At 71.9% G+C, this 57671-nt stretch carries 46 protein-coding genes and 2 pseudogenes (2 of these 48 only partly in view); 19 read left to right on the plus strand and 29 right to left on the minus strand.

Annotated features, from left to right (window positions below; translation table 11 throughout):
• Positions 1–58, plus strand: partial view of a D-mannonate dehydratase ManD gene (manD, locus tag ACIG87_RS07720; RefSeq protein ID WP_396849137.1) — the end only. Its footprint begins 1151 nt before the window's first position; the window shows 58 of its 1209 coding nt (coding positions 1152–1209); the start codon falls outside the window, past its left edge; its stop codon occupies positions 56–58.
• A gap of 62 nt (positions 59–120) precedes the next feature.
• Here manD and ACIG87_RS07725 read toward each other — a convergent pair whose 3' ends face one another.
• The 9 genes from ACIG87_RS07725 to ACIG87_RS07765 all read right to left on the minus strand — a co-directional run bounded on the left by ACIG87_RS07725 (position 121) and on the right by ACIG87_RS07765 (position 11729).
• Entirely contained in the window at positions 121–531 is a 411-nt protein-coding gene (locus ACIG87_RS07725) for a VOC family protein (RefSeq protein ID WP_396849139.1), read from the minus strand.
• Between the two features lie 10 nt (positions 532–541).
• Entirely contained in the window at positions 542–994 is a 453-nt protein-coding gene (locus ACIG87_RS07730; RefSeq protein WP_396849265.1) for a helix-turn-helix transcriptional regulator, read from the minus strand.
• Between the two features lie 145 nt (positions 995–1139).
• A complete protein-coding gene (locus ACIG87_RS07735; protein ID WP_396849141.1) occupies positions 1140–3347 on the minus strand; it encodes an alpha-glucuronidase in 2208 nt (735 codons plus the stop codon).
• Positions 3348–3405: 58 nt separating this feature from the next.
• Positions 3406–4089, minus strand: coding sequence for a hypothetical protein (locus ACIG87_RS07740; RefSeq protein WP_396849143.1), 684 nt, complete (start codon positions 4087–4089; stop codon positions 3406–3408).
• Positions 4086–5639: a xylan 1,4-beta-xylosidase gene (locus tag ACIG87_RS07745; RefSeq protein WP_396849145.1), complete on the minus strand. Its 1554-nt coding sequence runs from the start codon at positions 5637–5639 to the stop codon at positions 4086–4088. The genes ACIG87_RS07740 and ACIG87_RS07745 overlap by 4 nt, the downstream gene beginning before the upstream one ends.
• Positions 5640–5716: 77 nt before the next feature.
• Complete coding sequence (locus tag ACIG87_RS07750) at positions 5717–7354, minus strand: extracellular solute-binding protein (RefSeq protein WP_396849147.1); 1638 nt, start codon at positions 7352–7354, stop codon at positions 5717–5719.
• A 55-nt stretch (positions 7355–7409) separates the two neighbouring features.
• Positions 7410–8351: a carbohydrate ABC transporter permease gene (locus ACIG87_RS07755; protein ID WP_396849149.1), complete on the minus strand. Its 942-nt coding sequence runs from the start codon at positions 8349–8351 to the stop codon at positions 7410–7412.
• Entirely contained in the window at positions 8348–9334 is a 987-nt protein-coding gene (locus ACIG87_RS07760) for an ABC transporter permease (protein ID WP_396849151.1), read from the minus strand. The genes ACIG87_RS07755 and ACIG87_RS07760 overlap by 4 nt, the downstream gene beginning before the upstream one ends.
• A gap of 10 nt (positions 9335–9344) precedes the next feature.
• Positions 9345–11729 carry a glycoside hydrolase family 3 N-terminal domain-containing protein gene (locus ACIG87_RS07765; RefSeq protein WP_396849153.1) on the minus strand — a complete coding sequence of 795 codons (2385 nt, stop codon included), beginning with the start codon at positions 11727–11729 and terminating at the stop codon, positions 9345–9347.
• Between the two features lie 283 nt (positions 11730–12012).
• On the opposite strand from ACIG87_RS07765, the gene ACIG87_RS07770 reads away from it, so the two are divergent.
• From ACIG87_RS07770 to ACIG87_RS07790, 5 genes are all read left to right on the plus strand, one after another.
• Positions 12013–13053, plus strand: a complete 1041-nt coding sequence (locus ACIG87_RS07770; RefSeq protein WP_396849155.1) for a LacI family DNA-binding transcriptional regulator — start codon at positions 12013–12015, stop codon at positions 13051–13053.
• Positions 13054–13068: 15 nt separating this feature from the next.
• Positions 13069–14067 (plus strand): acetylxylan esterase, encoded by a 999-nt coding sequence (locus tag ACIG87_RS07775; protein WP_396849157.1) that lies wholly within the window; start codon positions 13069–13071, stop codon positions 14065–14067.
• Positions 14068–14660: 593 nt separating this feature from the next.
• A complete protein-coding gene (locus ACIG87_RS07780) occupies positions 14661–15758 on the plus strand; it encodes a cellulose binding domain-containing protein (RefSeq protein WP_396849267.1) in 1098 nt (365 codons plus the stop codon).
• An 87-nt stretch (positions 15759–15845) separates the two neighbouring features.
• Positions 15846–17891, plus strand: coding sequence for a family 43 glycosylhydrolase (locus ACIG87_RS07785; protein WP_396849159.1), 2046 nt, complete (start codon positions 15846–15848; stop codon positions 17889–17891).
• 86 nt (positions 17892–17977) lie between these two features.
• Positions 17978–19531 carry a family 43 glycosylhydrolase gene (locus ACIG87_RS07790; RefSeq protein ID WP_396849161.1) on the plus strand — a complete coding sequence of 518 codons (1554 nt, stop codon included), beginning with the start codon at positions 17978–17980 and terminating at the stop codon, positions 19529–19531.
• 96 nt (positions 19532–19627) lie between these two features.
• On the opposite strand, the gene ACIG87_RS07795 is transcribed toward ACIG87_RS07790, so the two are convergent.
• The 5 genes from ACIG87_RS07795 to ACIG87_RS07815 form a co-directional block, all read right to left on the minus strand.
• Entirely contained in the window at positions 19628–20713 is a 1086-nt protein-coding gene (locus tag ACIG87_RS07795) for a branched-chain amino acid aminotransferase (RefSeq protein ID WP_396849163.1), read from the minus strand.
• Positions 20710–21015, minus strand: coding sequence for a hypothetical protein (locus ACIG87_RS07800; RefSeq protein WP_396849165.1), 306 nt, complete (start codon positions 21013–21015; stop codon positions 20710–20712). The genes ACIG87_RS07795 and ACIG87_RS07800 overlap by 4 nt, the downstream gene beginning before the upstream one ends.
• Before the next feature lie 145 nt (positions 21016–21160).
• A complete protein-coding gene (locus ACIG87_RS07805) occupies positions 21161–25696 on the minus strand; it encodes a family 43 glycosylhydrolase (protein ID WP_396849167.1) in 4536 nt (1511 codons plus the stop codon).
• Positions 25697–25878: 182 nt separating this feature from the next.
• Positions 25879–26169, minus strand: coding sequence for a GNAT family N-acetyltransferase (locus ACIG87_RS07810; protein WP_396849169.1), 291 nt, complete (start codon positions 26167–26169; stop codon positions 25879–25881).
• 165 nt (positions 26170–26334) lie between these two features.
• Positions 26335–27288, minus strand: coding sequence for a helix-turn-helix transcriptional regulator (locus tag ACIG87_RS07815; RefSeq protein ID WP_396849171.1), 954 nt, complete (start codon positions 27286–27288; stop codon positions 26335–26337).
• Between the two features lie 337 nt (positions 27289–27625).
• On the opposite strand from ACIG87_RS07815, the gene ACIG87_RS07820 reads away from it, so the two are divergent.
• From ACIG87_RS07820 to ACIG87_RS07840, 5 genes are read left to right on the plus strand one after another with little or no spacing between them, the layout of a single operon-like run.
• A complete protein-coding gene (locus ACIG87_RS07820) occupies positions 27626–27787 on the plus strand; it encodes a lasso RiPP family leader peptide-containing protein (RefSeq protein ID WP_396849173.1) in 162 nt (53 codons plus the stop codon).
• Between the two features lie 19 nt (positions 27788–27806).
• A complete protein-coding gene (locus ACIG87_RS07825; protein ID WP_396849175.1) occupies positions 27807–28427 on the plus strand; it encodes an ATP-binding cassette domain-containing protein in 621 nt (206 codons plus the stop codon).
• Positions 28424–29305 carry an ABC transporter permease gene (locus ACIG87_RS07830; RefSeq protein WP_396849176.1) on the plus strand — a complete coding sequence of 294 codons (882 nt, stop codon included), beginning with the start codon at positions 28424–28426 and terminating at the stop codon, positions 29303–29305. The genes ACIG87_RS07825 and ACIG87_RS07830 overlap by 4 nt, the downstream gene beginning before the upstream one ends.
• A 7-nt stretch (positions 29306–29312) precedes the next feature.
• Positions 29313–30518, plus strand: coding sequence for an asparagine synthase-related protein (locus ACIG87_RS07835; protein WP_396849178.1), 1206 nt, complete (start codon positions 29313–29315; stop codon positions 30516–30518).
• On the plus strand, positions 30515–30793 hold the full coding sequence (locus tag ACIG87_RS07840) for a PqqD family protein (protein ID WP_396849179.1): 279 nt from the start codon (positions 30515–30517) through the stop codon (positions 30791–30793). The genes ACIG87_RS07835 and ACIG87_RS07840 overlap by 4 nt, the downstream gene beginning before the upstream one ends.
• A 7-nt stretch (positions 30794–30800) precedes the next feature.
• Here ACIG87_RS07840 and ACIG87_RS07845 read toward each other — a convergent pair whose 3' ends face one another.
• From ACIG87_RS07845 to ACIG87_RS07875, 7 genes and pseudogenes are all read right to left on the minus strand, one after another.
• Positions 30801–31226 (minus strand): lasso peptide biosynthesis B2 protein, encoded by a 426-nt coding sequence (locus ACIG87_RS07845; protein ID WP_396849181.1) that lies wholly within the window; start codon positions 31224–31226, stop codon positions 30801–30803.
• Positions 31219–32166: a nucleotidyltransferase family protein gene (locus ACIG87_RS07850; RefSeq protein WP_396849183.1), complete on the minus strand. Its 948-nt coding sequence runs from the start codon at positions 32164–32166 to the stop codon at positions 31219–31221. The genes ACIG87_RS07845 and ACIG87_RS07850 overlap by 8 nt, the downstream gene beginning before the upstream one ends.
• Entirely contained in the window at positions 32163–33020 is an 858-nt protein-coding gene (locus ACIG87_RS07855) for a hypothetical protein (RefSeq protein WP_396849185.1), read from the minus strand. Before ACIG87_RS07855 ends, ACIG87_RS07850 begins: the two co-directional genes overlap by 4 nt.
• 91 nt (positions 33021–33111) lie before the next feature.
• The gene (locus ACIG87_RS07860) at positions 33112–35826 is read right to left on the minus strand and encodes a fibronectin type III domain-containing protein (protein WP_396849186.1); all 2715 of its coding nucleotides are present in this window, start codon (positions 35824–35826) and stop codon (positions 33112–33114) included.
• Positions 35827–36368: 542 nt separating this feature from the next.
• Positions 36369–36557: pseudogene (locus tag ACIG87_RS07865) on the minus strand (flavoprotein); the annotation flags it as partial.
• Positions 36500–36850 carry an NAD(P)-binding protein gene (locus tag ACIG87_RS07870; RefSeq protein ID WP_396849187.1) on the minus strand — a complete coding sequence of 117 codons (351 nt, stop codon included), beginning with the start codon at positions 36848–36850 and terminating at the stop codon, positions 36500–36502. The gene ACIG87_RS07870 and the pseudogene ACIG87_RS07865, both read right to left, overlap by 58 nt.
• A gap of 24 nt (positions 36851–36874) precedes the next feature.
• Positions 36875–37372, minus strand: a complete 498-nt coding sequence (locus ACIG87_RS07875) for a GNAT family N-acetyltransferase (RefSeq protein ID WP_396849188.1) — start codon at positions 37370–37372, stop codon at positions 36875–36877.
• Positions 37373–37493: 121 nt separating this feature from the next.
• Between ACIG87_RS07875 and ACIG87_RS07880 the strand changes: the two genes are divergently transcribed.
• From ACIG87_RS07880 to ACIG87_RS07890, 3 genes are all read left to right on the plus strand, one after another.
• Positions 37494–37880 carry an ArsR/SmtB family transcription factor gene (locus ACIG87_RS07880; protein ID WP_396849190.1) on the plus strand — a complete coding sequence of 129 codons (387 nt, stop codon included), beginning with the start codon at positions 37494–37496 and terminating at the stop codon, positions 37878–37880.
• Positions 37881–37977: 97 nt separating this feature from the next.
• Positions 37978–39066, plus strand: coding sequence for an ACR3 family arsenite efflux transporter (gene arsB, locus ACIG87_RS07885; RefSeq protein ID WP_396849192.1), 1089 nt, complete (start codon positions 37978–37980; stop codon positions 39064–39066).
• A gap of 38 nt (positions 39067–39104) precedes the next feature.
• On the plus strand, positions 39105–39512 hold the full coding sequence (locus tag ACIG87_RS07890) for an arsenate reductase ArsC (RefSeq protein ID WP_396849194.1): 408 nt from the start codon (positions 39105–39107) through the stop codon (positions 39510–39512).
• 122 nt (positions 39513–39634) lie between these two features.
• Here ACIG87_RS07890 and ACIG87_RS07895 read toward each other — a convergent pair whose 3' ends face one another.
• From ACIG87_RS07895 to ACIG87_RS07905, 3 genes and pseudogenes are all read right to left on the minus strand, one after another.
• A complete protein-coding gene (locus tag ACIG87_RS07895; protein ID WP_396849196.1) occupies positions 39635–40240 on the minus strand; it encodes a YdeI family protein in 606 nt (201 codons plus the stop codon).
• A 75-nt stretch (positions 40241–40315) separates the two neighbouring features.
• A pseudogene (locus ACIG87_RS07900) lies at positions 40316–41157 on the minus strand (class I SAM-dependent methyltransferase); the annotation flags it as partial.
• A 112-nt stretch (positions 41158–41269) separates the two neighbouring features.
• A complete protein-coding gene (locus ACIG87_RS07905) occupies positions 41270–42982 on the minus strand; it encodes a cellulose binding domain-containing protein (protein ID WP_396849197.1) in 1713 nt (570 codons plus the stop codon).
• Positions 42983–43512: 530 nt separating this feature from the next.
• Here ACIG87_RS07905 and ACIG87_RS07910 point away from each other — a divergent pair.
• Complete coding sequence (locus ACIG87_RS07910) at positions 43513–44238, plus strand: alpha/beta hydrolase family protein (protein WP_396849199.1); 726 nt, start codon at positions 43513–43515, stop codon at positions 44236–44238.
• A gap of 494 nt (positions 44239–44732) precedes the next feature.
• Here ACIG87_RS07910 and ACIG87_RS07915 read toward each other — a convergent pair whose 3' ends face one another.
• A complete protein-coding gene (locus ACIG87_RS07915; RefSeq protein ID WP_396849200.1) occupies positions 44733–46259 on the minus strand; it encodes a non-reducing end alpha-L-arabinofuranosidase family hydrolase in 1527 nt (508 codons plus the stop codon).
• A gap of 832 nt (positions 46260–47091) precedes the next feature.
• Between ACIG87_RS07915 and ACIG87_RS07920 the strand changes: the two genes are divergently transcribed.
• The gene (locus ACIG87_RS07920; RefSeq protein ID WP_145919561.1) at positions 47092–47391 is read left to right on the plus strand and encodes a hypothetical protein; all 300 of its coding nucleotides are present in this window, start codon (positions 47092–47094) and stop codon (positions 47389–47391) included.
• Positions 47391–49034 (plus strand): amidase, encoded by a 1644-nt coding sequence (locus ACIG87_RS07925; RefSeq protein ID WP_396849202.1) that lies wholly within the window; start codon positions 47391–47393, stop codon positions 49032–49034. Before ACIG87_RS07920 ends, ACIG87_RS07925 begins: the two co-directional genes overlap by 1 nt.
• Positions 49035–49072: 38 nt before the next feature.
• Here the strand turns inward: ACIG87_RS07925 and ACIG87_RS07930 are convergent, their stop codons facing one another.
• Positions 49073–49942: an LLM class F420-dependent oxidoreductase gene (locus ACIG87_RS07930; RefSeq protein WP_396849204.1), complete on the minus strand. Its 870-nt coding sequence runs from the start codon at positions 49940–49942 to the stop codon at positions 49073–49075.
• 77 nt (positions 49943–50019) lie between these two features.
• On the opposite strand from ACIG87_RS07930, the gene ACIG87_RS07935 reads away from it, so the two are divergent.
• Positions 50020–51114, plus strand: a complete 1095-nt coding sequence (locus ACIG87_RS07935; protein WP_396849206.1) for a discoidin domain-containing protein — start codon at positions 50020–50022, stop codon at positions 51112–51114.
• A 63-nt stretch (positions 51115–51177) separates the two neighbouring features.
• On the opposite strand, the gene ACIG87_RS07940 is transcribed toward ACIG87_RS07935, so the two are convergent.
• Positions 51178–52701 (minus strand): ricin-type beta-trefoil lectin domain protein, encoded by a 1524-nt coding sequence (locus ACIG87_RS07940; RefSeq protein WP_396849208.1) that lies wholly within the window; start codon positions 52699–52701, stop codon positions 51178–51180.
• A 388-nt stretch (positions 52702–53089) separates the two neighbouring features.
• On the opposite strand from ACIG87_RS07940, the gene ACIG87_RS07945 reads away from it, so the two are divergent.
• Positions 53090–54820 carry a tetratricopeptide repeat protein gene (locus tag ACIG87_RS07945; protein ID WP_396849210.1) on the plus strand — a complete coding sequence of 577 codons (1731 nt, stop codon included), beginning with the start codon at positions 53090–53092 and terminating at the stop codon, positions 54818–54820.
• Between the two features lie 233 nt (positions 54821–55053).
• Here ACIG87_RS07945 and ACIG87_RS07950 read toward each other — a convergent pair whose 3' ends face one another.
• Positions 55054–57450 (minus strand): RICIN domain-containing protein, encoded by a 2397-nt coding sequence (locus ACIG87_RS07950; RefSeq protein ID WP_396849211.1) that lies wholly within the window; start codon positions 57448–57450, stop codon positions 55054–55056.
• Between the two features lie 201 nt (positions 57451–57651).
• Positions 57652–57671: the 3' end of an aldo/keto reductase gene (locus ACIG87_RS07955; RefSeq protein WP_396849213.1), read on the minus strand. 976 nt of this gene lie beyond the right edge of the window; only the last 20 of its 996 coding nucleotides appear in the window; the start codon falls outside the window, past its right edge; it ends in the stop codon at positions 57652–57654.

Here is a 57671-nt window from a genome sequence, read left to right on the forward strand (position 1 = left end):
CGCCCCGGCGTACCTGCCGGTGAACCGGCTGGAGGACGGCACCGTCCACCCCTGGTGAGCCGGGCCGACCCGGGTGGCACAGCCGCGAACGGGGCGGGCCGCCTCGGGCACCGACTCCGGTCAGCGCAGTTCCTGGATGCGGATCAGGTTCCCGGCCGGATCGCGGAAGGCGCAGTCGCGCACCCCGTACGGCTGCTCGATCGGCTCCTGGACGACCTCGGCGTCGCCGGCCTGCACCTTCTCGAAGGTGGCGTCGAGGTCGTGGGTGGCCAGCATGATCCACCCGTAGGTGCCCTTGGCCATCATCTCGACGATGGTCCGGCGCTCCTCGTCGGTGACACCCGGGTCGGCGGCCGGCGGGGCCAGCAGGATCGACGTGTCCGGCTGGCCGACGGGGCCGACCGTGATCCAACGCATCCGCCCCTTTCCGACGTCGTTGCGGACCTCGAAGCCGAGGGTGTCGCGGTAGAAGGCCAGCGAGGCGTCCGGATCGTCGTGCGGCAGGAAGCAGGTGTGAATGGAGATGTCCATGCCGGTCACGCTAGGTGAGGATCGAGGCCGGCGCTTCTCGATTCCTGACCGGTCTGGTCACCTGTTTCGTCAGGCACGGCGGCAGCTCCGCCGGGGCGAGCACCGCCCGGACCCGGTAGGTGCTCGGTGGGACGCCGACCAGCTCGGTGAAGCGGGTGCTGAAGGTGCCCAGCGATGAGCAGCCCACCGCGAAACAGACGTCGGTGACGCTGAGGTCACCCCGGCGCAGCAGCGCCATCGCGCGCTCGATGCGCCGGGTCATCAGATACGCGTACGGCGACTCGCCGTAGGCACGGCGGAACTGGCGGCTCAGGTGCCCGGCCGACATGTGCGCGCCCCGGGCGAGCGCCTCGACGTCCAGCGGCTGCGCGTACTCCCGGTCGATCCGGTCGCGGACCCGGCGCAACCGGGCCAGGTCGCGCAACTGCTGCTCGGGGACGGATCTGCTGGTCACCTCCGTGATCGTGCCACGTCACGCCGGGTGCCGCCCGCGCCACCCCGCAGGTGACGCCGACGCCGGCCCGCCGGGGCGGCGGGGCGGCGGGGCGGCGGGGCGGCGGGGCGGCGGGGCGGCGGGGCGGCGGGGCGGCGGGGCGGCGGGGCGGCGGTCAGTGGATCCGGCGGCCCCGGGCGTCGGGCACCCCGGACTTGCGGAAGAAGTACGTGTTGATCTGGTCCCGCCACTCGGTCGCGCAGCGTAGCTGCTCCTCGAGGCGCTCGGCGACCCGGTCGTACACGGCCCGGTCGATCACATCGGCGAGCCCTCGCCACCGGTCCCGCATCGCCACCACCTCCTGCACCCCGGCGAAGTGGGTGTCGTAGATGTGCTGGATGACCGTGGACCCGCTGTGCAGGACGTGGGAGTACGGCACGTGGTGGAAGAAGAGCAGCAGTTCGTCGGGGCACCGCTCGGGCGACTCGTACACCTGGGACCAGGGTGGGGGGTACTGGCCGGCGAAGCCGGTGCCGGTCGCCCGGGTCCGGTCCACGCCGACGCCGTCCCGGTCGGCGAAGTGGTAGGTGCCCCACCTGCTGTACTCGTAGCCGTCCACGCCGGGGCCGTAGTGGCCGGCCGGGTTCACCATGAAGCCGACGCCCAACGGGGCGGTGTACCGCTCGTAGGTGCGCCAGGAGTCGTCCAGCACCGCGTGCAGCGTCTCGCGCACCAGCGCCGGATCACCGACCGTCGGGGCCGGGAAGGTCAGGTCGATCCACTCGTCGAGGATCGCGCCCGGCTCCAGCCCCGGATCCCAGGCCAGCCGCCCGAAGGCGTACAGGTTGGCCTGGGCCAGCGGGTGCCCGCACCAGAACGGGTCGTCACCCACGTTGGAGACGGCGACCAGATCGCCGCCCCGGCCCGGCCCCGGGCCGGGCACGTCCGCCAGGACGTCGGCGACAGTCCGCTCCTGCGGCCCCCACGGCCGGAAGCCCAGCACCTCGCTCCACCAGGGGGCGAGGTAACAGGCATGCCACTGCTGGCCGGTGTACTCCTGGGTCACCTGCAACTCCACCGCCAACCGGGTGGCCGGCATGGCCGCGATCACCGGCGAGACCGGCTCCCGGGGCTGGAAGTCGACCGGACCGTACTTGACCTGGAGGACCACGTTGTCGGCGAACCGCCCGTCGAGCGGGGCGAAGTGGTCGTACGCGGCGCGGGCCCGGTCGGTGGTCCGGTCCCGCCAGTCCTGCCGGTGGTCGTAGACGAACGCCCGCCAGTGCACCACTCCCCCGTGCGGGGCGAGCGCGTCGGCCAGCAGGTTCGCCCCGTCGGCGTGGTCCCGCCCGTACGTGAACGGTCCGGGCTGCCCCTCCGAGTCGGCCTTCACCACGTACCCGCCGAAGTCGGGAATGCGCGCGTAGACCCGTCTGGTGGTGGCGTCCCACCAGTCCCGCACCCCGTCGTCGAGGGGGTCGGCGGTGGGCAAACCACCGAGGACGACGGGGGCGGCGAAGGTCACCGACAGGTGCACCCGGACGCCGTACCGGCGCAGCAGGTCGGCGATCTCGGCCACGTCGTCGAGGCGGTCGGTCAACAGCCGCGCCTCGACGGCGCCCACGTTGACGTTGTTCACCGAGATCGCGTTGATCCCGCAGGAGGCCAGCAGCCGCCCGTACGCCCGCAGCCGGTCCCGGTCGCCGTGGGGAACGCCGTCGCGCCAGAAGATCGAGCCGCCCGCGTAGCCCCGCTCCACCTGCCCCATCACCGGGTGCACGGCCACGTTGTCCCAGTGGTCGAGCATCCGGCGGCGCAGCGCGGGTCGGTGCGGCTGCGCCGGGCGGTCCCCGGTGAACGCGGCCTCCCCGAGCCGGACCAGCTCGAACAGCCCGTAGAGCAGTCCGGCCGGCGCGTCGGCCAGCACCACCGTGACGTCGTCGACCCGGACCAACAGGAACCCCTCGTCGCCGAGCGGCCCGTCGTCGCCGACCGGCGTCGCCGTCGCGTCGACCGGCACCACCGGCGGCACCGGTTCCGTGCCGCGCAGGGCGAGTACCAGGTCGACGGGGCCGCCCACCATGGGGCGCTCCACCACCGGGTCGTCCACCGCGGGGCGCTCCACCGCCGGGTCGTCCGCCGCGGGGCCGGACCCGGTCGCGGGTGGGGCGGGCGAACCGGTCGCCGGTGCGTCGCCGGACTTCGCACCGACGCCGGTCCGCCATGCCTGCCCGCCGTGTCCGGCGCAGGCCCACACCACCTCGTCGAAGACCGTGTCGACGAGCGGACCGTCGCCGTGCACCAGGACCCGGCGTGCGCCGAGGGCCCGGAACGCCTCCGGTGGCAGCCAGGCGGCATGCGGTTCCGGTTCCCCGCCGTTCATCGGTCCGCCCACCGTGCCGTGGGCCCCGGCGTCGGTGCGGTGCTGGTGATGGGCAGGATCATCCGGTGAAGTCCTTCCGTACGAGGTCGATCATCGGGGTGCCGATCCGCAGGTATGCCAGGACGAACAGCACCGCCAGCAACGCCAGCAGCGCCTCGGAGAAGAGCACGGTGAGCGCCACGGCGGCGGCCAGCAGCAGGATGGTGCCGGCGGTGACGGCAGGCGTACGGACCAGGAAGTACAGCGCCAGGCGGAGCACGTCCCGGGTGCGGAAGGTGAACAGCGAGGCGATCACCAGGGCGTTGGCGCCCACCAGCACGACCCCGACGCCCACGCCGATCAGCGGCACCGCCCAGCCGGACGGGACGGCCGCGACGGAGAGGTGGGTGAGGTTGACCGCGATGACGGTCAGCCACAGCAGCAACGGCGTCCAGATCCGCAGCACCTGCGGCAGGTTGGCCCGGTAGCCCTGCCGGAACCGGGCGGCGGGCCGCAGGTCGGTCAGGTCGGGGCGCTGATGGTGCAGGGCGTACAGGGCGGCGGAGACCGCCGGACCGACCGGGAGCAGGCAGACCGCGACCAGCGGCAGGTTGCTGGCGTCGCGACCGAGCAGGAGCAACGGGACCAGTCCGGGCAGGGTGGCGAGCGCCAGCAGCAGTCCGACGACGAGCAGCGTGTACACCGACGCGGCGGCCCGCGACAGGGGACCGTCGCCGAACTCCCGCCAGGTCTGGGTGCTCACGACCGCTCGTCCCGGTCGTCCGGTGGGGTCCGCTCCGGGACGTCGCCGAGCAGTCGGGCCTCGTCCCACCACGGCGGGGTCTCGTCGCGTACCGGGGTCAGCTCGACGAGGGTGACCTCGTGCCGGGTCAGGGTGAGGTCGAGGGCGACCCGGCCGGCGGCGACCGGCAGGGCATGGTGGGAGCGGGCCGGCTCGGCGGCCTCCCGCAACGCGTCGAGCTGGCCCGGTCGGGGGGATCGGGGCCGACCCATCTCACCCCAGGCCGCCCAGGCGTTGCCGGCCTCCTCGCTGACCGACGAGCGGAGCAGGAAGACCGACGTGGCATCCGGCGGACCCACCGGCACCGACAGGGCCACCGGGTGCCGGTCGGGCACCGGCGCGTGGCCGGTCACGTCCACCGGGGCCCAGGCCAGGACGGCGACCCGGCCGTCGGGGTGCCGGGTGACCAGGTGGTCCGCCCCGCGCGCCAGCACCTCGTCGCCGAGCCGGGCCATGAAGGCGTACAGGTGGTAGGTGGGCTTCTTGATCTGGCGGTGGGTGAGCAGGCCGAAGCCGCCGTGGAACAGCGCGGTCGGCACCCCCTGCTCCTCGAACATGTCGCTGAACGTCCAGTACGAGAAGGAGTCGACCAGGTCACCTCCGGCGGCCAGCACCGGGGCGAGGTACGCGGCGTGGAACGCCGTGTCGTGGATCGGGTTGTCCGGCCGGTAGGAGGAGTTGAACTCGGTGATGTGCACGGGCAGCTCCGCCAGGGCGGTGCCGTACAGGTGCCGGCGCGGCGCGGCGAACTGCTCCAGCAGCGCCGACGCCGGGGTCAGGGTCTGGTGGGTGCCGAAGGGCACGTGCTGGGCGGGGCCGGAGGTGTAGGCGTGCCGGCTGACGAAGTCGACCGGCACGTCGTGCGCGGTGACGAAGTCGGCGAAGGGTTTCAGCCACTCGTCCGCGCCGGGCGAGATCGCCGGGCCACCGACCTGCAACCCGGCGTCGACCTCCTTGACCGCGTGCGCGGAGACCTCGTACAGGCGGTGGTAGGCGTCCCGGTCCGCGCCCTGCCAGAAGTCCGTCAGGTTCGGCTCGTTCCACACCTCGATCGGCCAGCCGCGCACCTCGTCGAGGCCGTACCTGTCGACCAGGTGGGCCACCGTGGTCCGGACCAGGTCGGCCCACTCCGACCAGCAGCGGGGCGGGGTGACGTTGCCCTGCCACCAGAACACCGTCTGGTCGCCGGAGGCCAGCCCGGAGGGCATGAAACCCAGCTCCACGAAGGGCCGGACACCCAGCTCGAGGTAGGCGTCGACCACCTGGTCGACGTAGGTGAAGGAGTGGTGCACCCGGCGTTCGCCCTGGTGTTCGTAGGGGCGGTGGACGCCCACACCGTCGCTGAGCAGGCCGTGCCCGCGAATGTGCCGGAAGCCGATGTCCCGCTGGATCAGGGCCAGCGAGTCCTGGTAGTCGCGTCGCAGGGCCAGCTCGAAGCGCCCGGTGCCGACGCAGCGACGCCAGGCGTCGGTGAGCCGCCCCACGGGTTGGGCGGGAACGGTGATCCGCATCGTCGTCCGTCCTCTGGTCGTCGCCGCGCCGGATGACCGGTCCGGCCGGGCCCGGGGCGGGCCCGGCCGGACGCCGGTCAGCCGTTGTCCTTCTGGAACCGCTCGTACGCCTTGTTGACCAGCCCGATGTACTGGTCCGAGTTCTTGGCCTTCAGCTCACCGAGGTAGGCGTCCCACTCGGTGAGGGGCCGCTGGCCGAGGATGAACTTCAGCGAGTTCTGGACGACGTGGTCCTTCAGCGGGGTCTCCCACAGCGACACCTGCTCCCGCTCCTCATCGGTGAGCGGGGCCGGCGGGGCCACCGGCAGCGGCGTCCGGGCGTTCATCACCTTCTGGAACTCCATCTCCTCCGGGGAGAAGAAGGACTGCACCAGGTCGAGCTTGCCGCCGTACGAGAACACCCCGTTGCCGAAGCCGAAGTCCTTCTGCAGGTGCTTGCTGCCCTTGGGGTTGAGCCCGATCATGTCGACGTCGGGGGTCAGGGTGCGCTTGCCGGCGGCGTCCTTGGTGAAGGTGGTGCCCTCGACGCCCCACTTGGCGAACTCCTCGCCGGCGTCGGAGTAGTACAGCCAGTCGATGAACTGCATCATGGCCACGAAGTTCTTGCTGTCCCGTGCCTTCTTGGAGATCATGATGCCGTTCTCCAGCCGGCTGGCCGGGTTGATCTCGCCAGCCGGGCCGACCGGCAGCGGGATCTTCGTCAGCTTGGCGTTCGGCTGGGTCTTGGCCAGGTCGGGGCGGTAGTCGTTGACCAGGCTCTGGGCGTTGCTGCCGATGACGAAGGACTTGCCGTTGGCGAGCTTCTGCCGGGCCTGCTCATCGCTCTGGGTGAAGCTCTCCGGGTCGAGCAGCTTCTCGGCCACCAGCTTGTTGAGGTACTGGAGCACCTGCTTGTACTGCTCGGTGGCGCCGGTGTAGACGAACTTCTTGGCCGCCGGGTCCCAGGTGGCAGGGTCCCAGCTCCAGCCGGTCCGGATGCCGTGCGCGGCGCCGACGATGCTCAGCAGTTCCCCGCCCGGGTTCGGCTTGCTCCACCGGTCCGAGTACGGGTACGAGTCGGGGTACCGCGCCTTCATCGCCTTGAGCACGGTGTACAGCTCGTCCCAGGTCCTGGGGATCTGGAGGTTGAGCTGCTGGAGGATGTCGGTGCGCACCGCGATCGAGTACTCGGCCCAGGGCTTCTCGTGCAGGCCCGGGAGCAGGTAGAACTTGCCGTCGGACTGCCGCAGCGTGTCGAACTCCGGCTGGAGGTTCCACTTGGCGATCTTGTCCTTGAGGTTGGGCATCAGGTCCAGGTAGTCGCTCACCGGGAGGATCGCGCCGGAGGAGACGAAGGCGTTCTCCGAAGGGTGGTAGGTCTTCGGGATGATCAGCGGGGCGTCCCCGGCGCCGATCAGCAGGCTGCGCTTCTGCTCGTAGTCGCTCAGCGGCACGGCGACCGGTTCGAGCTTGACGTTGGTCCGCTTGGTCAGCTCCGACCAGAACAGCCAGTCGTCCTTGAGCGGATAGTTCGGATGGTTGTTGTAGAGGATGGAGAAGGAGAGCGGCTCGGTCGCCTTGAACTGCGCGTCGAGCCCGAAGTCGGCCATCGCGCCGGCCCGGTTGCCGGAGAGGTCCTTGGCCTCCGGGGCGTCCTCGGAGCAGGCCCCGACGAGGGTGAGGGTGAGCAGCCCGGCAGCGGCTATCGCCACGCGGCGCCACGTCCTGTGGAACATGGCTCGTCCTTTCGATGGTGTGGTGGGGGTGGAGCGGGTGGAGCGGTCGGGCGGGCTACCCCTTGACCGCGCCGAGCATCACGCCGGACACGAAGAACCTTTGGATGAAGGGGTAGACCGCGAGGATCGGCAGGGTGGTGAGCACGATGGTCACCGCCTGGATGGTGGCCGCCGCCTGGACCGCGTCGGATTCCGCGACGCCACCGGCGGACTGCGCTCCGGTGGCCCCGGCGATGAGGTTGCGCAGGTAGACCGTGACCGGGAACAGCTCCTGCCGGTCCAGGTAGAGGAAGGCGGTGAACCAGGAGTTCCAGAAGGACACCGCGTAGAACAGCAGCATCGTGGCGATGATCGCCTTCGACAGCGGCAGCACGATCCGCAGCAGGGTGCCGTACGTGCTCAGCCCATCGACGGCGGCGGCCTCCTCCAACTCGACCGGCAGGCTCTCGAAGAACGCCTTCATCACCAGCAGGTTGAACACGTTGATCGCATTGGGCAGCACCACCGCCAGGATGCTGTTCTTCATCCCCAGGCTGGTGATGAGCACGTAGTTGGGGATCAGCCCGCCGGAGAAGAACATGGTGAACACGGCGATCCCGACGAGCACCCCGCGTCCTTTGAGCTGGTGCTTCGACAACACGTACGCGTAGCAGGTGGTCAACACGATCGAGATGGCCGTGGCGACGACGGTGTAGACCACCGTGTTGCGGTAGTTCGTCCAGAACATCGGGTCGGACATCACCAGCCGGTAGGCGGTGAGGTTGAAGCCCTGCGGGACGAGGTTGACCTTCCCCGCGATGATCGGCGCCTCGTCGCTGAGCGACCGGGCCACGATGTTGACGAACGGGTAGAGGGTCACGATCACCACGAGGGTCAGCACGACCCCGTTGACCGCCTGGAACACCCGGTAGCCCCGGGTCGGCCGAATGCCCCGCCTGGCCCGGGGTCGCGGGGCGTCCGGCGTCTTCGGGCCGGCCGCCCCGGGCGCCACGGTCACCACAGGCTCGTCCCCACGGTACGCCGGGAGATGGTGTTGGCGCCCAGCACCAGGATCAGCCCGATCACCGCCTCGAACAGGCCGATCGCGGCGGCGTAGCTGAAGTTGCTGGACTCGAAACCCATCCGGAACAGGTACGTGGAGATCACGTCGGCGGTCGGATACGTCAACGGGTTGTACAGCAGCAGGATCTTCTCGAACCCGACCGCCATGAAGGTGCCGATGTTGAGGATCAGCAGGGTCACCATCGTCGGCCGGATCCCGGGCAGCGTGACGTGCCAGGTCTGCCGCCACCGGTTCGCCCCGTCGATCCGGGCCGCCTCGTAGAGATTCTCGTCGATAGTGGTCAACGCCGCCAGGTAGAGGATGGTCCCCCAGCCGACGGTCTGCCAGACCTCCGAGGAGACGTAGATGGCGCGGAACCAGCCGGGCTGCTGCAGGAACGGCACACCCTCCCCGCCGAGGCCGCGGACCAGCTGGTTGACCGAGCCGTCCATGGACAGCAGCTGCATCACCATCGCCGCCACGATCACGATGGACAGGAAGTGCGGCAGGTAGGACACCGACTGCACGAACCGCTTGAGCCTGCGGGTGCGGACCTCGTTGAGCAGCAGCGCCAGCACGATCGGCAGCGGGAAGCAGAGCAGCAGGGTCAGCGTCCCCAGCACCAGGGTGTTGGTGAACACCTGCCAGAAGGTCGGGTCGGCGAGAAACATCCGGAAGTACCGCAGGCCCACCCAGTACTCACCCAGGACGCTGCCGCCGGGGCTGAACCGGCGGAACGCGATCACGTTGCCGATCATCGGCAGATATCGGAAGACCAGGAAGAACAGCAGCGGCAGGACGGCCAGCGAGTAGAGCTGCCAGTCCCGGCGCAGGGCCCGTCCCCAGGGGTGGCGGCGTCGCCGCCGGGAGGCCGGGCCGGACTTCACCGGAGCACCGCCCGGGGTCGGTGGCGAGGACCGCAGCGTCTCGGATGTCATCCTGGGCCTCCTATCCGGCCTGCGGGCCGGTCGCGGCGGGCTCGACCCGCGCCGACGTGAGCAGGTGCCGTCGGGCGCCGACCTGCCGCTCGACGCCGGTCAGCCGCAGCGGCAGGGCCGCCACCAGGTCGCCGCTGGACCGGCCGAACCGCAGTTCGACGTCGCCGGGCTCGACGATCCGCCGGCCGTCGCGCCCGGTGAACGACGCGACGTCGGCCGGCACCGTGAAGGTGACGTGCGCCGCCGCGTCGGGCGCCAACGGCACCCGGGCGTAGCCGACCAGCCGGACCACGGGTCTGGTGGTCTGCGCGACCGGGTCGTGCAGGTACAGCTGGACCACCTCGGTGCCGGCCCGACGCCCGGTGTTGCGCACGGTGATCCGTACCGTCGCTTCGCCGTCGACCGGCCAGGCCGACGGCGCGGCGGACGCGGCGGAGCCCGACGCCACCGGGTCGGACCACTCGAAGGTGGTGTAGCTCAGCCCGTGGCCGAACGGGTACGCCGGGGTGGGGTCGATCGAGGACACCTCGGAGCGCCGGCCCAGCGGCGGCGTCAGGTAGGTGCCCGGCAGACCACCGGCGTCGCGGGGCACGCTGACCGGCAGCCGCCCGGACGGGTTCACCACGCCGGTGAGCACCTCGGCGAGCGCCTGCCCGCCGCGCTGGCCGAGGAAGAACGCCTGGACGACGGCGGCGGCGCTGTCGTACTCCGCGCCGAGGGCGTAGGGCCGGCCCGTCATCAGCACCAGGACCACCGGCGTGCCGGTGCCGAGCACGGCCCGGACCAGCTCGGCCTGGACCCCGGGCAGCCGCAGGTCGGGTGCGTCGCAGCCCTCGCCGGAGGTGCCCCGGCCGAACATGCCCGCGCGGTCGCCCACGGCGAGCACGCAGACGTCGGCCCGCTCGGCCGCGGCGACCGCCGCCGGGATGCCCGAGGTGTCGTCGCCGGTGATGGCACAACCCGGCTCGTGCGCGAGCCCCGGGACCTGCCGGGCGAGTTCGTCGCGCAACGAGGGCAGGTCCAGGCCGAGCCCGTGCTCGGGGTGCCGGACGCCCACGTGGTTGGGGAAGGAGTAGCAGCCGAGCAGGGCCATCGGGTCGTCGGCGACCGGACCGACCAGGGCGACCCGCACGTCGGTGGCCAGCGGCAGCACGCCGTCGTTGCGCAGCAGCACCACGGACTCCCGGGCCAGCCGTACGGCGACGTCCTGGCTGGTCTCGTCGTCCAGCCGCAGGTTCGCCACGTCGTCGGGCAGCTCCTGCCAGTCCTCGTCGAGCAGTCCGAGTTCGATCTTCTGGATCAGCACCCGGCGCAGTGCGCGGTCGACCAGCGCCTCGTCGATCTCGCCGGCCCGGACCGCCGCCACCAGCGGGTCGCCGAAGGTGTCCACGGTGGGCAGCTCCACGTCGATGCCGGCGCGCAGGGCGAGCCGCGCGGCGTCGGCGGCGTCGCCGGCCACCCCGTGCAGGGTCTGCAGGAAGCGCACCGCGAAGTAGTCCGCGACGACCGTGCCGGTGAAGCCCCACTCGTCACGCAGCAGCCCGGTCAGCAGCCCCTCGTCGGCGGCGGCGGGCAATCCGTCGATCTCGGCGTACGAGTGCATCACCGAGCGGGCGCCACCGAGGCGCAGGGCCATCTCGAACGGCGGCAGGATGACGTCGGCCAACTCCCGGCGACCCATCGAGACCGGGGCGAGGTTACGGCCGCCCCGGGAGACGGAGTAGCCGGCGAAGTGCTTGAGGGTGGCGACGACGCCGGCCCGTTCCAGGCCCCGCACGTACGCCGCGCCGGTCGTCCCGACCAGGTAGGGGTCCTCGCCGATGGTCTCCTCGGTACGCCCCCAGCGGTAGTCCCGGGTGACGTCGAGCACCGGGGCCAGTCCCTGGTGGACCCCGGCGGCCCGCATCGACCGGCCGATCCGGCCGGCCATCTCCTCGACCAGTGCGGGGTCGAAGGAGGCGCCCCAGCCCAGCGGGGTCGGGTAGACCGTGGCCCGCCAGGCGGCGAAGCCGGTGAGACACTCCTCGTGCACCTGGGCCGGGATACCGAACCGGCTCGCGGCGGCGATCTGCGCCTGGGAGGCGGCCAGCGAGCGGGCTCCGAGGACGGGATCGACCGGCGCGGTGCCGAACGGTCGGGTCAGCTGGCCGAGCCCGTGCCGGATGATGGTGCTCCACGGCAGGTCCCCGTCGATCATGTCGGACTGGTGCGGGGCGACCCCCTCGCCGGACGCTTCCGCGCCGACCCAGACCCCGACGAGCTGGGCGATCTTCTCCTCCAGCGACATGAGCGGGACCAGCGCGTCGGCCCGCTCCGCCGGTGAGCGTCGGGGGTCTCGCCAGGGCCGGGTGTCGCGGGGTGCCGGGCCGTCGTCGACGGGCACCTGACTTCTCATGCCACACCCCTCACCTTCGACCGCTCCCCACCCGCGCCGCGCGGTCGCGCGGCACGGTCCACCGGTGCGCGGCTCGAAAATTTCGTAAACAGCGCGTTACCTTTTTCGGCAACCTAGGGGCCCCAACGGGACGTGTCAAGGGGCCCAAATGGGATATGTGGCAACGCTCTTCCCGCAATGGACATTCACCCCTGTCTAAATCTTGCATCGACGATGGTCTCGACTTTCGGGACGAACATGCTAGAGTCCTCCGAAACTTTCGGAAGTGCTTGGTGAGGCTTCGATGACCGCGTCCCGCCCGCGCACCCCACCTGCCTCGGCCACCATCGCCACCATCGCCGAAGAGGTCGGCGTCTCCGTGGCGACCGTCTCGAAGGTCCTCAACGGACGTGCGGACGTCGCCGCCGAGACCCGGGCGCGGGTCGAGGAGAGCTTCGAACGGCACCGGTACCGCCGCCGCATCCGGCGACGGGCTCCCGGGACCGACCAGATCGATCTGGTCTTCCACGAGTTCAACTCGGGATGGGCGATGGAGATCATGAGCGGGGTGGAGGCGGTGGCCTCCGCCGCCGGGCTCGGCATCGCCATCTCCCAACTCGACGGGGCACACCGTCCCGCACCTCGCCGGCTGGACGCCCTGATCGCCCGGCGGCCCCTCGGCCTGCTCTTCGTGCTCTGCCACCCGACCCCACCGCAGCAGCTCCTGCTGGCCGAGCACCACATCCCGTTCGTGGTCCTCGACACCGACAGCGCGACCTCGGCCTCGGTGCCGACCGTCGGTTCGAACAACTGGAACGGCGGACTGCTGGCCACCCGGCACCTGATGGAGCTGGGGCACCAACGGATCGCCGTCATCTCAGGGCCGCGCGACGTGCTGTGCAGCCAGGCCCGTGCCGCCGGCTTCCGCTCCGCCCACGACGAGGTCGGGCTGACCGTGGACGCCGACCTGGTGCGCTACGGCAGCTTCTACGTCGACGGCGGGCACACCCACGGCCTGGAACTGCTGACCGGGCCCGACCGACCCACCGCGATCTTCGCCGGCTCGGACCTGCAGGCCATCGGCGTGCTCCGGGCCGCCCGGCAGCTCGGCCTGCGGGTACCCGACGATCTCTCGGTGATCGGGTACGACGACCTGCCGGTCGCCGGCTGGACCGACCCGCCGCTCACCACCGTGCACCAACCGCTGCGCGACATGGCCGGCACCGCCACCCAGATGCTGCTGGAGCTGGCCCGGGGCGGTGACGTGTCCACCAGCCGGATCGACCTGGTGACCGAGCTGGTCGTCCGGGAGAGCACCGCCCCGCCCACCACCACCCACCACTGACCCGGCGAGGAATCCATGACCCCCAGCGAGGAACTGCTGCGGTACGCGCCGACCGTCGTCGAACCGGTCGACTTCGACGCGTTCTGGCGCGACACCCTCGACGACGCCGCCCGCCGTCCGGTGCTCGTCGACGTCCGCCCGCACCGGACCGACCTGCGCCTGGTCGACACCTGGGACGTCACCTTCGCCGGCTTCGGCGGTGACCCGGTGCGGGCCTGGTACACCCGCCCGGCGGGGGTCGACGCCCCGCTGCCCACGGTGGTCGAGTACGCCGGCTACGGGCGCGGCCGGGGCCTGCCACACGAGCGGCTGACCTGGCCGGTGGCCGGGTACGCGCACCTGCTGATGGACAACCGGGGCCAGTCCGGGCTGCACGGCGCGGGTGACACCCCGGACCCGCACGGGGCACCCGGCGGCCCGTGGCCCGCCACCTGGGGCATCCTCGCCCCGCAGGACTACCACTACCGCCGGCTGATCACCGACGCGGTGCGGGCGGTCGAGGCCGTCCGCGCGCTGCCCGGGGTGGACGCCGCCCGGGTCGTCGCGGCCGGCAACAGCCAGGGAGGCGGGCTCGCCCTGGCGGTCGCCGGCCTGGTCGGTGACCTCGCGGCACTGCTGACCACCGCGCCGTTCCTCTGTGACGTCCAGCGCGGGATCGAACTGACCGACGCCTCCCCGTACGGCGAGATCGCCCGGTACCTGGCGGTGCACCGGCAGGTCGAGGAGGCCGTCCGGCACACCCTGTCCTATGTCGACGGGGTGACCTTCGCCCGGCGGGCCGTCGCGCCCGCCCACTTCGGCATCGGCCTGCGCGACAACGTCTGCCCACCCCGCACCGGCTTCGCGGCCTACAACCAGTACGGCGTCGCGAACGGCCGGGCCGACGCGCCCGCCCGGGAACTGCACACCTATCCGTTCAACGGTCACGAGGGCGGCGAAGCGTGGCACGTCGAGCGGCAGCTGCGCTGGCTCGACGCGCTGCTCGGGCCCACCGCGCCCACACGGGGGTCGTGACCGGAGGCGGCGGCCGGCTCCGCCTCCCGTGACGTTCTCCGGTGCCCGACACCACGGGTCACCCACCCGGCAGCTCACCGGGACATCGTCGTGCACCGATGTTGCCCATGTTAGCGATAACACGATATGGTGCATCCGGCGGGAGCGCAGGGCACGCTCCGGCCGCGGGTCACCGATTCGTCCATCTCGGAATCGGTGGCCATCGGCACACACGGCGTCCACGACCGGTGACGAGTTCCGGGTTCCCGGTCGTTCCGCGCGGCGCACTTCCGCCCATCACCTCGTGGGAACCCGCCGGGACGCTGTTGTCGGGTCGGCCCCGCCAGCGACCTGATGACCGCCGGCACGTGCCGATGCACCCTCCTTCGTCCACGAGCCGGACGAGACGGCGACTTCCCGGGACGGTCGCCGTGCTGCACCGTCCGCACCGCGCGCCACCACAGGGAGTTTCCATGAGCAGCACGAGCTGCCCGAATGCCGGGCCGCCCCCGTCCGACCGCCTCCGCCACCCCACCGCCGGCCACACCACCATCGACCGGTCCCCCACCGGCCCGCGGGTGACCACCATGCGACGGGGCCTGCGCCTGTTGGGCATGGCCACCGCCGCCCTCGTCGCCATGGTCGCCGCCGGATCGGTGGTGACCACCCCCGCGAACGCCGAGTCCAACGGCGGGGTACGGGTGATGCCCCTCGGCGACTCGATCACCGACGGGTACAACGTCCCGGGTGGCTACCGGATCGAGCTGTGGCAACGGATGGTCGCCGACGGCTACCGGGTCGATTTCGTCGGCTCGATGTTCAACGGCCCGTCCAATCTGGGCGACCACGACCACGAGGGTCACTCCGGGTGGACCATCGCCCAGGTCGACGCCAACGTGGTGAACTGGCTGCGGGCGACGACTCCCCGCACGGTGCTGCTGCACATCGGCACCAACGACATGTACAACGCCTCCGGCGCCCCGGCCCGGCTCTCCACCCTGATCGACAAGATCACCAGCACCGCGCCGAACGCCGACGTCTTCGTCGCCACCATCATCCCGCGCTCCGGCACCGAGTCGGCGGTGCGCACGTACAACGCGGCGATCCCCGGGATCGTGCAGAGCAAGGTCACCGCCGGCAAGCGGGTGCACCTGGTGGACATGAGCGCGGTGACCATGTCCGACCTGGCCGACGGCATCCACCCGAACGCCACCGGCTACCGCAAGATGGCCACCACCTGGTACGACGCCCTGCGGGCGGTGCCCGGCAGCCTCGGTGGCAACACGCCGACCACGCCGCCGACGACCGCCCCGCCCACCACTGCCCCGCCGACCACGCCGCCGCCCACCACGCCGCCGCCGACCACCCCACCCCCCACCACGCCGCCGCCCTCGGCGGGCTGCCGGGTCACGTACACGGTCAACGCCTGGGGCAACGGTCTCACCGCCGCCATCAGCGTCACCAACACCAGCACGACGACGGTCAACGGCTGGGCGCTGGCGTTCACCCTCCCCGGCGGGCAGACCATCACCAGCGGGTGGAACGCCACCTACGCCCCGCTGACCGGAGCGGTCACCGCCCGCAACGTCTCCTACAACGGCACGATCGCGCCGAACTCCTCGGCCGACATCGGTTTCCAGGCCGAGCACACCGGCAACGCCGGCCGACCGGCCTCGTTCACGCTCAACGGCACCGCCTGCACGGTCGCCTGACCGTCCGTTCGGCACCGGTGGCCCCCGCCACCGGTGCCGAACGCACCCTCGACCACCGGCTCCCACCACCCCCAGTAGGAGTACCGAATGCCACTCACCAGAAAGCTGCCGGCGCGGCTGTTCCTGGCCACCGGTCTGATCGCCGCCGGAACGGCGGTCGCCCTACCGGCCGAGGCCGCCGCGTCCGGCTGCGCGGTCGACTACAGCGTCTCGTCGGAGTGGGGTGGCGGCTTCGGCGCGAACGTCACCGTCACCAACCTGGGCGACCCGATCGACGGATGGACCCTGACCTGGTCGTACGGGGCCGGGCAGCAGATCACCCAGGCGTGGAACGCCACCGTCACCCAGTCCGGCGCCCAGGTGACCGCCCGCAACGTCAGCTACAACAGCGCCATCGCCACCAACGCCACCGTGTCGTTCGGCTTCAACGGCTCGTGGACCGGCAGCAACCCGAAGCCGACGAGTTTCACCCTCAACGGCACCGCCTGCACCGGTGGCACGACCACCCCGCCACCCACCACCGCCCCGCCGACCACGCCGCCACCGACCACGGCCCCGCCCACGACGCCACCACCCACCACGCCGCCACCCACGACGCCCCCGCCCACCACGCCGCCGAGCCAGTGGCCGCCCTCGTCCACCTTCAGCAACCCGGTGATCTGGCAGGACTTCGCGGACATCGACATCCTCCGGGTCGACGACACCTACTACTACTCGGCGTCGACCATGCACTACTCCCCCGGCGCCCCGGTGCTGCGCTCCTACGACCTGGTCAACTGGGAGTTCGCCGGACACTCGGTGCCCAAGCTGGACTTCGGCCAGAAGTACGACATGACCGCGGGACGCGGGTACGTCCGGGGCATCTGGGCGTCGTTCCTGGGCTACCGCAAGAGCAACAAGACGTTCTACTGGGGCGGTTGCATCGACTTCGACAAGACCTACATCTACACCGCGCCCTCGGCCGAGGGCCCCTGGACCCGGCACACCACCCTCAACAGCTGCTACTACGACGCGGGCCTGCTGGTCGACGACGACGACACCATGTACGTCGCCTACGGCAACACGAACATCAGCGTCGCCCAACTCTCCGCCGACGGGAAGACCCAGGTGCGGACGCAGCAGGTGTTCACCACGCCGTCGAGCGTGGGCACCCTGGAGGGGGCCCGGTTCTACAAGCGCAACGGCAGTTACTACATCTTCCTCACCCGGCCGGCCAACGGGCAGTACATCCTGAAGGCGTCGAGCCCCTTCGGGCCGTACACCATGCAACAGGTGCTGCTCAACCTGCCCGGACCCATCTCCGGCGGCGGCGTGCCGCACCAGGGCGGTCTGGTGCAGACGCAGAACGGGGACTGGTACTACATGGGGTTCCAGGACGCCTACCCCGGCGGCCGGGTGCCGGTGCTCGCCCCGGTCACCTGGAACTCCAGCGGCTGGCCGGTGATCCAGCTGGTCAACAACGCCTGGGGCGGCTCCTACCCGTACCCGAACGTGCCGCGCCCACCGCGGACCGTCAAACCGATGACCGGCAACGACACCTTCGCCGGCACCACCCTCGGCCCGCAGTACGAATGGAACCACAACCCGGACAACACGAAGTGGTCGGTCAACAACGGCCTGCGGCTACAGACCGCCACCGTGACCAACGACCTGTACAACGCCCGCAACACCCTGACCCACCGCATCCAGGGGCCCCGGTCGACGGCGACCATCGAACTCGACTACTCCGCCATGCGCGACGGTGACCGCTCCGGCCTGGCGATGCTGCGGGACCAGTCGGCCTGGATCGGCGTACGACGCGACAACGGCGCGACCAGGGTCGCCGTGGTCAACAACCTGACCATGGACAGCAACTGGAACACCACCAGCACCGGCACCGAGGTCGCCGGGGCCGGCATCTCCGGAGGCCGGATCTGGCTGCGGATCAACGCCGACATCAGTCCCGGCAGCGGTCGGCAGGCACGCTTCTCCTACAGCACCGACGGGGTCAACTTCACCTCGCTCGGGCCCGCCTTCACCCTCAACAACGCCTGGCAGTTCTTCATGGGCTACCGGTTCGCCATGTTCAACTACGCCACCAGCTCGCTCGGTGGCGCGGTGACCGTCCGGCAGTTCGACCTCGCCAAGTCGTAGCCCCCGTCCCCGGCCCGCCGTCCGTCCACCCCTTCGGGGACGGACGGCGGGCCGCGTCCACCCACCCCCGACCAAGGAGCCCCACCGTGCCCGCCTCACACACCCGATGGTCGGCGATCCCGCCGTACCCGTCCCCACCCACCGGCACCGCATCCCACGCCGACCCGACGGCCGACGCCACCGACCCGCCCCCGGCCGGGCGGCACGCCGGCCGGGGACGGACGGCGGCGCTGCTCGTCCTGGCGATGCTGGCCACCATGCTGGTCGCCGCGACCCCGGCCGGGGCGACCCCGGCCGTACGGGCCACCAATCCGCTGGTCGCCCAGCGCGCCGATCCGCACATCTTCCGGCACACCGACGGCTACTACTACCTCACCGCCACGGTCCCCGAGTACGACCGGATCGTGCTGCGCCGGGCCACCACCCTCCAGGGCCTGTCCAGCGCCCCGGAAACCGTCATCTGGCGGCGGCACACCAGCGGGATCATGGGCGCGCACATCTGGGCCCCCGAGATCCACTTCATCGACGGCCGCTGGTACGTCTACTTCGCCGCCGGCGCCACCGACAACGTCTGGGCGATCCGGATGTACGTCCTGGAGGCCACCGGGGCCAACCCGCTGACCGCGAGTTGGGCGGAGAAGGGGCAGATCCGCACCCCCTGGGAGACCTTCGCCCTCGACGCGTCGACGTTCGTGACCAACGGCGTCCGCTATCTGATCTGGGCCCAGGCCGAACCCGGCATCTCCACCAACTCCAACCTCTACATCGCCCGGATGGCGAACCCCTGGACGCTCAGCGGCACCCCGACCCGGATCGCGGTGCCGACCCTGGAGTGGGAGATGCGCGGTGGGGTGAAGGTCAACGAGGGGCCGACCGTGCTGCAACGCAACGGGCGGATCTTCCTCACCTACTCGGCCAGCGCCACCGACGCCAACTACTGCCTCGGCCTGCTGACCGCGTCGGCCGGCAGCGACCTGCTCAACCCGTCGTCCTGGGTCAAGTCACCGCAGCCGGTCTTCACCAGCAACTCCTCGACCGGCCAGTTCGGACCGGGCCACAACTCGTTCACCGTCTCCGAGGACGGTCTCAGCGACATCCTCGTCTACCACGACCGCAACTACCGGGACATCAGCGGTGACCCGTTGCGGGACCCCAACCGGCGGACCCGGATCCAGAAGGTCTACTGGAACGCCGACGGCACCCCGAACTTCGGCATCCCGGTGCCCGACGGGACCACCCCGGTCCGGCTCCGCTCGGACAACCTGCCCGACCGGTTCGTCCGGCACTACGACTACCGGGCCCGGGTGGAGGCGAACGTGACGAACCTCGCCGACTCCCAGTTCCGGATCGTGCCCGGCCTGGCGGGGGGCAGCACGGTCTCCCTGGAGTCCACCAACTACCCCGGCTACTACCTGCGGCACCGCAACTACGAGGTGTGGGTCGAGCGCGACGACGCGTCGTCGACCTACCGCGCCGACGCCAGCTTCGTCCAACGGACGGGCCTGTCGAACTCCGGCGGGGTGTCCTTCGAGGCGGTCAACTTCCCCGGCCAGTACCTGCGGCACAGCGGCGGCCTGCTCTACCTGCGGACCGTCACCGACGCCACCGGCAATGCCGACGCCACCTTCGTGCTGGAATGAGCCGCTGCTCACCGGGCCGGGTCGCGCGCGTCGCGGCCCGGTGAGCCAGCGGACCCGGTGCCGCCCGGACGCCACCTGTAGCGGCGGGGGTGGGCACTACCGCACCCGGCGCATCCAGCCGTGGGGGTCGGCAGCCCGGCCGGACTGGATGTCGAGCAGGCGCTCCCGAAACTGCTGGGTGTACTTGCCCGGTGCCCCGTCGCCGATGGTGAGGGCGAACCCGTCGCTCTTGAGCCCGATGATCGGGGTGATCACCGCCGCCGTGCCGGCCGCGAACGCCTCGGTCATCGACCCGTCGGCGAACCCGGCGCGCATCTCGTCCAGGTCGATCGTCCGCTGCACCGGCGTCAGCCCGTGCGCGGCGGCGAGGGTCAGCACGCTGTCCCGGGTCACCCCGTCGAGGATGGTGCCCAGCCCGGGGGTGAGCAGTTGGTGGTCCCGGGTCACGAAGAAGACGTTCATGGTGCCCGACTCGTCGATGCTGCGCCGCCCCTCGCCGCCCAGGTAGAGGACCTGCTCGCAGCCGTGCCCCAGGGCCTCCCGCTGGGGGGCCAGACTGGCCGCGTAGTTGCCGCCGCACTTGGCCGCGCCGGTGCCACCGATCGACGCGCGGCTGTAGGTGGTGCTGACCCACAGCGTGACGCCGGTGACCCCGTTCGGGAAGTACGGCCCGGCCGGGCAGGCCAGCACGCAGTAGGTGACCTGCTGGGCCGGGCGCACCCCGAGGAACGCCTCCGAGGCGAACATGAACGGGCGCAGGTAGAGGCTCTGCTCACCCCCGTACGGCGGCACCCAGGCCTCGTCGGCGCGGACCAGCGCGGCCACGCTCTCGATGAAGGTCTCCTCGTCCAGCTCGGGCAGGACCATCCGGCGGGCCGACGCGGCGAACCGACGCGCGTTGAGCTCCGGGCGGAACAGCCAGATGCTGCCGTCGGCGTGCCGGAACGCCTTGAGCCCCTCGAGGATCTCCTGCGCGTAGTGCAGGACCGCCGCGCCGGGGTGCATGGTGAACGGCTCCAGCGCGCCCACCCGGTGGTCGTGCCACCCGGCGTCCGGCGACCAGACGGCGGTCGCCATGTGGTCGGTGAAGTACCGGCCGAAGCCGGGATCGGCGAGGATCTCCGCCCGGGTCTGCGGCGGGGTCGGGTGGTCGGTGGGGCTCAACGGGAACTGCGCGGTCATCCGGGCTCTCCTCGCGACGGGGTATCGGTGCACACGACGACGCAGTTCCGCCCGCCGAAGCCGAAGGCGTTGGTGGGCGTCGCCCGCGCCGGCATCTCACCGGCCGGCAGGCTGGTCAGGGAGGAGGGCACGAAGTGCGCGCCGGGCGCGGCCGGACTGGGAGCCGGCAGCCCGCGTACGGTGGCCCCGACGGTGTCGGGAACGGGCGGCGTGGCAGCACCGATGCCGGTGATGACGACGTCGCCCCCGAGCATCCTGCCGTCGCCCCCCAGCATCCCGCCATGGCTCTGCTCTCCCGCCACAGAACCACCAACAGAACACTATCAGTCACCTTCGGTGCCCGGCATTCGTCCAGGTCTCCTCCGGGTCGTCGTCGTACGGGGCGTGGCTCCACATACGGCATCGCCCGACCGGGAGACTTCCGGTCGGGCGATGCGGCGTCCGGTGCTACCTCAGGGCGGGAACCCGCAGGACGGCCACGGCGCTGACGTTGCCGGCCACGTCGACCGCCCGGTAGCGCACCCCGTGCGCCAGGTCGTCGAGCGGCACCGGCCCGGTCCAGGTGGACCACTGGCCACCGTCCAACCGGTACTCGACCCGGGCGACCCCGGAGTCGGCGTCCCGGGCGCTGATCTCCAGCGCGCGGCCGGCCAGCGTCGCCTCGGCGGTCGGCGCGACCCGGTCCACCTGCACCGGCACCGACCAGGGCTCGCTCCAGAACAGGTTGACCCCCTGCGCCCGGTACTCCACTGTGTAGCGTCCGGCCGGCAGGGCGACCGGCTCCCGGTACGGGAACCAGCCTCCCCCGTCGATCTGGTACTCCACCAGCCGGATCAGCGCCCCGTGGTCGAGGGTGAGCGCGGCGTTGGCCCCGTACCAGCCGGCCGCGCCCGGGTCGCTGATCCGCAGCCGGGGCTGCCCGCCCCGGTAGCGCAGCGGCTCGACGCCGGTCAGCGTCGGGGCCACCGGCCGGATCGTGCCGTCGTCGTTGAAGTGGAGGCGGTCGATGGTGGTCTCCCGGTGGGTGCCGTCCCCGCCGGGGATGGCGAACCGGTGGTACGCCACGTACCAGTCATCGGTGCCCGGCACCTGGACGATCGAGTGGTGACCGGTGCCGAGGATGCCCTGGGTCGGGTCCTTGGTGAGGATCTCCCCCTTGCTGGTGAACGGCCCCAGCGGGCTGCTGCCGATGCCGTAGCCGACCCGGTAGTTCTCGCTGCCGGTGTCGTCGACCGACCAGGACAGGTAGTAGACGCCGTTGCGCTTGTGCATGAACAGGCCCTCGCGGAAGTCCGTCAGGCCGGTCAGCCGGACCCGCTTGCCGACGTCGTACGAGGTCATGTCGGCGTTGAGCGGGACCACGTACGGCGTCCCGTTGCCCCAGTACAGGTAGCTCTGCCCGTCGTCGTCGGTGAAGACCGCCGGGTCGATCTGCTGGGCGTTGCCGTAGTCGGCCTTGCTCACCAGCGGCCGGCCGATCGGGTCGACGAACGGCCCGAGCGGTGAGTCGGCCACCGCGACGCCGATGTTCTGCTGCGCCGAGAAGTAGAAATAGTACTTCCCGTTCTTCTCGATCGCGGCCGGCGCCCACGCGTTGGTGTCCGCCCAGGCGATGTCGGGGCCGAGGTCGAGGATGGTGTCGTGGGCGGTCCAGTCGACCAGGTTCCGGCTCGACCAGACGGTGAACGTCGAGCTGCCCCAGCCGGGGAAGCCGTCGGTGGTGCCGTAGATGTAGTAGGTGTCGCCGAACCGGACGATGTTCGGGTCGGCGTGGAAGCCGGGCAGCACCGGGGAGCGCATCGGCACCGCCTTGACGGTCCAGGCGCGGCTTGCGCCGGCGGCGCTGGTGACGGTGATCGTCACCGGTCGGGTGTAGTTGCGCGCCCCGGCGGGCCTGACCGTCGAGGTGGGTGCGACCACGTAACGCGGGGCGAGGGTGGTCAGGTCGGTGCCCGGCCGGACCGGCAGGGTGATGGTGCCGGTGGCGGCGTCCACGATGGCGGGGACCTTGAGGCTGTCCAGTTCGACGGAGACCACGCTGGTGCCGTTGGCACCGAGCGCGGCGACCTCGGCGTCGGTGAGCACCCGGTTGTAGAGGGAGAAGTCGCGCACCCGTCCCTTGAGGTAGCGGTCGCTGGCGTACTGGGAGCGGCCGAGGTAGTTGGCGGTGGTCCGGCCGCCGCCGATGTCGCCGGGCGCGACGGTCAACCCGGTCTTCTCGGCGACGCGGACCCCGTCCAGGTAGAGCCGGGCCGTGCCGGCCCGGTTCAGGGTGTACGTCAGGGTCTTCCACGCCCCCCGGGGCACCGCGCGGCCACCGTTGACGGTCTGCTCGCCGGTCCAGTTGCCCAGGGTGATCGAGGTCCGGTAGTCGTTGCCGGTGGTGAACAGGTAGCCGTTGCCGACGCCGCCGGAGTCGGTGTTGCCCAGCCCCCAGACGAAGTACGGGGTGGCCTGGTCGGCGGCGATGTTCACGTCCATCGACACGGTGATCTCGTCGAGCCCGGCCATGATGTCGTCGGGCAGGTCGACGTGGCCGTTGGTGCCGCCGAGGGTGAGGCTGCCGGCGTCCCAGCGGGCGTCGCCGGCCAGCGTGGCGTGGTGTCCGTTGCCGGAGTCGTCGGTGACCGTGCCGCCGGTGGCCTGGTCGAGCGGGTAGTGGGCGACCACGCCGTCGGCGTTGGCGGACACCGGCGGCGGCGCGTCGTTCAGCGCGTCGAGTTCGGCGCGGGTGACCGGGATGACGGTGCCGTGGCGTGGGCTGGCGGGCAGCCGGTAGGAGGCCGGCACCTTCCAGTTCGGTTTCGCCAGGTCGTCGGTGCCCAGCGGGATGTAGCCCCGGCCGCCGTACTCGTCGACGAAGAGGTAGTACGCCGAGCCGGAGGTGTCCCCGGGGTTGGCCTTGAAGACCGTGGGGCCCTCGACGGCGGAGGTCCCGGCGTCCCGGCCGATGCACGAGTCGAGCATCGTCCACGCCGGCCGGTCGGGCAGGTCGACGGCGGTCAACGAGGAGGACTTCTCCTGGATGATGTCGGAGCAGCCGGTGCCACCGCCGCCCTCGTCCTTGGTGAACCGGTAGTAGGTGTCACCCTCGCGGATCATGGTGGAGTCGATCCGCGACTCGCCCCGGTCCTGCCAGATCGTGGCCGGGCTGAAGGTGACGAAGTCGCGGGTCGTCGCGGCCAGCATCCGGTTGTACGTGTTGCCGGTGTGGTTCGGGTCGTTCTCGGCGTACAGCTTCGAGGCCCAGAACACCAGGTACTCGCCGCGCGTCGCGTCCCAGTACGCCTCCGGCGCCCAGGTGTTGCCGGCGGTGGGCGGGGACACCTCGACGTGCCGCTGCGCCGACCAGTTCACCAGGTCGGTGGACTCCCACACCTCCAGGTAGCGGCTGCCCCGGCGCTGAGCGGCGTCCCAGTCGCCGTTGCGGCCGATCGACAGGTCGGTGGCGATCAGGAAGAACCGGTCCCCCTCCGGGCTGCGGATCAGGAACGGATCACGTAGCCCGAGGGTGCCGTGGGTCGACTCCAGCCTGGGCTGGCCGCCGTTGACCTCGGTCCACTGCAGGGCGTTGTTGCCCCGGCTGGTGGCGAAGTAGATCTTCTCCCCGGCGATCGAGTTGCCGGTAAAGTAGCTGAAGGCGTAGCCGGCGTACGGCGCGGGGGCCGGCAACTGCCGGACGGTCAGCGCGATGGTCCGCTCGGCGGTGGCGGTGCCGACGGTGACCGTGGCGGTCACCGGCACCGTGACGTCGCCGGCACCGGATGCCGGTCGCTTGACCACGCCGTCCGGGGCGACCACCTCCGGCCGGGCGGAGCGCCAGGCGACGGTCGCGCCGTGCAGGCCGGTGCCCGGCAGGGTGAGGTTGCCCCGCACGTCGTCGGCGTTCACCAGGGACAGGGCGGCAGCCGCCGCCTCGGCCCGGGTCCGGTCGGACGCGTCGGGCGGCACGGTGGCGGTGAGGGTCTTCGTGCCCGACGACGTCCCCCGGGTGAGGGTGGCGGTCAGGGTGACGGTGGCCGGGCCGTCGGTGGCGGCGGGGCGGGTCACCACGCCGGTCGGGCTGATCGTGCCCGGGGCGCTGGAGGCCCAGCCGATCGTCGACCCGTACGCGCCGGCGGTGGGCAGGGTGAGCCGGCCGGTGACGGCCGAGAGGTCACCCAGGTCGAGGGCGGCGGTGTCGGCGGCGACCCGGGTGGCGTCGGGCAGCGCGATCGCGGCGACCTCGGCGGCGGCGAGGGCCCGGTCGTAGAGCCGGAAGTTCGCCACCCGTCCCTTGAGGAACCGGTCGGTGGCGTAGCTGGACCGGCCGAGGTGGTTGCTGGTCGTGACGCCGTTGCCGACGGCGCTGGGCAGCACGGTGACGGCGGTGTTCCGGGCCACCTGTGCGCCGTCCTCATAGAGGGTGCCGGTGCTGCCGGTCTGGGTGTAGGTGATCGACTTCCAGACCCCCCGGGTGAGGTTGGCACCCGGGCCGGTGACCTTCTCGCCGGACCAGTTGGTGGTGGTGATGCCGGCCCGGAACGCGTCGCCGCTGACGTACAGGTAGCCGGTGCCGGCGGCGGAGGTGGCCGGGTTGCCCAACCCCCAGAGGAAGTACGGGGTCTGCTGTGCCGGATCGACGAGGACGTCGACCGCGACGGTGACCGACGACCGGCCGGCCAGGATGTTGTTCGGCAGCTTGACGTGGTCGTCGACGCCGTCGAGCAGCAGCCCGTCCCGGCCGGTCCAGGTGCCCCCGCCGACCAGGGTGCCGTCGTTGCCGTGCCCGGAGGTGTCGGTGATCGTGGTGCCGGCGCGCTGGTCGAGGTCGTAGCGGAGCAGCAGCCCGTCGGTGACGTCTGCGGCAGCCGCGTCGGCCGGCGACGTCCCGACCGGGGCCAGCGGGGCGAGGAGGGTGAGCAGCGTCGCGGCGGCGAGCGCCCGGACGCGGCGAGGGACGAGGGTGGTGGCGTGGTGGTCCCGGGGAACTGCTGGGCGCATGGGTGATCCCTCGGCGTCATGTGAGCGTTAACAGGCTGGAATTGTCAACGCAACAAACGGACGCCGTCAAGGATGCGCAGCCCACCGATGCGGAGCGCTCGGACGCGCTCACCCAGCGACGCCCGGCCGCCGGTGGCCGAGGTGACGCCTACCGAGCAGCGGCCAGATCACCCCCTGGCGACCTACTTGACCTTGCGAGTGGACCGGACCACGATGTCCGCGTACTCCGGGTGCCGACCCAGCCAGTCGCTGAGGAACGGGCAGATCGGCACCACCGTCCGCCTCCTGGCGCGGGCGTCGTCCATGACCGCGCGGGCCAGGGTCGACCCGACGCCCCGGCCCTCGAAGGCCGGATCGACCTCGGTGTGCGTGTAGGCGATGATGGTGCCGGTCAACTGGTAGGTGACCATCCCGGCCAGCGTTCCGGTCTCGTCGCGCGCCTCGAACCGCTCCCGGTCCGGCGCGTCTGTCACGGTGAACTCCACCGGACCATCCAAACACGCCCGTGCGGAACCGACCGCGAGAGCGCCGCGCCCGGCGTACGACGCCCGGGGTCGGGCCCGCAGTGTGTGGCGGGGGTCCAGGACCGCAGCGTGTGGCTCGACGGGGTCAGGACCGCAGTGTGTGGCTCGATGGGGTCAGGACCGCAGTGTGTGGCTCGGTGGCTGGCCGTAGGCGGCACGGTAGTCGGTGGCGAACCGCTTCGGGTCCATGAACCCCCACCGGGCGGCGATCGCCGTCACCGTGTCACCCGCCGCCGGGTCGCCGTTGCGCAGGTCCTGGTGGGCGCGGTCCAGCCGGACCCGCCGGGCGTACCGGGTCGGGGTGGTGTCCTGGTAGCGGCGGAACGCGTACTGCAACCCTCGGGCGGACACGCCGGCGGCCGCGGCCAACTCCGCCAGTGACACGTACCGGTCGCTGTGCGCCTCCACATGGTCCATCGCCCGGCGCACCACGGAGGGCGAGACCACACCCGGGCCGCGCGGCGCGGGAACGCTGACGGTGCTCGGGAAGACCGCCAGCGCCGCCGTCGCCAGCATGTGCCGGACCTGCCCTATGATCAGCGGGTTGGTGGCCAGCTCGACGTCGGCCAGCACCACCTGCCGGACGTACGCCAGCGTCCCCAGCCAGTGCCGCTCCAGTCCGGCCGAGGCCGGGCGGGTGCCCGCGAAGCGCACCCGTCCACAGTGGCCTCCGGGCCGGCTCCGGGCGACCTCGTCGACCAACGCCGTGGGCAGCCCGACCATGAACGACTCGACGGCTTCGCCCTCCAACTCCAGCATCTGCTCCGCCGGCAGGAGGGCCACATGGCCGGGTGCCACCCGGTGGACCTCACTGCGGTCGGCGACCGAGAACCATCCATCGCGCACATGGATGATGTTGACCAGTCCGTACGGAACGCCCTCCAACCGAATGCGCGCCGGGTACCGCAGGCCGTGCAGCGCGACGTCGCCGAGCATGGCGCCCATGCCCCGCAATTTCGCGCCCTCGGACCCGAGTTTGGACAACACGACGTTGACATCGGCGAAGGCGGTCCGGAGATACGCGTGCACCTCGTCGGCATCGGTCATGGCGTACCGCTGCCAGGGCAACGGCTGCACCCCGAACCCGGGATCGGCTTCCCCGGTTGGCCGCGCAGTCGGTCGCCGGGTAAGTGGCAGCCGGTAGCCCGCCATCCGGTGCCCTCCCGTGGCCACATCGCCCGGCTGCTCGCCGAGCGGGCGATATCCGGTGATGACCCACTATAGGTGACATCGCCCATGCCGGACGGCGTGACCAACGGGGTGTCGAAGCGTTAGTTCGGACGACAGCCACCTCCACCGCCCTCAGCAGTAGAACCACCCATAAAAGGTACTATCCACAGAAATAACCCAGTTGATCCCATGGCTGGGTCGTACTGGGCGGCCACCTATCGAGCAAGGAACTGACATGGATTCACTCCGCGACATCGACGGCACCCCGACCGCACCCGACGCCCCGGGCTACCAGCCCCCGACCGTCACCCGGCTGGGCACCCTCGCCGAACTCACCCGAGGCGGCACCGTCGGCCCTGACGACGGGCTGGGCGGCAACGGCGACGCCTCGCTCTAAGTTGGTGGTGGGAGCCCGGATGCCGATGCTGCGCCTCTTGCGGGCCACCCGACGGTTCGGTCGACGCGACGTCTTCACCGACCTCGACTTCGAGGTGGCGGTCGGCGAACGGGTACTCCTGGCGGGGCCCAACGGATCCGGTAAGACCACCTTGCTGCGGTGCCTGTCCGGCACGCTCGCCCTGAGCACCGGGCAGGCCACCGTAGCCGGCCATCCGGTCGGCTCACCGGACGCCAAGCGCGCGACCGGCGTGTGCCTGGCCCCGGAACAGGGCCTCTACGAGACACTCACGGCGCGCCAGAACATCGCGTTGGTCGCCCGGCTCCGGCTCCCCTGTCGGGCCGTCCGCGCCGCCGTCACCGGGATCGAGGAAGAGCTGGGAATCACCCGATACGCCAGCATGCCGGCCGCCCGCTGCTCGGCGGGCATGCGCGCCCGGATCAGCATCGCCCGGTCGCTCGTCGCCGACCCAGCGCTACTGCTCCTCGACGAGCCGGGGCGTTCCCTCGACGAGCAGGGCCGACGGCTGCTCTGGCAGGCCATCGAGCGGCGCACGGAGCTGACCTGCGTGATCGCTTCCCACCATGTCGACGACGGGAGCCGTTGCCAGCAGCGACTCACCCTGACGGCGGCCGGATGACCCCGCTGGCCAACCTGCGGGTCCGCCCCCGCCCGGCTGGCTCCCCCGCCGGCCGAGACCCGGTGGGCCGACTCCGGCCGGGTGTCGGCGGCCGAGCAGTGCTCGCGCTGCTGCGGCGGGACCTGGGCGAGGGACAGTTGCTCCGGCTGTCGCTACTGCTGGATCTGGTGTTCGGGGTGGTGAACCTGATGGTCTTCCTGTTCATCTCCCGGGTGTTGACGCCGCCGGGGGCGCACCACCCACTGGGCCCGACGAACTACTTCGACTTCGTCGCGGTCGGCATCACCTTCATGCTCGTCCTCCAGGCGGCGAGCACCCAGTTGACCTCCCGGGTGACCCGGGAGCAACGCGGCGGTACGCTGGAACTGCTGGCCGCCCAGCCGGTGCCGGCGTCCGCCCTCGCGGTAGGCACGGCCGCCTACCCGTTCCTGCTGGCCCTGCTACGCGCCGGGTTCTATCTGTTCCTCCTCCACACACTGTTCGGCCTGCACGCCGAGCGGGCCCAGTGGTGGGGAGTCGCCGCCGTCATGCTGACCGGCAGCGCGGCGATGATGGGGATCGGCATCGGGCTCACCGCGTTCGGCATCGCCGTCGGGCACGGCGAAGGTGCCGCCCGGGTGCTGGTCGTCGGGTTGTCCTTCCTGTCCGGAACGTACTTCCCGGTGACCGCGCTTCCCGGCGCCCTGCCCGCGCTGACCGCCGTGCTGCCCAGCCGGATTGCGCTGGACGGCCTGCGCGCCGCGTTGTCCGGCGATGCCTGGGCCACCTCCGCACTCACCCTGCTGGCCGCCACCGTGCTGCTACTCCCCCTGTCTGCCTGGTTCTTCGGGCGTGCGCTGCGGATCGCCGCCGCCCGGGGAACCCTGACCCGCGACTGAGGTGCCCATGCTCCGCCCGACCCCGTTCGACATCGCGTCCGGCACCATGCTGGGGGTGGACCCGCCCACACTGCGTGCCGTCCCCCCGGTCGTGCCGGATCCGCTCGCCGCGCTGGAACGAGCGGTGCTACCCGCGCTGCGCCGCCCGCCCTGCGTGGTGAGCTTCTCCGGTGGCCTGGACTCCTCGCTGGTCCTCGCGGTGGCCGTCCGGGTGGCCAGGCGGGAGGGGCTGCCCGCCCCCGTCCCGATCACCTGGCGGTTCACCGATGCGCCCCGGGCCGACGAGTCCGCCTGGCAGGACCGGGTGGTTACGGCGCTCGGCGTGGGCGAAACGTGGGAAATCCTCCGGGCCGGCGACGACCTGGACCTGGTCGGCCCGGTCGCCGGCCGTTTCCTGCACCGGTACGGGGTACGGCATCCGGTGAACCTGCACCTGCATCTGCCGGTGATGGAGCTGGCCGGCGGTGGCAGCCTGCTCACCGGTCTGGGCGGTGACCAGGTGCTGTCGGGTTGGCGTCGGCCACCGTCCCGATCGACCCGGGTCCGCCTGGCACGGGCCCGAGCCCTCGCCCGTGAGCTTCCACGACGACACCGACCGAGGCGGTTGTTCCCCTGGCTGCCGGCGGAGCTGGCCCGCCAGGTACGCCGGGCACTGCGGGCGGAGCAGCGGGCCGAACCGCGCCTGCTCGGCCCCCGCATCGCCTGGCATGTCCGCCGGCGGGATCTGGTGGTGACCCGGTCGGCCTTCACCGCCGTCGCCGAGGACCACGACGTCATCCCGGTCCACCCGCTGCTCGACCCCGCCTTCCTGGACGGGCTGACCGCGCTGGCCGGGCAGCGCCGTCGAACCTCCCGGGGCGGTCTGCTCGCCGAGATCGTCGGCGACGCCCTGCCGGCCGAGGTCACCGCCCCCCGGGGCAAGGCCCACTTCCGTGACGTCTTCCTGCGCACGCCGACCCGGGAGTTCGTCCGATCCTGGGACGGCACCGGCGCGGACCCGGATCTGGTCGACGTGGACGCACTCCGCGACACCTGGTCCCGCTGGCCGATCCCGAGCGGCACGGCGGCCCTGGTGCAGCAGCTCTGGCTGGCGACCGCGCCGTCACCACTGCGGTTCTCGTCGCAGCTCACGCCGACCCGGCCCGCACCGAGAGGACCCGCAGCCCACGACCGGGCACACCGATACGGATCTGACGCGGAGGCGATCTCGTGAAGGGGCAGCAGATGGTGCACCGGGTGGACCCGACCCGCGTGGCCTGGCGGCAGGCCGGCGACGAGGTGGTCGTGCTGGACACCGATCGGTCCGTCTACTTCGGACTGGACCGCGCCGGGACGTTGCTGTGGCACCGCCTGGTCGATGGCGCGACCCAGCACGACCTGGTAACGACGCTGGTCGACGACGCCACCGTCGATCGGGACCAGGCGACCGCCGACGTGACGGCCTTCCTCGACGATCTGCGCCGACACGGCCTGCTGCTGGGGTCCTGACCGGCCGTCAGTGCCCCTCGCCCAGCCAGGCCGGCGGGGCAGGTCGACGGAGGATCTCCACCATGGCCTCCCGCTCGGCGTTCGTGTCTCCGTCGAGCCAGGCGTGGGCGTGGAAGCCGACACTGGGAGCAGTCACCCCGATCACCACCGTCCGGGCGATCAACTGGCCGCCGTACCAGCGTTGCAACACCAGGGAGCGTTCCAGGCAGTTGGCCTCCGTGCGGCGCAGCACGCCGAGGATCACCGCCCGGTGCGCGGCGGCGTCGGGGGGCGGGGCCGGCAGCCGAAGGTCGACCATCCCGCGCCGGGCAAGCTGCCGGCGGACCTGGCGCACCGACCGGCCCGCCCAGAGGGCCGTCCGGACCGCCGGCAGCCCACCCCGGCGCAGCGTCCACGCCACGGCACTCGGGATCGACCGAGGCCGGTCAGCCACGGCCGGACCGCCGGACCAACCACGTCGCCGTCCGCAGTTCCCCCACTGCCCGGGGCAACGCGACGACGTGCCGGGCAAGACGCACCAGGTACGCGGCCAGCAGACCCACCGGACCGCGCCGGGCCAGCCGACTGTCGTGCCGCATCGCGGCGGGCGATGGAAGGAGGTACGGCAGCAACTGCCGCCACCGTTCCCGGCCGCTGGGCGACTCGGCAAGCCGGGCAAGCACGTACGCGGGTCCGGAGACCCGGCGCACGGCGATCCACTGCGTCCGGCTCGTCCGCCAGGGCAGGCCGAGGCGGTCGGCCAGTTCCGCACCGCCCGGTGCCAACCGCAGCCCGAAGCCGAACATCGGCACCGCTGCGGTCTGCTCGGCGAGCACCGTCGCAGCCTGCCACACCCCGACCGGGAAGACCTCCAGCGCGCGCAACAGGTCGGCATACGGCCGGTCGGAGCGGCCGGGCATCGCGGCGTGCAACGCGACCAGCAGGGCCGTCGCACCGGCAGCCGGGACGGCGACCGTGCCGCCCGCCAGCGACAGCCGCTCTGCCGACGCGGACAGCAGGGTCCAGAACGCCTGCGGGTCAGCCACTCCATGGAAGCCCCGGTGCAGGTCGACGACGAGCGGAAGCGGACCGGGCGCGTGCCAGGGGCGTTCGTACCAGAGCAGGCGGGGATCGGGGCAGCCCTGCGCCACCGCGCTGCGGAAGCCCGCTCCGGCGAGGATCTGCTCGGCGTGGTCGAAGGTGTCCGGGGCGACCAGCAGGTCGACGTCGGAGTAGACCCGGCAGCCCTCGGTGCCGAGTCGACGGGCCAGCCCGGCCCCCTTGAGCAGGACGGCTGGCACCCCCCGATCGGCCAGCCGGGCACAGGTCGCCACGGCGACCGCGTCGAGGGCAAGGTGCCGGACGGCCGCGCTGGTGGCCTGCGACGCGGTCACCGGGACGCCGCCACGGCCCGCGCGGCGGTGAGGGTCCGCTCGACCAGCACCAGGGTCGGCCCGAGTGCGGCCCAGTCGCGCGGCCGGGTGAGGTCCCACGCCGGCAGGGCGGCCATACCCAGCAGTACGGTCGGATCGGTGGGCAACCGGTGCCAGGACCGGCACCCGGCGAGCCGGGTCAGCAGCGTCGACGGGGGCACCGGGGTCATCGTCGGTGTCCGACCCCAGCCGAGGAAGAGCCAGCCGCCCAGCGGGGTCCGGTCGGCGATCGGGGGCAGGGCCACCCGCAGCCGGTCGCCGGCCCGGACCATCCGGGTGGACAGCACCGGCCCCGGCACGGGGTGCCGCAGGTCGATGCAGCGTGGGCCGGCGTAGACCTCGGTGTGGTCGACGACCAGGATGTCGTCGGCGAGCACCGGCACATCCCGGGCGGCCAGGGCGGCGAGCAGGCTGCTCTTGCCGGCGGTACGCGGGCCGACCACCGCCCAGGCCCGCCCGGCGTGGACGAACGCGCCACTGTGGAAGGTCTCCCGGCCGGCCCACCTGTTGAAGACGGTCGCCACCGGGGCGAGGTAGGGGTGGGCGAGCACGTCGGGGGCGAGCAACGGGCCGTGGAAGGTGGCGGTGCCCCGTCGCCGGTCCACGGCGAGGGTCCGCCCGTCGGCGAGCACCCGTACCCCGCCGTCGAGGTCGATCGGCACCGGCAGCGGCGGCGCGGCGGTGGTCTGCCGGACGCGTACCGCCGGACGATCCGGGTGGGCCTCGGACGGGGGAAGTTCCTCGACCTCGTCCAACCCGTGTACACACAGCCCGTAGACGGACCGCCCGGTCGCCCCCATCGCTCCCCCGTTCATGTCCTGGTCAACGACCGTCGTCGGCGCAGCGGTGGGGGGGGGGGGGGGGGGGGGGCCCCCCCCCCCCCCCCCCCCCCGATGCGACAGTGCCTCAGCGCACGGTGCCGGTGATCAGGCTCAACTTCCTGGACTCGGCCAACCGGCGGGCGTCGAGCGCCCGCTGCTTCGCCGAGGTGGCCGCCTTGGCCTTCTTGGCCGCCTTGCCGGTGCCCGCGATGGTCGGGGTGTCACCGGTGCCGAGCGCGTCGATGTCGTACGCGATCCAGAACGTGCCCGGCGTGTCGACGGCGAAGGTGAGGGCGATGTGCACCTGCCCACCCGGCCGCAGCCCGCCCAGGTCGAACGGGATGGTCAGGGTGGTGGCCAGCCCGCCGCCGGGCGGGTTGGTGGCCGGCGCGTCCATCGACAGGTTCCGCACCAGCAGCGTCTGACCGGTGCTGATGGTGATCGAGCTGGTCGGGTTGACCGGGTTGACCAGCCGCATGTGGGAGTGGATGGCCGGGGACGACCCGCCGGGCAGCGGTGCCCCGTTCTCCTGACTGAGGCTGGTGATCCGGACCCGGGCCTGGGTGATCGGCGTGCTGGACCGGTTGGTGATGGTGCGCCGGATGATCAACGTTCCCGGGCTGCCCTCGACCCGGACCCGGTTGGGCGCGACGCCCTGGGCGACGCCCGGGTCGAGCAGTGTCGACTGCATGGCGGTGTTCTGCTGGTAGGTGCCCAGGCTGTTCTGTGGCGATGGGGTGCCCAATGCCGACGGCACCCCGTTGAGCGGGCCGAGCACGGTCGCCACCAGCCGGAAGTCCGTCGCGTTGTCGTTGGTGTCCTGTGGTTTCCCGCCGACGAGCAGCCGCACCCACGCGTTGGGCACGAACGGTGGGCTGCCGAAGGCCGGCAGCGGGGTGCCCTCGGAGAAGCCCGGCGTGGAGCCGGCCGCGTCGGTGACGGTGTGTGCGGTGTCCGGCGCGACCAGCCGCAGGCCGCCCTGGCCGAGGCCCGACACGACCAGATCGGGCTGGATGTTGGGCAACGAGTAGGTGGGGCCGACCACCAGGAATCCGCGGCGCGGTGGAAGTAGCCGCGCGCTGCCCGGGATGACCACGACCACCCCGCCGGGGGCCTCGATCCGGAACCCTGCGATCGGCAGGTTGAGCTGGGTGGTGTTGGTGACCGTGACGTACTGGTCGCTGAGACCGGTGAGACCGGACTGGGCGAACTGGCTGATCTCCAGTTGCCCCGACGCGGCGGAGACCTCGATCGCGACCTTGTTCGACACCGCCTCGGCGTTGGGATTGACCCCGTCGTACTGCACCCGGAACTGGTTGAAACCGAAGGCCGGCAACTGCAGGTCGAAGGAGGACCGGTTCAGCGCCACCGGGAACGTCCCGAGCCGGGCCTCCACCCCGTTGGGCTCCTCGTCGATCAACGTCACGGTCCCGTCGGCTTGGCCCGGCCCGATGACCACCTCGAAGTGCACCGGGGTGCCGAAGGTGGTGGCGTTGGTGGAGGCGGTCAGGGTGACCACGCTCTTGGGCTGCACCACCAGGCGGATCGCCTTGGTGGCGATGAAGCCGTTGGCGTCGGTGACCCGGATGGTGGACGGGTAGGCCCCGACGACGGTCGGCCGGCCGGAGATCAGGCCGGTGGCCGGGTCGAGGGTCAGCCCCGGTGGCATCGCGCCGTCGGCAAGCCCCCAGACGAACGGCGCGGTGCCGCCGACGACGGTGAGCAGGTCGGCGTAGATCGCGTCGATCTCGGCCAGCGGCGGCGCCGGGAAGTTCAGGACGGGCGCCTGGTTGACGGTCAACACGATCAGCCGGGTGCCGGACCTGGCAGACGCGTCGACCACCCGGATCACCACCGGGTACTGGCCCGCGGTGGTAGGCACCCCGGAGATGCCGTTGCTGGTGGGGTTGAGGATCAGCCCCGGTGGCAGCGCGCCGGAGGCCACCGACCAGGTGAACGGCGGCACGCCGTGGGTGACGTTCAGGGTCGCGGTGTAGGCGATCCCGACGGTGGCCGCGGTCGGCGCGTCGAACAACAGCGTCGGCGACACGTTCGCGGTCACCGCCGCCGACGGCGCGGACTGCGGGCCTGTCCCGACGGCGGTACGGGCCGCCACGGTGAAGGTGTACGTGGTGGTCGGGATCAGGCCGGTCACCGTGTTGGTGGTGGCCGGGCCGAACGTCTGGGTGGCCTGCGGCACCCCGGCCACGTACGGGGTGACCTGGTAGCCGGTGATCGGCGAGCCGCCGTCCGGGCCGGGGGTCCAGCTCAGCACGGCCGAGGCGGTGTCCGCGGTGACCGCGATGATGGTCGGGGCCCCCGGCAGGGCGAGCAGCTTCGCCGCCTTCGAGCGTGGGCTGGCCGGGCTGCTCCCGGCGGCGTTCTTCGCCGCCACGGTGAAGGTGTAGCTGCCCTTCGTCGTCAGGCCGGAGACCTTCCGGCTGGTCTTCGCGCCGTCGAAGGAGACCGACCGGGTCTTCGTCCCGTCGCGGTAGGCGGTCACCACGTACCCGGTGATGGCGGTGTCCGGCGAGGCCGGTGCCTTCCAGATGACCGTGGCCGTGGTACCGAAGCGGGTGGCGGTGGGGGCGGCCGGGGCCGCCGGGGGCTTCGGCCGGGTCGCCACGGTGGCGGCCGGCGTGGCCGGCAGCGGGCGGTGGAGTGTGGACGCCGAGGCCCGTGGGGCGGACCGGCCGGGGTCACGCGCCGAGGCGGAGGTGGGGGCGACGAGCAGGCTGACGAGCAGCAGCAGTGCGGCGACGAAGGCCGCCCGTGGGTGGAGACGGTGCGCCAGGGACATGAAGTGTTCTCCCTCATCGGGGGCGGTGGGTCACCCACGGAGAGAGGGACGAGGCAGCCGTTCGGCTCTGGACCGCGTGCCTGATGCCCCCGTACCGCAAAGGTGACCGGCGGATATCGACCCGCTCCCCGCCGTCGGTAGGAAGTCGAGTCTCGACCCGTTCCTACCAGTTCTCCCAGCTCAGAGTGCATCTGAAAGAGCGCCGATCCGGCCGTTCCGGGGGGCCACGCGGACAGCGTCGCCTACCTGACACTTTGCCGCTGCGCGTACCGGAACCGCTGTTTCGCCTCCGGAACCGGTGCCTGCCGCGACCGTCGACCACCACGGACGGTGCCCGCCGACCGGGAGTCGGCGGGCACTGGGCCGGTGACGCGGTCAGCCGGAGCAGCAGCCCTCGGTGGGCGCGGCGTCGACGGGAACCAGGCTCAACGGGGCCAGCAGCCCACCGGCGAGGCCGGTGGCGAGCCCTCGCCGGCCGGCTCGACGGCCGGGACGCCGCACCAGTCGTCACCGTCGACCGAGACGTCGGGGTTGCTGTTGCACACCCCTGTCTCGGGCAGGTCGAGTTGCGCGTCGCGGGCGGCGGCCCAGTCCCCGGCGAGGGCGGCGACGACCGAGCGGACCTGCTCGTAGCCAGTGGCCGTCAGGAACGTCGGCGCCCGGCCGTAGCTCTTCATCCCGACGGCGTAGTAGCCGGCCTCCGGGTGGGCGAGTTCGTCCACGCCGTGCGGGGCACGAGCGGCTGGAGATAGTCGACGGCGAACTCCGCCCCGGTGGGCAGCCTTTCAAGGTCCGGGGCGACCCAACCGGCGTCGTCGAGCAACCGGCGGGCGGAGAGGGTCGATGTCGTACCGCCACGGGAGAAGAGCCTTACGTGTCCCCGCTGTCGGACCGCCGCGCCCGCGCTGTCGCCGGCCTCGAGGACGGTGAAGGGCAGGCCGCGTTCGGCCAGGTGCGCGGCGGCGGCGAGGCCGACCGGGTCGGCGCCGGTCACCACGACCGGCAGGTTGTCCAGGGCATTCATCAGGTAGTTCCTCGGTGTGGTGGGTCAGTCGACGGTGGGGCTGCGGCGTTCGAGCAGGACGACGTCGCGCCACTGCCCGTGGTGCCGGCCCACCCGTTCGCGGACGCCGATCACCCGGAACCCGGCCCGCTGGTGCAGGGCGAGGCTGGCGGCGTTCTCCGGGAACACACCGGACTGGATGGTCCAGACGCCAGCCGCCTCGGTCGAGGCGATCAGCGTGTCGAGCAGCAGCCGGGCCACTCCGCGCCGCCGGGCGGCCGGGTCGACGTAGACGGAGTGCTCCACCACCCCGGCGTAGACCGCGCGGGCCGAGGTCGGCACGACCGCGATCCAGCCGATCGCGGCGTCGTCGCCGTCGACCGCGACGAAGCGGTGCTCGGGCAGCCGGGCGGCGTCGAAGGCCGCCCAGTCGGGAGCGGTGGTCTCGAAGCTGGCGTCGCCGGCGTCGAGGCCGGCCTGGTAGATGGCCAGCACCCGGTCGGCGTCAACGGCGCGCAGGGCGCGGACGGTGATGTCTGCCATCAGTGGGCTCCGTTCGTGGGCGGGACGGTCCGGGACGGCGCGGCGGGGCCGGGTGGGCCCGTCTCGACATCCGTCGAATCAGACGGTTGCACGCTGATTAGATAGATGTCAACCTAGAGGCATGTCTAAACAAGCGGGGCCCCTCCCCGCCACGCTGACCGCCGACCCGCCGTGCTGCCCGCCCCTGGCCGAGCGGCGGGTGCCGGCCGAGACCGCAGCGGTGCTCGCCCCGGCTTTCAAGGCCCTCGGCGATCCGGTGCGCCTGCAGCTGATGTCGATGATCGCCTCGGCCGAGGGCGGTGAGATCTGCGTCTGCGATCTGACCCCGGCCTTCGACCTGACCGGGCCGACGATCTCGCACCACCTCCGGACGCTGCGCCAGGCGGGGCTGGTCGACGCCGAACGGCGCGGCACCTGGGTCTACTACCGGGCCCGGCCGGCCATCCTGCGCCAGCTCGCCGCCCTGCTCGCCGTCGCGCCGGCCGCCCCGCCACGGGAATGCCCGTGAGCGCCGGCCCCCGCCTACACCGTCGCCGCGCCGTCGCGTCCGCCTGCCTACGCCTTCGCCGCGTCGTCGCGTCCGCCGTTGCCCGGCGGGAGGACCGATGAGCGCTCTCCTCCCCCACCGACGGACCGCCCCCGCCGTGGTCGGACGGCTGTCCCGCCTCGACCGGTTCCTGCCGCTCTGGATCGGCCTGGCGATGGTCGCCGGGCTGCTGCTGGGCCGTCTGATCCCCGGGCTGAACAGCGCGCTCGACGCGGTGACGATCGGCGGCATCTCGCTGCCCATCGCCCTCGGCCTGCTGATCATGATGTATCCGGTGCTGGCCAAGGTCCGCTACGACCGGCTCGACACGGTCACCGGCGACCGACGGCTGCTGGTCTCCTCGCTGGCCCTCAACTGGCTCGTCGGCCCGGCGGTGATGTTCGCCCTCGCCTGGGTCTTCCTGGCCGACCAGCCCGCGTACCGCACCGGTCTGATCATCGTCGGCCTGGCCCGGTGCATCGCCATGGTGATCATCTGGAACGACCTCGCCTGCGGTGACCGGGAGGCCGCCGCCGTACTGGTCGCCCTCAACTCCGTCTTCCAGGTCCTCGCCTTCGGCCTGCTCGGCTGGTTCTACCTGGCCGTGCTCCCCGGCTGGCTGGGCCTTCCCGGCACCGAACTGGCCGTCTCCGGCTGGGACATCGCCCGCAACGTGCTGATCTTCCTGGGCGTCCCGCTGCTCGCCGGCTACCTCACCCGCCGCCTCGGCGAACGCGCCCGGGGCCGCGACTGGTACGAGTCCCGACTGCTGCCCAGGATCGGCCCCGCCGCCCTCTACGGCCTGCTGTTCACCATCGTGATCCTGTTCGCCCTCCAGGGTGACGCCATCACCGGCCGGCCCCTGGACGTGGTCCGGATCGCCCTGCCGCTGCTGGTCTACTTCGCCCTGATGTGGGCCGGGTCCTACCTGCTCGGCTGGGCCATCGGCCTCGGCTACGAGCGCACCACCACGCTGGCCTTCACCGCCGCGGGCAACAACTTCGAACTGGCCATCGCCGTCGCGATCGGCACCTTCGGCGTCGCCTCCGGCCAGGCCCTCGCCGGAGTCGTCGGCCCGCTCATCGAGGTGCCCGTCCTGGTCGGGTTGGTCTACGTCTCCCTCTGGGCCCGCCGCCGCCTCTTCCCCGCCACCGCGCCCCGCTCCTGATCCGCCCGGCCCGCCTCGCCGCCCTGAAAGGAACCACCATGACCACGAAACCCAGCGTCCTGTTCGTCTGCGTGCACAACGCCGGCCGCTCCCAGATGGCCGCCGGCTGGCTGCGCCACCTCGCCGGTGACACCGTCGAGGTCCGCTCCGCCGGCTCCGCGCCCGTCGACACCGTCAACCCCGCCGCCGTGCAGGCCATGCGCGAGGTCGGCATCGACCTCACCAACCAGACCCCCACCCTGCTGGAGTACGCCACAGCGCAGTCCTCCGACGTCATCGTCACCATGGGCTGCGGGGACGCCTGCCCGGTCTTCCCCGGCAAACGCTACGAGGACTGGAAGCTCGACGACCCGGCCGGCCAGGGTATCGAGGCGGTCCGCCCGATCCGCGACGAGATCCGGGCCAGGGTGGAGAGGCTCCTCGCCGACCTGCGACCCGCCACCTGAGCCACCGGGCCGTGACCCCTTGCCGGCCTGGTGAGCGGCACGGTCTCGGTGACCTCGCCTCGGTACGGCTCCTCGAGGGGTCAGGAAGCGTCGTGGCGGCGACCATGGCCCGGGGAGGCGGGTCACGGCGAGTGCGGAGGCTTCGCCTTCTGCGGGTGGATCGTCTCGTGGCGGGCCAGCATGGCGACGAACTCGCCGATCCTCCGCTCCCGGGTCTGCGCCCGCTTGACGGCGTTGAGGCGGTGGATGAGCGCGAACCGGTTGGTCTTGGTGAGCACGTCGAACATGGCCTGGGCAGCGGGGTCGGCGGCGACGGCAGCGAGGAGGTCGGCCGGCGCCTCGACTTCCGACGCCGGGGCGTAGGCGGCCGTCCACCGCCCGTCCGCCTTCGCTGCTTCCACGGCGGCGCGGCCCGCCGGCTGCATCCGCCCCTGCTCCTCCAACCGGGCCACGTGGGCGACGTTGCGTTGCGACCAGGAACTGCGCGGCCGGCGCGGGGTGAACCTGACCCAGGAGGTCTCCTGATCCCGCTTCCGGGCCTGCCCGTCGATCCAGCCGAAGCACAGGCCCTCGTCGACCGCCTGCTGCCAGGTCAGCGTCGTGACGGTGCCGCCCTTCCTGGTCAGGGCGAGCCAGACACCGGGCGAGGTGGCGTGGTGGGCCGACAGCCACCCGCGCAGCGCGTCCGCGTCCGCGACGATCAACTCATCCAGTTCGGCGCTCACCATGCCGGCAGGTTAGCCGCTGGCCGGTGATCGGACGGGCGGGGTGCGGGCAGACCGCGCGGCCTACGACCCGCTGCCTCAGGCCACGAGCAGGCGGAGGCCAGCTCCGCGGCGTCGAGGGCGACGAGGCCGCGGTTACGCTCGGCCCACCGGCCCGAGGCGAGGTCCGCGCGGAGCATGCTGACCGCCCGCTGCTCGGCCTGCGGCCCGACTCTGGTCCACACCGACACCGCTCGGCGTACGCGTTCGTCCAGGTATGCCTCGGGCCGACGCCAGTACGCCTCGAAGAAGCCGTCAGCGCAGTCCCACGGGACATCCACCGGCTCGGCGCGTCCCCCGATCGCGCGGGTCAGGTCGGCCAGGGACGGCCAGCCGACCAGAAGATCCGCGAACTCGGGCAGGTAGTCGCGGGTGAGTTAGAACCGCTCCCGCCAGCCGGTGCCGTCGGCGTCGTAGGTGAACACCACCACGCGACGGGCCACCCGCCGCATCTCCCGCAGCCCGGCGACCGGGTCCGGCCAGTGATGGACGGTGCTCACCGCCATCGCGGCGTCGAAGGACCCGTCCTCGAACGGCAGACGCTCCGCAGCGGCGGCCACGCACGGCGGCGCGCCCACCGGACGCTGCGCCCGCATGACCGCCGACGGCTCCACCGCCGTGACCTCGCGGTCGGGCGGCTCGTAGGAACCGGTGCCGGCCCCCACGCTCAGCACGGTCCGGGCATCCCCCAGTGCAGCCCAGATGCGCGTGGCGATCCGCGGCTCGGTGCGCCGCGTCGCCGGGTAGGCGGACCCGATGGCGTCGTACAACTGCGCGCCGAACACCTTCAGCTGCTCCTCCGGCGTCGTCGGAATCCCCATCGCCCGCGCCTCCAACTCCCGGTCGATGGCCGTCACCATGGCGGCAGCACGGTCGCGCCGGCCTGGTCGGGCTTCCGCCCGGCGGAGACGAGTGCGGCCCCTCCGTCGCCGGAGGGGCCATACCCGTTCGTGCACCGCTCGTCGGGCCTGCGGTCGTTGTTTCGTCGGCCGGTCAGGCCACGGTGCAGGGGATGCCGTTGAGGGTGAAGGCGGTCGGTTTGGCGGTGTTACCGGTGTGGGTGGCCTGGAAGCCGATGTCGACGGTGGACCCGGGGGCGATCGTGCCGTTGTAGCTGACGTTGCGGGCGCTCACCTGGCCGCTGGAGGGCGAGTAGGTGGCGTTCCAGCCCGAGGTGATGGTCTGGCCCGACGGCAGGGTGAAGGCCAGAGTCCAGCCGTCGATCGTCGAGGTGCCGGTGTTGGTGATGCTGATGCTTGCCGTGAAGCCGGCATCCCAACTGCTCACCGTGTAGGCGACCCGGGGGCCCGTGCCACCGCCGGGCGTGGAGGTGGGCGTGGGAGTAGGAGTGGGCGTGGGGGTGACCGTCGGGCTGGGCGTCGGGCTGGGCGTCGAGGTGCCGCTCACACTGGTCACGAAGGTCATCACGCTGCGCGCGGGAAGGTTGACGGTGAGGGAACCGTTCGCCATGGTGAGCGCGCCCTGGGGCGCGACGGTCCGGCTCCCGTCGGTCAGCCAGTTCGAGACGCTGCTGGACCCGGTGGAGCCCGACAGGGTGAACTGCTGGCTCACCGACGAGGTGTTCTTGTTGACAGCGACGATGACCACGGTGTTGCCGCCCCGGTACGCCGAGACGTAGACGTTCGACGCCGGGTTCGCCGTCGCGTCGATCCGCACGTATCCCGGACGGACGAACCTGGCGAAGTGCGCCATCATGGCGCCGCGCTTGCTGATCTGGCCGTCCTCCCGCATCGGGCCGTAGCTGCGCCGCAGGTACCACCAGACGTACGCCTGGAACTCGGCGTCCACCATGGCGCGGTGGATGTGCTCCCCCACGTCGAGCGCCTCGGGCCAGGCATCCCCCGAGTTCGTGTTGCTGTTGGGGTAGTAGACCTCGGTCATCCAGAGTTCCTTGCCCGCACCCTTCTGCTTGAACAGGGGGTAGGGGAAGTTCGAGTACGACGTGCCGTAGAGGTGCGCCCCGATGATGTCCACATTGGCGAGCGCCGCGGCGTCGTTGAGGATCGGGTCCGACATGGACTTCACGTACTGGAAGGACTCGGGTGCCATCACCCGGGTGCTGATCGAGCCGGCGTTCTCCTTCAGGAACCGGACCATCTCGGTGGAGGTCCACCAGGTCCACTCCGACGCGTAGTCGGGCTCGTTCTGCACCGAGATGCTGTACAGGTTCACCCCGTTGTTGCGCATGTACGCGGTGAAGTCGTTCAGGTGCTGGGCGTATGCGGCGTACGAGCTGTACCGGAGCCGCTTCGCGTTGGTCTGGCTGCCGCGGGTGAAGGTCTCGATCATGCTGGCCGGGGGGTTCCACGGTGACGCGAAGACGGTCGCCCCGAGTTCGACCGCGCGCTTCGCCGTCGCCAGATCCCGGCTCCAGTCCGACTGGTTCTCGTTGACGGGGATTCTCAGCAGGGAGAACCCCAGCCGACCCTCACCGGTGCCGAACGCCGTGTCCCGCTGGGCAGCCGTCAGGTCGCCGATCCAGGCCGCGTGGGCCATCGCGCCGAAGCCCTTGATCGTCTGCCGCGATGCCGACGGATTGATGCTCGCCGGCGCAGCCGAGGCTTCGGTGGCCCCCATGACCGCCGCGACCGCCGCGACCGGCACGGCCCCCATCGTCGTCAGGACGGTTCTCCGGCTCAGCAGTTTCCGCTCGCCGCCCACCGGTCCATTCTGATCCTGCGTCATGCTTCGTCCTCCAGGCTGTTGGTGGTGATACACGCCTTCTCGGTGCCGTCGGCCCGGTCGCACCGGTCTGCTACGTCGCCACGGGGATTGCCCAAGCCCCCGTCGTCAACGAGTCTGATCGACCACTATCTCTGTTAACGTTAACGGACCCGGAGTGTAGTTTCCGCCCTCGGCAGGGGTCAAGCATCGACCGGCCGGTGAGCAGGCGAACCGCGTCACCGATGCCGCCGCGGCATCCGGCTGCACCGCGGAGAGGTACGCCTGAACTGGCGCTGACGCCGGACGGAAGCAAGGCGGTGTCGCCTCCCGCCCAGCAGGACCGTCGCACCTCCGGTCCGGCGAGTACGGAGCCTGCGCGGAAACACGCTTGGCGGATCACGGCGACCGCTGCTAGCTTGCCGGTGGCCGTGCGAGAGACCGAGGAGGTGGTACCCGTGAACGTGTCGACATGGGTGCTCCCTGCCGGGGTCATGGTCGGGCGATAGGTCGTCCGGGAGCGCCGTTCGAAAGCACTCCCGAAGGGCACGACCATGCAGTTCACCACTGAGAAGCACCTCGACGACAGCGTCCTCGAACGCGAGTTCTCTCTCGGCGAGATCCCCGGCATCCTGTGGACGCCCGGATCCGCACCGGCACCGCTGATCCTGCTCGGCCACCCCGGCAGCCTGCACCAGATGTACCCCCGACTGGTGGAACGGGCCCGGCAGGCCGTGGCGGAGGGCTTCGCCGCGGCCACCATCGAACTACCCGGGAGCGGCGTCCGGCCCCGTTCCGCCGCCGCCGAGGAGGCCCGCGCCGACCTGCGCCGGGCGCTGGCAGCCGGCGGGCCGGTCGAGGACGGGATCGTCGACCGGCTCGTCCTCCCACTGGTCGAGAAGGCTGTCCCGGAATGGCGGGCCGCCCTGGACGCCCTCCTCTCGCTGCCCGAGATCGGCGGCCCGGTCGGGTTCTCGGGAGGGGTGATCGCCATCGGCGTACGGCTGGCGGTGGTCGAGCCGCGTATCTCGGCCGCCCTGCTGTTCGCCGGGAGCTTCGTACCCCGCACCATGTTCGAGGAGGCCCGGCAGGTCACCATTCCGCTGCACGTCCTGCTCCAGTGGGACGACGAGGGAAACGACCGGCAGTTGGCCCTGGACCTGTTCGATGCCTTCGGCTCCACGGAGAAGACGCTGCACGCCAACATGGGCGGGCACACCGGCGTCCCCCGGTTCGAGGGGGACGCCGCGAACCGGTTCTTCGCCCGGCACCTGAAGTGAGGCCGGGCGGCCGGGCCGCCGGCAGACGATAGGAGCTGTCGGCCGGGTGCCGCTCATCGGGCAGCGGGCCGGCCCTCCCGGACGGCTACCGCCGGCAACTGCACAGCGCCCCGACCGGCCGGTACCGCCGGTGGTCGACAACCGGCCGGTCGGGGCCGAGTTCTGCCGCTGGTGGCCGGCGGGAACGCTGCACGACCAGCTGAATCGACGTCTGCTGTCTCGCCCGGCCACCCGCTGGGCAGCTTGTCGGCAACCTCGGCGCAGTCTCCCGGTTGCCGCTCGGCATGTCCGCCGTCGAGTAGACCCACCAGGTGTGGGACGGTCATCTCACGGCTCCCCTGGGGTGGTGGGGGTCGGCAGGGGCCCACGAAGCGGGCCCCTGCCGACAGGTGGCTCGGGAGATGCGGGACCGGTCGGTGCACGACCCGGGCCGGCCTCGGGTCATGCCGTCCCGCGAGGGTCAGCAACATCCCGGGCCGGCCCGGATCACGCCGTCAGCGTTGCCGGGTCAGCAGGCCGGGTCGGTAGGGCAGGAGGCCGTAGTCGACGCCGTCGGAGCTGGGCGAGCGGCCCTGGTAGAGCAGTTGCAGGTTGCACGGGTCGATGGTCATGGTCTGGTCGGCGCTGGTGCGCAGCAGTTCGCCGTGGCTGATGTCGTTGGTCCAGGTGGCGCCGCTGTTGGCCTTGCCGGCGAAGGGGTTGCTCTCGGTGGCGGCCTGCGGGGTCCAGGAGCCGCCCAGGCTGGTGGCGGTGAACGACCGGAAGTAGCGGCCGTTCGCGCCGATCGCCTCGACGATCATGAGGTACTGGTTCTGGCCCTGGACCTTGTAGACCTGCGGCGCCTCGAACAGGTTGTTCGTGGTGTCGCTCATGATGGTCGTGTAGCTCGACCCGAAGTTGCCCGGGAAGTTCCCGATCGGCATGCTGGCCCGGTAGATCTTGCCGTTGTCACCGGCGAAGAACAGGTACATGTTCGTGCCGTCACCGATCACCGTCTGGTCGATCGGACCGGTGTTGGAACCGGTGATGCTCCCCGAGAACAGCGGCTGCGCCGCGGACCAGCCGTTCGGGTTGGTCGGGTCGGACGACGTGCGGTAGGAGAACGCGGTCGCGCCCCACTGGTAGGTGAGCACCCAGATGTTCTTCGGCGCGAAGTAGAACAGCGACGGCGCCACCGTGCCGGAGGACATCCCGTTCTGGCTCGCCGACGCCATCTCCGACCAGTTCGTGAACAGCCCGAAGTTCATCGACCCCCACGACGACCCGAAGTCGTGCGTGGTGGCGTACACGAGCTGCTTGCCGTTGTACGGCGCGACGGTGAAGTCCTTCAGCGACACCCAACCCGACTTCGGGGTGGCCAGCGAACCCGTCGACGACCACCGGTACGACGACGGCAGGGTGCAACTGCCGTTCGGCGGCGTGGTGGTCGGGGTCGGGGTGGTGCCACCGACCCGGACCAACTGCCACTGCTGGTTCGTCCCGTTCCAGTCGGCGTACTGCACGACGTTGCCGCCGTCGGCGGTGGACGCGCCCTGCACCTCGACGGCCTTGCCGCTGTTGCGGTTGATCAGCTGAATATAGCCGTCGATGTCCTGGATGCTGAACTGCTGGTTGGTGCCGTTGTTGTCGGTCCACTGCACGATCGGCCCGCCGTCGGCGGTCGACTTGCCAGAGACGTCGAGGACCTTGCCGGACAGCCTCGACTTCAGCCGGTAGTAGCCGCCGCCGGAGTCGACGAACTGCCACTGCTGCTGGCTGCCGTCGTTACGGGTCCACTGGGTGATCCGGGCACCATCGGTGGTGGCCAGGTTGTACACGTCCAGCGCCTTGCCGCTGTTCCGATTGACCAGCACATACGAGGCGTTGGTATCGATCGTGGCCGCAGCCGCCTCCGTCGTGGTGGCCGCGACGACGATGCCACCGCCCAGGGCGGTGAGGACCGCGAGGGCCGCTGGTAACCATCGCCGCCGGCGGGCAGGGCGGCGGGTAGCCGGGGCAGGGCTGTCACCCGGGACATTCATGGGGTACTCCTTCAGGACGGACGGTGGGGGTGTGAACGTTAACATCGACAGGTGCGCGGGGGGTGCATCTCTCTACGGACAAGGGGATCGAAGGAGGAAGAAACAACTCCATTCAGGATCGGCAATATTACCAGATGATTTCGGACGATTCAAGTGGCAACCGCCATCGCCGCCGACAATGCGTTTCCGCCCACCCCCGACACGGATACCCGAACAATCCGCAGAGCGAGCCCGACACCACCATTCACCTCGATGGGCACGTCACACAGCCGCCCATCCGAACCCTTTCCCCAGGTCCTCCGAAGAATCGATCGAAGCGCAATCCGCCAACGTCAACGGGTCGTTCCAAGACCGCGATGCGCCGCCGATGAAATTCGCCCAAGCCGGCAATTCGTCGTGGGCCACGCGTCGCTGCCACTCATCCCTCATCCAAGGTGGAGGAGATCCTCAAGCGGATACGTGGGTGATGCCTGGGATGGGCACCGCAGGGTTAGGGCATTGTCAAGGGCGCCGATGCATGGTGACCAACCGGCCGGCAGCCAGACAACGGAAGGCCGCGAGCCGCAGCGGCACGCACACGATTCCCCTCGGGGACAAGGCACAGAGCCCACGCACCCTGTCGACGACGCCGGCAACGGGGTGAGGAGGGTCGATGGGACCGGCCGCGTGGGCCCGACGTGCCCACGCGTTGGCGACCGGTTCGCCGGTACGCCGTCACCGTGCGCAGGGGCATTGACCTGCGTGGCTTCACGATGCCGAGATCAACTTGTCACGTCCGTGACACGATCCGGCTCGACAGTGGGTCATCGTCTCCCACCCCTCAAGGAGCGTCATGGCACCCACCCCACCGACCGATGCCGAACTGGACGTCCTCATCCGCGCCCGGCTCGCGTCCCTCGGCATCGACCTCGACCAACTCCCACCCGGCACCACCGCCGACCCGCAGACCGGCTCCCCCGGCCGGGACTCCGTCCTGGCCTCGTTGCGCTCCTTCGTCCGCAGCACGGTGGGCACACTCGCCGCGTACCAGCCGCCCGCGCCGGCCGGCACCGACCCGGCCGTGGCCAAGGCGCTGTCCCAGCAGCCCGCGCCGATGCTCTACCCCTCGATCAGCACGGAATGGCGGAAGTGATGAGCACAGCACCTGCCGATCGCGGCGTCGACCGTCGCGCCTTCCTCGCCCGCACCGCCGCGCTGGCCACCGCCTCGGCGGTCGGCGGCGTCGTCGGGCTGCCCGCGGTGGCCTCGGCGGCCGGCAGCGGCCGAACATCCGCCGTCCCGGCCGGCCGCTACAACGCCGCGCTGGCGGTGCCGAACGCCTACGTCAAGCCGCGTCCGGAGGCGGTGGCCGACCCGACCGAGCTGACCGTCGCCGAGGCGGCCTGGCTGATCCGGGCCGGCAAGCTCACCCCGGAGAAGCTGGTCGAGGCGTACCTGGCCCGGATCTCCACGTACGAGCCGACCTACCAGGCGTTCAACCTGGTACTCGCCGACGCGGCGGTCAAGGCGGCCCGCGCGATGGCGAAGAAGCCGCACCGGGGCGCGCTGCACGGCATCCCGCTGGCCATCAAGGACAACTACTACACCGCAGGCGTGCCGACCACCGCCAGCTCGTACCTGTTCGCCGACTTCCGGCCACCGTACGACGCCACCGCGGTGACCCGGCTGGTCACCGGCGGCGGGGCGATCGTGCTGGGCAAGACCCAGATGGGTCCGCTGGCCACCACCCGGGCCACCACCCCGAGCGGGGTGGTCACCACGGTCAACGCCTGGACCCCCACCAACGCGAGCACCGATCCGGGCGGCTCGTCCACCGGTACGGCCACCGCGGTGGCGGGACGGCTCGCCACCTCCGGCACCGGCACCCAGACCGGTGGCTCGATCACCGCGCCGTCCAACGCGCAGAACCTCACCGGCCTCAAGCCGACCATGGGCCGGGTCTCGCTGCACGGGATCATCCCGCTCAGCTACACCCGCGACCATCCCGGCCCGCTCGCCCGCGACGCCAAGGACGCCGCCATCATGCTCACGGCGATGGCCGGCGAGGACCCGACCGACCCGCGTACCCAGGGCCTTCCCGAGGTGCCGAAGCTGATCGACGCGGCCACCCCGACGTACCAGGGCGGCAAGCTGAAGCTGCGGTGGAAGACCCGGATCGGGGTGCTGCCCGGCTTCACCGCCGGCACCTCGGAGACCGCGCTGGCCCGGCAGGCGTACCTGGCGAAGCTGGCCGGGATCACCGGCGCGACGGTGGTCGACGTGCCGCTGCCCGAAGAGTGGGAGCTGCTCACCGGCACCGCGTTCAACAACGTACGGCTGCCGGAGCGCAGCGAGCCCTTCATGCCCTACCTGCGTACCGACCTGCGGGGTTTCGGGGTGTCGGTGACCGGTTGGTTGCAGGGCGCGCTGCTGGGTGGCGGCGAGTTCATCACCGGCCAGCGGGCCAAGCTGCTGCTGATGGAGCGGGTCCTGGACCAGCTCTTCGACGCCTGCGACGTGGTGGTGCAGACCGGCCCGGTGCCGTTCGACATCCTCGGCCTGCCGGAGATCGGCTTCCCGATCGGGTTCACCGGCGCGGGCCTGCCGATCGGCACCATCCTCGGCGGCCTGCCGTACGGCGAGGATCGACTGCTGTCGGTGGTCGCCGCCTACCAGGCGGTCACCGACTGGCACCTGCGGCGACCGGCCAACCCGCCGGCGACCCCGGCGGCGCGCAGCGCGGCCCCCGCCAACCTACGACTCACCGCCGACGAGGTCGCCCACCTTTCCCAGTGACCAGATCGCCGCCCGCCCGCCGGCTACCGGCGGGCGGGTCAGCCGAGGTCGGCCAGCTTCGGCAGCACCTCGTCGGCGATCCGCCGGGTGAACTCCACCGGGTGCCGGTCCGGGACGACCTGCACCTCGGTCACCCCCAGCGCGGCGTACTCGGCCACCTCGGCGACGAACGCGGCGACGTCGGTCAGGGGTGGCCGCCTGACGATGGCCGTCTTGTCGATGGCGTCGTAGTCCCGGCCCTCGGCGGCGCAGTGCCCGCGCAGCACGTCCAGCTTGTGCGCCACCTCGGCGGGGCTGCTGCCGAACAGGTTGCAGGCGTCGGCGTACCGGGCCACCAGCAGCAGGGTCTTCTTCTCGCCGCTACCGCCGATCATGATGGGCGGGTGGGGCCGTTGCAGCGGTTGCGGCGAGTTGAGCGTCTCGGTCAGCCGGTAGTGCCGGCCGTCGAACGGCCCGTTGTCGTCGCTCCACATCTGCTTGCAGATCCGCAGCGTCTCCTCCAGCCGCACGAACCGTTCGGCCATCGGCACCACCGGCACCCCGAGGCCGTGCTGTTCACGCTCGTACCAGGACGCCCCGATGCCGAGCCGGGCCCGGCCGCCGGAGAGCACGTCCAGGGTCGTCACGATCTTGGCGAGCAGCCCCGGGTAGCGGTACATCACCCCGGTGACCAGCACGCCCAACGTCATCCGCGTGGTCCGCGCCGCGACGAACCCCAGCGTCGTGTACGCCTCCAGCATCGGCTCCTCGGCCGGGGCCATGGCCTCCATCTGGAAGTAGTGGTCCATGACGGTGAACGACGCGACGCCGGCCTCCTCCGCGACGGTGGCCGTCTCGATCAGGGTCGGTGCGATCGCCGCCGGGTCGGCCGGAGTCGAGTAGTTCCAGTAGTGCAGTCCGAGTCTCATGCCTCGCCACCTCCGTACCGATCCTAGTGGCGCACCGGACCGACGGCCCGGTTCACCGATCGTCGATACTGTCGGCCATGCCCACATCCTCGGCCGATCCACAGCGGACGTCGGCCGGCGCGTCCCCAGCCGACGCCCCGGCGGCCGGCGACCCCGGCGGCGGGCCGGCAACCACACCGGTCGCCGCCCCGTCGGCGGGCCTCACGCCCCGCCGCCACTCCCTGCTGGCCGGCCCACGTCAGGTCATCCAGCCGCGGTTCCGCCCCGGCGACCGGGCCGGCGGCGCGACGCGTTCCGTCGTCGACCCGCCCTTTCCCGCCGCCGAGGCGTTCCCCGCGCCGGCACCGGATCTTCGGGCGGGCGACCGCCCGGAGGCCCCCGATCCGGCCGGCACGCACCCGCCGGACGGCGACCAGCCAGCCGGTACGGGCAGGCCAGCCGGGACCGGTCCGGCGGGTGGCCGGGCGACCGCGGCGGGCCGACCGGGCCGGTCCCGGCTGATCGCGGCCGGCGTCGCCCTGACGGCCCTGGTCGCCGGGGCGGCGCTCTGGGTCGGCCGCGACCGCGCGGAACGGACAGGCGACGCCGCCGGTGGCACCACCGGGCAGGCGGACGACCCGGCCCTGCCGCTGACGGTGCCGGCCACCCCGATCACACCGGAAGCCACGAGTTCGCCCCGCCCGGTGGCCGCATCCACCCCGGCGCCGAGCGCCACCGGGCGACCGACGACGTCACGCACCACCCGGCCGTCGGCCACGACCCCACCGAAGGCCCGGACCAACCCCACCGGCGTCAATCTGGCGCTGCGCCGTCCCGTCGACACCTCCAGCGCGGAGGCGGACTGGCTGGCGGCGGCGAACGCGGTCGACGGCGACCCGCAGACCCGCTGGGGCAGCGCCTTCGACGACCCCCAGTGGCTACGCATCGACCTCGGTGACCGGTGGCAGGTCAGCCAGGTCCGGCTCGCCTGGGAGCACGCGTACGCGGTGGCGTACCGGGTGGAGCTGTCGGTCGACGGCACGACCTGGACCACGGTCCACCGCACCACCTCGGGCCGGGGTGGCGTCGTCGCGATCCCCGTCCGGCAGCTCCCGGCCCGTTTCGTGCGGATCTACGGCACCAGCCGCAACGGCAGCTACGGCTACTCGCTGTTCGAGGTGGCCGTGCGCTGAGCCGGAGCGGCAGGCCCCCGGGTCGGTCGGCGCACCGGTCGACCGACCCGGGAGGAGCGTCGCTCAGCCGCGCCGCCACTTCTGGTTCGCCCCGCCGGTGCACTCCCAGATGATCAACCGGGCCCCGTCGGCGCTGTTCCAGTCCTGCACGTCGACACACTTGTTGGCCTGCGGGTTGACCAGGTCACCGGCGGCGCTGAGCACGAACTGCTGGGCCGGGTTGCCACTGCACCTGGCCAACTGGACGACCGCTCCGTTCGCGGTCGAGCCCCAGGCCACGTCCATGCACAGGCCGAGGGCCCGGACGGTGCCGTCGCCGCCGAAGGTCCAGCGCTGCGCGTTGCTGCCGTTGCAGCCCCACAGTTGCAGGTACTGGCCGTCGACGCCGTTGGAGTTCGGTACGTCGATGCACTTGCCGGCATAGCCGATGATCTGGCTGGCACCGCCGCCTCCGGTGGTGGCGAGGGCGAGGCCGTAGGCACCGAGGATCTCGTTGACCGGCTGGTAGACGGTGGTGCCGCCGGAGTTGCAGTCGCCACCGGCACCGGAGGTGACGCCCTGCGCCTGGTCACCGGAGACGAACGAGCCGCCGGAGTCGCCGGGCTGCGCGCAGGCGCTGCTGGCGACCAGCCCGTAGACCAGGGAGCCGGAGTAGTTGACCGTCACGTCCCGGGCGGTGATCGTGCCGCACCGCCAGCCGGTGGTCCGGCCGGACCGGCAGACCGAGCTGCCGACGGCCGCCTCCGCCGAGCCGGCCACCGCGCTCGTGCCGCCGTTGTAGGTGTTCACCGTCGGCGTCGCCACCCAGGAGGAGTTGGTCTGCACCCAGGCGTAGTCGTTGCCCGGGAAGGAGGAGCCCCGGAAGGTGCCCTGGGCGACGCCACTGCCGCTGGTCATGCTGCCCACCCCGCCGCAGTGCCCGGCGGTGACGAAGCCGCCGGCGACCGCGAACCCGACCGAGCACAGCACGCTGTTGTTGATGACGTACTGGTCGCCGCCACGGATGTCGTACACCGGGCGGTACGGCTGCGCGCCCGACACCGGACGGACCGCGCCGTCGGCGAGGCCGGCGGCCTGGGCGAACTTCCGGGCCGATGCGGCGTCGGCGGCCCGGATCACCACGCTGTTGCTCGCCGGGTCCACGTACCAGGACTGCACGGCCGAGCCGGCGTGCGCGGCCCGACGGTCGAGGGTCGCCTTGTTCCGGCCCAGGTCGGCCAGGCTCCACCGGACCACCTGGGGGCGGGCCCCGGCGCTGCGGACCCGGTCGGCACGGGTGGACGTGGTCACCCCCACCACGAGGGTGCTCCCGTCGGCGGCGATCCACGATCCGCCGTAGGCGGCGCCCAGTTCGGCGCTCAGCCGCCGCTCGATCGACGGCGCGCCCGCCTCGACGGCCGACCGGCGGCGGAGCTGGTCGTCGGTCAGGCCGAGGTCGCGGCGCAGGGCGGCCTGCTGGCCGGCGGGGATGGTGGATGACGGGTCGGTGGCGGTCGGCGGGGCGGCCGACGCAACGCCGCCGGGGGCGGTGGCGAGCGCGGCGACCAGGGTTACGGCCCCGAGGACGGCACCCAGTTGACGGAGCATTCTGCCCCCTCCATGACGGATCGGATCGCTGTGAGAGCGCTTTCAGGCAACAATCCTTACCAATAGACCGACGCCTGTCAATGCGGCGGTCGGGCCGGCGCAGCGGTGCCGCCGTCGCGCAGTGCCGCCCGCAGCCGACCGACGCCACCCCGCCCCTACGGACCGTCCACAGTCACCAGCCCTCTTCGCATTTCCCTTGATCGGGATTACCCTCTGAGAAAATCCAGTGTGGATGAACCGGAGGTGCTCATGAAGAAGATGACCGTCCGTCGCACGAGCGCGCTGCGTCTGGTGTCCGGCGCCCGCCGGCTCTGGATCGAGTGGTGCTGGTAACTGCCGACCCGGCGGACGCCCCCGGGCGTCCGCCCTCGGGGTCACCGGTCCGACCGTGACCGGCGAGCCGCCGCAGTACGACTGCCACCGCGACCACGGGCCGTACGCCGGGGTCGCGGAACTCCTCCGCCGGATCGCCGCCGAGCGTCCCCGGCTGGCTGCCCGCCACCAGGTCGAGTTGCAGGCCGTCGCGCCCCCGCCGGACCCGACCGCGCGCACCGCCGCGGACGAGGCCCCGATCCGGTTCCATCCCGCCCGGCGCACCGCCGCCCTGGCCTACGGCGCGACCGAGTTCGTGGTGGCCTGGGCGGGCACCCTCCGACGCCCGGTCACCCTCCGGTTCTCGCACGTCGCCCACACCGACGAGACCACCCGCGAGCTGCTGGACTCGCTGACCGGCCGGCTCGGGCCGTACCCGGTGCGCCTGGAGCTGCGTGACGACGGCCCGCCCCGGCCGGCGGCGGCCGATCCGACCCCGGACGCCGTGCGTGCCACCCTGGGCGACAGCCTGGCCCGGGGCTTCTACCACCACGCGGCCCGTACCGCCCGGCGCGGACGCGCCCTGGTCACCCCGGACGGCGACCTGCGGCACTGGTGGGCGTTCACCACCGGCCTGGCCACCGCCCTGGCGGCGCTGGACCGCGCCGCCGAGGCACTCGACCTCTACCACGAGGCGCGGGCCGCCACCGACGACCCGAAGATCACCATGTCGGCCGCGTACGCCACCGCCATGCTGTACGCCCGGCACCTGCCGGCGGCCGACCAGGACCCGGCAGCGGCGAGGCGCTGGCTGGAGCAGGCGCTCCGGCTCGCCGACGCGGTGGCCGACCCCCGGCAGCGGGTGCTGTCCACCGTCTTCTACGAGCAGGGTCTGGCCCTGCTGGACAGCCGGGCGGGCGAGCCCGAACGGGCGCTGCGTCTGATCGACGACGGGCTGGCCCGGCTGACGGCGGTGCTCGCCCCCGGCGAACGCCCCCAGGACCTGGCCCGGCTCCGGCACAACCGGGCGCAGGTGTACCTGGCGCTGGGCGATCCGGCCCGCGCCCTGGCCGAACTCGACACCGTGATCGCCCACGACCCCGACAACTGCGAGTACTACGTGGACCGGGCCGCCCTGCACCGGGCGGCCGGGCGGAACCGGGCCGCGATCCGCGACCACGGCAGCGCGATCCGCCTCGGGCCGCACCTGCCGGAGGCGTACTACAACCGGGCGGTGCTCCAGCAGGAGCGGGGCCGCACCAGGCGGGCCCGCGCCGACCTGGAACGGGTGCTCGCCATCGACGCCGGGCACCTCGACGCCCGGATCGCCCTGGTCAACCTGCATCTGGGCCGAGGTGCGCTCGACACTGCCGAGCAGTGCGCGCGGGCCGGGCTGGCGTCGGCCCCGCACGAGCCGGCGCTGCTGTGCACCCTCGGGCTGGTCCGCTCGGAGCGCGGCGGCCCGACCGAGGCCGACGAGCTGTTCACCCGGGCGTTGGCCGGCGATCCGGAGCTGGTCGAGGCGTGGACGAACCGGGCCGCCGTACGGTTCGACCGGGGCGAGGTGGCCGCCGCCGTGGCCGACCTGGACCGGGCGGTGGCCCTGTCGACGGCCCCGGTGCCCCGCTACAACCGGGGCACGGCGCTGGCCCGGCTCGGCCGGTGGGACGAGGCCGCCCGTGACTTCGCCGACGCGCTCACCCAGCCCGGCCTGGACCGGGCACTGCGCCGCGAGCTGCGCGCGGAGCTGGCCCGCTGCCGCCGTGCCAGGCCCGACGCGGTGGGGACCGACCGGCCCCAGCGGTAGCCCGGCCCCCGGGCAGGAGCAGCGTGATCGAGCGCTCGGGCCCACCTGGTCGACTCGGTGTCGCTGGTCCAGCGGTATCCGCCCACCGGCGGAACCGCTGGACCAGCGATCCTGGTCGAGGCCGATCCGGCCGCCGCCACCGACCCGCGCCGCCGCCGGGATCGGTGCGCAGGGCCGGACGGAAGGCCCGACCCCGCACACCGACTGGCGACCGCGCGCGGGCGCACCCGGGGTCAGCTGCGCAGGCTCCACTGCTGGTTGGTGCCGCCGTTGCAGGCCCAGAGGATCAGCTTCGTGCCGTTGGCCGTCGCGGCGCCGTTCGCGTCCAGGCACAGCCCGGACTGCGCGCCGGTGATCGTGCCGTTGGCGTTGACGTTCCACTGCTGGTTGGCCTGCCCGTTGCAGTCCCAGATCACCACCTGGGTGCCGTTGCCGGTGCCCTGGCCGGAGGCGTCCAGGCACTTGGTGCCGTAGACCATGAGCTGCCGGCTGGTGGTCTGGGTCCACCGCTGGTTGGTGGCCCCGTTGCAGTCCCAGAGCTGGGCCTGGGTGCCGTTGGTCGTGCTGGAGCCGCCGATCTCGGCACACCGGCCGGACTGACCCCCGACGATCTGCACGCCCTGCGCCGGCGGGTTGGTGCTGCCCTGCACACCGGCGTTGGCCATCACGGTCTGGGCGCCCGAGGGCCAGCTGTTGTTGCTGACCGTCGTGTTGTTGTTGACGACGTTGCCCCGGTCGCCGTTGGTCACGTTGGTGCTGTTGTTGGTCGACCAGTTGTTGGTGACGGTGAAGTTGCCCATGTTCTCGGCGAACCAGTAGTTGGCGGTGGCCCAGGTGCCGGTGGAGGAGAACACGTTGTTGCGGGCGGTGTAGTACCGGGAGCCCTCGTCGAAGTACAGCCCGAACCAGCCGTTGGTCCGCAGGCAGTAGTTCTCGTTGATGGTCCCGCCCGGGTTGGCCGACAGCGTGTAGATGCACCCGCCGTCGGTCATCTGCTGCATGACGTCGTGCACGTAGTTGCCGATGACCTGGTTGTTGGCCGCCGTGGTGGCCGTCGAGTACCGGGGCTGGTAGTTGTACAGCCCCCGGTCGGCGTAGTGCTGACTGCCGCCGGCGTCGTTGGCACCCCAGCCGTAACCGACCGACAGCCCGGTGTACGGCATGTTGTAGACCTCGTTGTGCGACACCAGTGAGGTGTTGACGTACGTGGTCAGGATCGACACCACGCCCCGGTACTCCAGGCCCAGGTCGTGCACCAGGTTGTTGCTGATGGTGATGTTCCGGTTGACCATCCGCTGGTCGCTCGGGTGGTGGGCGTCGGCGCGCACCCCGCCGACGACGATGCCGCCGGCCGAGTTGCGGGCGATCTCGGAGCGGGTGACGGTGATGTTGCTGGCCCCCAGGCCCACCCCGCTGGCGTGGGCGTTGGCGTCGTTGCCGATGCCGATGGCGGTCTGCCCGAGGTTGACGAACTGGGAGTCGCTGAAGGTGATGGTGTTGGCGGCGGACACCTGCACGGCGGCCGGCATCTGGTTCCAGCTCGGCCGGGTCGCCTCGAACAGCGGGCAGCCCTCCTGGCAGGAGGTCAGGGCGTCCGCCGGACGGGCCCAGGTGCCGGTGATGTGCGCGCCGGTCTGCTGGTCGGCGAAGCCGTTGCTGCCGCTGGGGCCGAGCCAGCTGGTGCCGGTGAAGGTGATCCCGCTGAACGAGATGTGGTGCGCCGGCGCGTCGTAGCTGCCGCCGACGTTCACCAGGGACTGCAACTGCGGCAGCTCCACGCTGACGCTGCTCATGTTCTGCCCGGCCAGCGGGATGTAGTTGAGCTGCCCACTACCCGGGTTCAGGTACCACTCCCCCGGCGCGTCGAGGAACTCGTACGCGTTGGCCAGGTAGAACGGACCGGCCCGGTGCGGCTTGGACAGGGTGTCGAAGCCGAACGTGTTGTTGTTCCAGGCCGGCTGCACCATGGTGAGGAAGTTGCCGCTGATGCTCTGCACCGGCGAGTACCGGTCGGTGAACGAACCGACGCTCTCCACCTCGACCCGGTTCTGGTTGCCCAGGTTGTTCAGGTAGCTCAGCGCGCCGTTGCTGAACCGCAGGCCGGTGGTGGTGAAGGTGAAGTCGGCCCGGTTCACGGCGGTCCGCGCCCGGGTGGCGACCGCCCCGTTGACGTAGAGCTGTCGGCTGTCGAGGCCGGCGGGGACGTTGGCCCGCCAGATGTTCTTCGCGGAGTCGACGAGCGACCAGCCGGTGACCGCCCTGGCCCCGCTGATCACCGGGCGGGCGGACGCGGCGGCCCGCCACGTCACGGTGTAGCCGTTGGTGCCGGAGTCGGCGGCGGTCAGCCGGAACGGTGCGGCGAGCCGGTAGACGCCGTCGGCCAGCTCGACGACTATGTCGCCGGACATCGCGGCGTTACGGGACCGGACCGCGTTCTGCGCCTCGGTGAGCGAACACGGCTGGCTGGCGGAACAGGCGGTGCCGCTGCCGGAGGGCGCGGCGTAGAGCGTGGTGGTGGCGGCGAGGGCGGGGGTGGCCGAGGCGACCACGGCGACCGCGGCGGCGACCGCCGTGGCGGCCAGGCCGGCCAGCACCTGCCTGCGCCCCCTGGGGAAGGACGGGACGGACACGGGTGGGGCTCCTATCGTGGTGGGGTGTGGTGGGACGCCCCCACCCCGCTGGACCGGATCACGGTCCACTCGGGCGGGCGTCACCCGTGCGCGCCGATGCGTGCTGTGGTCGGCACGGACGGGTTGCTCTGGCGATCGGTCGGCCGACCGCACCTCGGGGGGTCTGCGGCACCGCCCCGACCGGCGGCCGGTCCGGCCACCTCATCGCTGCTCCTGATCGG

It is taken from the genome of Micromonospora sp. NPDC051925, from assembly GCF_044548625.1.
In the GTDB taxonomy this organism is placed as follows: domain Bacteria; phylum Actinomycetota; class Actinomycetes; order Mycobacteriales; family Micromonosporaceae; genus Micromonospora.

Bases quoted from the DNA above. Each gene is read 5' to 3' on its own strand.
- ACIG87_RS07880 (WP_396849190.1), top strand. From the start codon at position 37,494: ATGTCTAAACAAGCGGGGCCCCTCCCCGCCACGCTGACCGCCGACCCG.
- ACIG87_RS07915 (WP_396849200.1), bottom strand. From the start codon at position 46,259: ATGAATGTCCCGGGTGACAGCCCTGCCCCGGCTACCCGCCGCCCTGCC.
- ACIG87_RS07805 (WP_396849167.1), bottom strand. From the start codon at position 25,696: ATGCGCCCAGCAGTTCCCCGGGACCACCACGCCACCACCCTCGTCCCT.
- ACIG87_RS07830 (WP_396849176.1), top strand. From the start codon at position 28,424: ATGACCCCGCTGGCCAACCTGCGGGTCCGCCCCCGCCCGGCTGGCTCC.
- ACIG87_RS07910 (WP_396849199.1), top strand. From the start codon at position 43,513: ATGCAGTTCACCACTGAGAAGCACCTCGACGACAGCGTCCTCGAACGC.
- arsB (WP_396849192.1), top strand. From the start codon at position 37,978: ATGAGCGCTCTCCTCCCCCACCGACGGACCGCCCCCGCCGTGGTCGGA.
- ACIG87_RS07795 (WP_396849163.1), bottom strand. From the start codon at position 20,713: ATGACCGCGCAGTTCCCGTTGAGCCCCACCGACCACCCGACCCCGCCG.
- ACIG87_RS07860 (WP_396849186.1), bottom strand. From the start codon at position 35,826: ATGTCCCTGGCGCACCGTCTCCACCCACGGGCGGCCTTCGTCGCCGCA.
- ACIG87_RS07835 (WP_396849178.1), top strand. From the start codon at position 29,313: ATGCTCCGCCCGACCCCGTTCGACATCGCGTCCGGCACCATGCTGGGG.
- ACIG87_RS07920 (WP_145919561.1), top strand. From the start codon at position 47,092: ATGGCACCCACCCCACCGACCGATGCCGAACTGGACGTCCTCATCCGC.
- ACIG87_RS07820 (WP_396849173.1), top strand. From the start codon at position 27,626: ATGGATTCACTCCGCGACATCGACGGCACCCCGACCGCACCCGACGCC.
- ACIG87_RS07940 (WP_396849208.1), bottom strand. From the start codon at position 52,701: ATGCTCCGTCAACTGGGTGCCGTCCTCGGGGCCGTAACCCTGGTCGCC.
- ACIG87_RS07765 (WP_396849153.1), bottom strand. From the start codon at position 11,729: ATGAGAAGTCAGGTGCCCGTCGACGACGGCCCGGCACCCCGCGACACC.
- ACIG87_RS07905 (WP_396849197.1), bottom strand. From the start codon at position 42,982: ATGACGCAGGATCAGAATGGACCGGTGGGCGGCGAGCGGAAACTGCTG.
- ACIG87_RS07780 (WP_396849267.1), top strand. From the start codon at position 14,661: ATGGCCACCGCCGCCCTCGTCGCCATGGTCGCCGCCGGATCGGTGGTG.
- ACIG87_RS07890 (WP_396849194.1), top strand. From the start codon at position 39,105: ATGACCACGAAACCCAGCGTCCTGTTCGTCTGCGTGCACAACGCCGGC.
- ACIG87_RS07870 (WP_396849187.1), bottom strand. From the start codon at position 36,850: ATGAATGCCCTGGACAACCTGCCGGTCGTGGTGACCGGCGCCGACCCG.
- ACIG87_RS07895 (WP_396849196.1), bottom strand. From the start codon at position 40,240: ATGGTGAGCGCCGAACTGGATGAGTTGATCGTCGCGGACGCGGACGCG.
- ACIG87_RS07745 (WP_396849145.1), bottom strand. From the start codon at position 5,639: ATGCGGATCACCGTTCCCGCCCAACCCGTGGGGCGGCTCACCGACGCC.
- ACIG87_RS07875 (WP_396849188.1), bottom strand. From the start codon at position 37,372: ATGGCAGACATCACCGTCCGCGCCCTGCGCGCCGTTGACGCCGACCGG.
- ACIG87_RS07725 (WP_396849139.1), bottom strand. From the start codon at position 531: ATGGACATCTCCATTCACACCTGCTTCCTGCCGCACGACGATCCGGAC.
- ACIG87_RS07825 (WP_396849175.1), top strand. From the start codon at position 27,807: ATGCCGATGCTGCGCCTCTTGCGGGCCACCCGACGGTTCGGTCGACGC.
- ACIG87_RS07925 (WP_396849202.1), top strand. From the start codon at position 47,391: ATGAGCACAGCACCTGCCGATCGCGGCGTCGACCGTCGCGCCTTCCTC.
- ACIG87_RS07770 (WP_396849155.1), top strand. From the start codon at position 12,013: ATGACCGCGTCCCGCCCGCGCACCCCACCTGCCTCGGCCACCATCGCC.
- ACIG87_RS07750 (WP_396849147.1), bottom strand. From the start codon at position 7,354: ATGTTCCACAGGACGTGGCGCCGCGTGGCGATAGCCGCTGCCGGGCTG.
- ACIG87_RS07785 (WP_396849159.1), top strand. From the start codon at position 15,846: ATGCCACTCACCAGAAAGCTGCCGGCGCGGCTGTTCCTGGCCACCGGT.
- ACIG87_RS07760 (WP_396849151.1), bottom strand. From the start codon at position 9,334: ATGACATCCGAGACGCTGCGGTCCTCGCCACCGACCCCGGGCGGTGCT.
- ACIG87_RS07775 (WP_396849157.1), top strand. From the start codon at position 13,069: ATGACCCCCAGCGAGGAACTGCTGCGGTACGCGCCGACCGTCGTCGAA.
- ACIG87_RS07935 (WP_396849206.1), top strand. From the start codon at position 50,020: ATGCCCACATCCTCGGCCGATCCACAGCGGACGTCGGCCGGCGCGTCC.
- ACIG87_RS07855 (WP_396849185.1), bottom strand. From the start codon at position 33,020: ATGAACGGGGGAGCGATGGGGGCGACCGGGCGGTCCGTCTACGGGCTG.
- ACIG87_RS07930 (WP_396849204.1), bottom strand. From the start codon at position 49,942: ATGAGACTCGGACTGCACTACTGGAACTACTCGACTCCGGCCGACCCG.
- ACIG87_RS07735 (WP_396849141.1), bottom strand. From the start codon at position 3,347: ATGAACGGCGGGGAACCGGAACCGCATGCCGCCTGGCTGCCACCGGAG.